General features: G+C 53.1%; 45 protein-coding genes and 1 other annotated feature. Of the genes, 12 read left to right on the top strand and 33 right to left on the bottom strand.

Annotated elements, in window-relative coordinates; all coding sequences use genetic code 11:
* The first annotated feature begins 94 nt into the window (after nt 1-94).
* From GJ1_RS10060 to GJ1_RS10050, 3 genes are all read left to right on the top strand, one after another.
* Complete coding sequence (locus GJ1_RS10060) at nt 95-508, top strand: globin domain-containing protein (protein ID WP_066231789.1); 414 nt, start codon at nt 95-97, stop codon at nt 506-508.
* Entirely contained in the window at nt 501-1,397 is an 897-nt protein-coding gene (spxH, locus tag GJ1_RS10055) for a ClpXP adapter protein SpxH (RefSeq protein ID WP_066231786.1), read from the top strand. The genes GJ1_RS10060 and spxH overlap by 8 nt, the downstream gene beginning before the upstream one ends.
* 276 nt (nt 1,398-1,673) lie before the next feature.
* Nucleotides 1,674-1,871, top strand: coding sequence for a hypothetical protein (locus GJ1_RS10050; RefSeq protein ID WP_066231783.1), 198 nt, complete (start codon nt 1,674-1,676; stop codon nt 1,869-1,871).
* Nucleotides 1,872-1,884: 13 nt separating this feature from the next.
* Here GJ1_RS10050 and pepF read toward each other — a convergent pair whose 3' ends face one another.
* From pepF to mecA, 4 genes are all read right to left on the bottom strand, one after another.
* Nucleotides 1,885-3,708 carry an oligoendopeptidase F gene (gene pepF, locus GJ1_RS10045; protein WP_066231779.1) on the bottom strand — a complete coding sequence of 608 codons (1,824 nt, stop codon included), beginning with the start codon at nt 3,706-3,708 and terminating at the stop codon, nt 1,885-1,887.
* On the bottom strand, nt 3,705-5,030 hold the full coding sequence (locus GJ1_RS10040) for a competence protein CoiA (protein WP_066231775.1): 1,326 nt from the start codon (nt 5,028-5,030) through the stop codon (nt 3,705-3,707). The genes pepF and GJ1_RS10040 overlap by 4 nt, the downstream gene beginning before the upstream one ends.
* Nucleotides 5,031-5,232: 202 nt before the next feature.
* A complete protein-coding gene (gene cls / locus GJ1_RS10035; RefSeq protein WP_066231772.1) occupies nt 5,233-6,741 on the bottom strand; it encodes a cardiolipin synthase in 1,509 nt (502 codons plus the stop codon).
* 96 nt (nt 6,742-6,837) lie between these two features.
* On the bottom strand, nt 6,838-7,518 hold the full coding sequence (mecA, locus tag GJ1_RS10030; protein ID WP_044732056.1) for an adaptor protein MecA: 681 nt from the start codon (nt 7,516-7,518) through the stop codon (nt 6,838-6,840).
* Between the two features lie 212 nt (nt 7,519-7,730).
* On the opposite strand from mecA, the gene GJ1_RS10025 reads away from it, so the two are divergent.
* Complete coding sequence (locus GJ1_RS10025) at nt 7,731-8,390, top strand: TerC family protein (protein ID WP_066231770.1); 660 nt, start codon at nt 7,731-7,733, stop codon at nt 8,388-8,390.
* Nucleotides 8,391-8,611: 221 nt separating this feature from the next.
* Here the strand turns inward: GJ1_RS10025 and spxA are convergent, their stop codons facing one another.
* Nucleotides 8,612-9,010 carry a transcriptional regulator SpxA gene (gene spxA / locus GJ1_RS10020; protein ID WP_044732058.1) on the bottom strand — a complete coding sequence of 133 codons (399 nt, stop codon included), beginning with the start codon at nt 9,008-9,010 and terminating at the stop codon, nt 8,612-8,614.
* A gap of 298 nt (nt 9,011-9,308) precedes the next feature.
* On the opposite strand from spxA, the gene GJ1_RS10015 reads away from it, so the two are divergent.
* The gene (locus GJ1_RS10015; protein ID WP_011230317.1) at nt 9,309-9,491 is read left to right on the top strand and encodes a hypothetical protein; all 183 of its coding nucleotides are present in this window, start codon (nt 9,309-9,311) and stop codon (nt 9,489-9,491) included.
* A gap of 88 nt (nt 9,492-9,579) precedes the next feature.
* Here the strand turns inward: GJ1_RS10015 and oppF are convergent, their stop codons facing one another.
* From oppF to GJ1_RS09990, 5 genes are all read right to left on the bottom strand, one after another.
* A complete protein-coding gene (oppF, locus tag GJ1_RS10010; RefSeq protein ID WP_013523169.1) occupies nt 9,580-10,515 on the bottom strand; it encodes an ABC transporter ATP-binding protein in 936 nt (311 codons plus the stop codon).
* Nucleotides 10,508-11,569, bottom strand: coding sequence for an ABC transporter ATP-binding protein (locus GJ1_RS10005; RefSeq protein ID WP_066231767.1), 1,062 nt, complete (start codon nt 11,567-11,569; stop codon nt 10,508-10,510). Before GJ1_RS10005 ends, oppF begins: the two co-directional genes overlap by 8 nt.
* Nucleotides 11,570-11,590: 21 nt before the next feature.
* Entirely contained in the window at nt 11,591-12,613 is a 1,023-nt protein-coding gene (gene opp3C / locus GJ1_RS10000) for an oligopeptide ABC transporter permease (protein WP_044732061.1), read from the bottom strand.
* Complete coding sequence (opp3b, locus tag GJ1_RS09995; RefSeq protein WP_066231764.1) at nt 12,610-13,539, bottom strand: oligopeptide ABC transporter permease; 930 nt, start codon at nt 13,537-13,539, stop codon at nt 12,610-12,612. Before opp3b ends, opp3C begins: the two co-directional genes overlap by 4 nt.
* A gap of 119 nt (nt 13,540-13,658) precedes the next feature.
* Complete coding sequence (locus GJ1_RS09990; protein ID WP_066231762.1) at nt 13,659-15,311, bottom strand: peptide ABC transporter substrate-binding protein; 1,653 nt, start codon at nt 15,309-15,311, stop codon at nt 13,659-13,661.
* Nucleotides 15,312-15,730: 419 nt separating this feature from the next.
* Here GJ1_RS09990 and GJ1_RS09985 point away from each other — a divergent pair, with 419 nt between their 5' ends.
* Nucleotides 15,731-16,105 carry a DUF3899 domain-containing protein gene (locus GJ1_RS09985; RefSeq protein WP_066231758.1) on the top strand — a complete coding sequence of 125 codons (375 nt, stop codon included), beginning with the start codon at nt 15,731-15,733 and terminating at the stop codon, nt 16,103-16,105.
* A gap of 50 nt (nt 16,106-16,155) precedes the next feature.
* Nucleotides 16,156-16,389: a binding site (T-box leader), on the top strand.
* A gap of 52 nt (nt 16,390-16,441) precedes the next feature.
* On the top strand, nt 16,442-17,428 hold the full coding sequence (trpS, locus tag GJ1_RS09980; protein WP_066231756.1) for a tryptophan--tRNA ligase: 987 nt from the start codon (nt 16,442-16,444) through the stop codon (nt 17,426-17,428).
* Nucleotides 17,429-17,489: 61 nt separating this feature from the next.
* Here trpS and GJ1_RS09975 read toward each other — a convergent pair whose 3' ends face one another.
* The 5 genes from GJ1_RS09975 to GJ1_RS09955 form a co-directional block, all read right to left on the bottom strand.
* Entirely contained in the window at nt 17,490-18,230 is a 741-nt protein-coding gene (locus GJ1_RS09975) for a YjbA family protein (protein WP_066231753.1), read from the bottom strand.
* Between the two features lie 85 nt (nt 18,231-18,315).
* A complete protein-coding gene (locus GJ1_RS09970) occupies nt 18,316-18,522 on the bottom strand; it encodes a YuzI family membrane protein (protein WP_066231749.1) in 207 nt (68 codons plus the stop codon).
* A 137-nt stretch (nt 18,523-18,659) separates the two neighbouring features.
* Nucleotides 18,660-19,463 carry a DUF2268 domain-containing putative Zn-dependent protease gene (locus tag GJ1_RS09965; protein ID WP_066231746.1) on the bottom strand — a complete coding sequence of 268 codons (804 nt, stop codon included), beginning with the start codon at nt 19,461-19,463 and terminating at the stop codon, nt 18,660-18,662.
* A gap of 151 nt (nt 19,464-19,614) precedes the next feature.
* Nucleotides 19,615-20,853, bottom strand: a complete 1,239-nt coding sequence (gene fabF / locus GJ1_RS09960; protein WP_066231740.1) for a beta-ketoacyl-ACP synthase II — start codon at nt 20,851-20,853, stop codon at nt 19,615-19,617.
* 40 nt (nt 20,854-20,893) lie between these two features.
* On the bottom strand, nt 20,894-21,826 hold the full coding sequence (locus GJ1_RS09955; protein ID WP_066231737.1) for a beta-ketoacyl-ACP synthase III: 933 nt from the start codon (nt 21,824-21,826) through the stop codon (nt 20,894-20,896).
* Nucleotides 21,827-22,084: 258 nt separating this feature from the next.
* Between GJ1_RS09955 and GJ1_RS09950 the strand changes: the two genes are divergently transcribed.
* Entirely contained in the window at nt 22,085-22,336 is a 252-nt protein-coding gene (locus GJ1_RS09950) for a hypothetical protein (RefSeq protein ID WP_066231734.1), read from the top strand.
* Between the two features lie 34 nt (nt 22,337-22,370).
* Here the strand turns inward: GJ1_RS09950 and GJ1_RS09945 are convergent, their stop codons facing one another.
* Complete coding sequence (locus tag GJ1_RS09945; RefSeq protein WP_066231730.1) at nt 22,371-23,111, bottom strand: alpha/beta hydrolase; 741 nt, start codon at nt 23,109-23,111, stop codon at nt 22,371-22,373.
* Between the two features lie 133 nt (nt 23,112-23,244).
* Between GJ1_RS09945 and GJ1_RS09940 the strand changes: the two genes are divergently transcribed.
* Nucleotides 23,245-23,433: a YjzD family protein gene (locus tag GJ1_RS09940; RefSeq protein WP_066231792.1), complete on the top strand. Its 189-nt coding sequence runs from the start codon at nt 23,245-23,247 to the stop codon at nt 23,431-23,433.
* 224 nt (nt 23,434-23,657) lie between these two features.
* Here the strand turns inward: GJ1_RS09940 and clpB are convergent, their stop codons facing one another.
* The 9 genes from clpB to argC form a co-directional block, all read right to left on the bottom strand.
* Complete coding sequence (gene clpB, locus GJ1_RS09935) at nt 23,658-26,243, bottom strand: ATP-dependent chaperone ClpB (RefSeq protein ID WP_066231727.1); 2,586 nt, start codon at nt 26,241-26,243, stop codon at nt 23,658-23,660.
* A 106-nt stretch (nt 26,244-26,349) separates the two neighbouring features.
* Nucleotides 26,350-26,529: a YjzC family protein gene (locus tag GJ1_RS09930; RefSeq protein WP_011230299.1), complete on the bottom strand. Its 180-nt coding sequence runs from the start codon at nt 26,527-26,529 to the stop codon at nt 26,350-26,352.
* 254 nt (nt 26,530-26,783) lie between these two features.
* Nucleotides 26,784-27,725: an ornithine carbamoyltransferase gene (argF, locus tag GJ1_RS09925; protein WP_066231725.1), complete on the bottom strand. Its 942-nt coding sequence runs from the start codon at nt 27,723-27,725 to the stop codon at nt 26,784-26,786.
* A complete protein-coding gene (carB, locus tag GJ1_RS09920; protein WP_066231722.1) occupies nt 27,722-30,850 on the bottom strand; it encodes a carbamoyl-phosphate synthase (glutamine-hydrolyzing) large subunit in 3,129 nt (1,042 codons plus the stop codon). The genes argF and carB overlap by 4 nt, the downstream gene beginning before the upstream one ends.
* Nucleotides 30,843-31,907, bottom strand: coding sequence for a carbamoyl phosphate synthase small subunit (locus GJ1_RS09915; protein WP_066231719.1), 1,065 nt, complete (start codon nt 31,905-31,907; stop codon nt 30,843-30,845). The genes carB and GJ1_RS09915 overlap by 8 nt, the downstream gene beginning before the upstream one ends.
* 89 nt (nt 31,908-31,996) lie before the next feature.
* Nucleotides 31,997-33,157, bottom strand: coding sequence for an acetylornithine transaminase (gene argD / locus GJ1_RS09910; RefSeq protein ID WP_066231712.1), 1,161 nt, complete (start codon nt 33,155-33,157; stop codon nt 31,997-31,999).
* Nucleotides 33,154-33,930: an acetylglutamate kinase gene (argB, locus tag GJ1_RS09905; protein WP_066231709.1), complete on the bottom strand. Its 777-nt coding sequence runs from the start codon at nt 33,928-33,930 to the stop codon at nt 33,154-33,156. The genes argD and argB overlap by 4 nt, the downstream gene beginning before the upstream one ends.
* A gap of 12 nt (nt 33,931-33,942) precedes the next feature.
* Nucleotides 33,943-35,175: a bifunctional ornithine acetyltransferase/N-acetylglutamate synthase gene (argJ, locus tag GJ1_RS09900; protein ID WP_066231706.1), complete on the bottom strand. Its 1,233-nt coding sequence runs from the start codon at nt 35,173-35,175 to the stop codon at nt 33,943-33,945.
* Between the two features lie 16 nt (nt 35,176-35,191).
* Nucleotides 35,192-36,226, bottom strand: a complete 1,035-nt coding sequence (gene argC, locus GJ1_RS09895) for an N-acetyl-gamma-glutamyl-phosphate reductase (protein ID WP_066231703.1) — start codon at nt 36,224-36,226, stop codon at nt 35,192-35,194.
* A gap of 337 nt (nt 36,227-36,563) precedes the next feature.
* Between argC and GJ1_RS09890 the strand changes: the two genes are divergently transcribed.
* A complete protein-coding gene (locus GJ1_RS09890) occupies nt 36,564-37,250 on the top strand; it encodes a Crp/Fnr family transcriptional regulator (RefSeq protein WP_066231698.1) in 687 nt (228 codons plus the stop codon).
* Between the two features lie 328 nt (nt 37,251-37,578).
* On the opposite strand, the gene GJ1_RS09885 is transcribed toward GJ1_RS09890, so the two are convergent.
* From GJ1_RS09885 to GJ1_RS09855, 8 genes are all read right to left on the bottom strand, one after another.
* The gene (locus GJ1_RS09885) at nt 37,579-37,875 is read right to left on the bottom strand and encodes an ABC transporter permease (RefSeq protein ID WP_066231695.1); all 297 of its coding nucleotides are present in this window, start codon (nt 37,873-37,875) and stop codon (nt 37,579-37,581) included.
* A gap of 127 nt (nt 37,876-38,002) precedes the next feature.
* Nucleotides 38,003-38,368: a type II toxin-antitoxin system PemK/MazF family toxin gene (locus GJ1_RS09880; RefSeq protein ID WP_083509984.1), complete on the bottom strand. Its 366-nt coding sequence runs from the start codon at nt 38,366-38,368 to the stop codon at nt 38,003-38,005.
* 3 nt (nt 38,369-38,371) lie between these two features.
* Nucleotides 38,372-38,530: a hypothetical protein gene (locus tag GJ1_RS18675; RefSeq protein WP_167346109.1), complete on the bottom strand. Its 159-nt coding sequence runs from the start codon at nt 38,528-38,530 to the stop codon at nt 38,372-38,374.
* Nucleotides 38,531-38,660: 130 nt separating this feature from the next.
* Nucleotides 38,661-39,389 (bottom strand): YwiC-like family protein, encoded by a 729-nt coding sequence (locus GJ1_RS09875; RefSeq protein WP_066231693.1) that lies wholly within the window; start codon nt 39,387-39,389, stop codon nt 38,661-38,663.
* A 5-nt stretch (nt 39,390-39,394) separates the two neighbouring features.
* Entirely contained in the window at nt 39,395-39,625 is a 231-nt protein-coding gene (gene moaD, locus GJ1_RS09870) for a molybdopterin converting factor subunit 1 (protein WP_066231690.1), read from the bottom strand.
* Nucleotides 39,622-40,089, bottom strand: a complete 468-nt coding sequence (locus GJ1_RS09865) for a molybdenum cofactor biosynthesis protein MoaE (RefSeq protein ID WP_066231688.1) — start codon at nt 40,087-40,089, stop codon at nt 39,622-39,624. The genes moaD and GJ1_RS09865 overlap by 4 nt, the downstream gene beginning before the upstream one ends.
* Nucleotides 40,086-40,586: a molybdopterin-guanine dinucleotide biosynthesis protein B gene (gene mobB / locus GJ1_RS09860; protein WP_066231685.1), complete on the bottom strand. Its 501-nt coding sequence runs from the start codon at nt 40,584-40,586 to the stop codon at nt 40,086-40,088. Before mobB ends, GJ1_RS09865 begins: the two co-directional genes overlap by 4 nt.
* Nucleotides 40,583-41,842 carry a molybdopterin molybdotransferase MoeA gene (locus tag GJ1_RS09855; RefSeq protein WP_066231682.1) on the bottom strand — a complete coding sequence of 420 codons (1,260 nt, stop codon included), beginning with the start codon at nt 41,840-41,842 and terminating at the stop codon, nt 40,583-40,585. Before GJ1_RS09855 ends, mobB begins: the two co-directional genes overlap by 4 nt.
* Between GJ1_RS09855 and GJ1_RS18360 the strand changes: the two genes are divergently transcribed.
* Together GJ1_RS18360 and ric are read left to right on the top strand one after the other, a co-directional pair.
* Entirely contained in the window at nt 41,841-42,158 is a 318-nt protein-coding gene (locus tag GJ1_RS18360) for a hypothetical protein (protein ID WP_217994767.1), read from the top strand. The two genes, GJ1_RS09855 and GJ1_RS18360, sit on opposite strands and share 2 nt — an antisense overlap.
* Nucleotides 42,159-42,276: 118 nt before the next feature.
* Nucleotides 42,277-42,984 carry an iron-sulfur cluster repair di-iron protein gene (gene ric / locus GJ1_RS09850; protein WP_066231680.1) on the top strand — a complete coding sequence of 236 codons (708 nt, stop codon included), beginning with the start codon at nt 42,277-42,279 and terminating at the stop codon, nt 42,982-42,984.
* The last annotated feature ends 753 nt before the right edge of the window (nt 42,985-43,737 follow it).

The raw sequence follows: 43,737 nt of genomic DNA, 5'->3' as shown, positions 1-43,737 counted from the left end.
CGCTCGAGTCACTTTGTTTGAGATCCATGCGTGCTGTTGATAAAATAGCAATCAAACGACAACGAATGAGTTTCAAACAAAAGGAGCATCCGCGATGGGAGAACAATGGCAAACCCTTTATGAGGCGATCGGCGGAGAGGAGACGATTGCGAAACTTGTCGAGGCATTTTACCGACGTGTGGCCGCGCATCCGGACTTGCGGCCCATTTTCCCTGACGATTTGACGGAAACCGCCCGCAAGCAAAAGCAGTTTTTAACGCAATATTTAGGCGGCCCTCCGCTTTACACAGCAGAGCATGGACACCCAATGCTGAGGGCGCGCCATCTCCGCTTTGAAATTACGCCGAAGCGGGCGGAGGCATGGCTTTCCTGCATGCGGGCGGCCATGGACGAAATCGGCTTGTCCGGGCCGGCGCGCGAACAGTTTTATCACCGGCTTGTGCTCACCGCCCACCATATGGTCAACACCCCGGATCATCTGGACAGAAAGGAGCATTCCCTTGAGTGAGAAGTTTGCTGGGAAGACGACGGCGCCCGCCTGCTTCCCTTCCCAGCCGCTAGGCAACACGAACAAACCGCTCGAGCTGTATTTGTTTATCGATCCTTTATGCCCGGAATGCTGGGGGCTGGAACCAGTCATCAAAAAGTTGACGATCGAGTACGGCCGTTTTTTTACCTTAAGGCACATATTGAGCGGAACATGGGCGACATGGAGCGCACGCAAAGGAACGAAGCCGGAGGCAATGGCCAAAGCATGGGAGTGGGCGGCGAGCCGAACCGGCATGTCATGCGACGGGAGCGTTTGGCTTGAAAACCCGATTTCGAGCCCGTTTGCCCCATCGCTCGCCATCAAGGCGGCGGAAATGCAAGGAAAGCGGGCTGGCCTTCGCTTTTTGCGCAAGCTGCAAGAACAGTTCTTTCTCGAAAAACAAAATGTCGCTGATTTGTCGGTGCTCGCCGAATGCGCCGTCGAAGCGGGCTTGGATGTCGATGAATTTCTGCGCGACATGCACTCGCCCGGAGCGGCGAAAGCGTTCCAATGCGATTTAAAAATCACCTCGGAAATGGACGTCGACGAAATTCCTACGCTTGTGTTGTTTAACGAAAACATTGAAGACGAAGGCATTAAAATTTCCGGATGCTATCCGTATGACATCTACGTCGAATTGATCGCCGAAATGCTCGGCTTCCATCCTGAGCCGTCCTCTCCCCCTCCGCTGGAATCATTTTTAAGCCATTTTAAATTCGTCGCCACAAAAGAAGTTGCCGTTGTGTACAACTGGACGATCCAAGAAGCGGAAACGGAAATGAAAAAGCTGCAGCTAAAGCAAAAAGTGGAGCGGGTGCCCGTCAAACACGGAACATTTTGGCGCTATATCGATAATGCCCGTCCCTAGCGATCTGCTAGGGACGGGCACAAGAAAAAGCCCGGCTGATGCCGGGCTTTTTCTTTTTGCCAAGACAACAAAGGGGATGGGAGAAATTGTTCACGGTCAAACAAAGGGGTATCAGGTTTTGTCTTCCGTTCACATTTTTATCTTAACAAACGGCCGCTTCCATTGGCAACCCGCTTGCTCGATTGTTCACATTATTGTCATAATTCACCCTGCGTCATGAACAGGCAGACAAACAGCATATAATCAACTAAGGCAAACGGAAAAAGGGGCATCGCCATGAAGCAACGCATCGTCTTATCCCTTTGGGCGGCGGCGTCCGTTTCTGCATTTATCCTGAACTTGTTCGGCCTCATGCAGCTCCTTCCGCTCTGGACGACCATGCCGCTTTTGTTTCTCTCCTTGCTTGGTTTGGTAGCGACATGGAACCGCCGCCATCAGTTTCGGGGATTTCCGTCGAAACGAATGCGGCTGTAGCGCCGCATTCGTTTCATTTCTCAAGCAATCTCTCCATCTCTTCGAGCTTTTCGGCGAACACTTGACACGCTTGGCGGATCGGCTCGGCGCTCGTCATGTCGACGCCAGCTTTTTTCAGCACTTCAATCGGGTAATCAGAGCTGCCGGCTTTCAAAAAGTCGATGTACCGCCCCACCGCCGGCTTCCCTTCTTCCAAAATCTGTTTGCTGAGTGCAGTCGCCGCGCTGAAGCCGGTCGCGTACTGATACACATAGTAGTTGTAATAAAAATGCGGAATGCGCGCCCACTCGAGGCCGATTTCTTTGTCTACGACAATATCTTCGCCAAAATACTTTTTATTTAAGTCGTAATAAAGGGAAGTCAGCGTCTCAGCCGTCAACGCCTCTCCTTGCTGCGCCTTCACATGGATCAAATGCTCAAACTCAGCGAACATCGTCTGTCGAAAGACGGTGCCGCGGAACCCTTCGAGGTAGTGATTGAGCAAATAGAGCCGCTTTTTCTCATCATCGATCGTTTTCAGCAAATAGTCGTTCAACAGCGCCTCATTGCACGTCGACGCCACTTCAGCGACAAAGATTGAATAATGGGCGTACGGATATGGCTGCGTTTTGCGTGTGTAGTAGCTGTGCACCGAATGGCCAAACTCATGCACAAGTGTAAACAAATTGTTCACATTGTCCTGCCAGTTGAGCAAAATGTACGGATGGGTGCCGTACGCTCCCGACGAATAGGCGCCGCTTCGCTTTCCTTTGTTTTCGCGCACATCGACCCAACGGTTGTCAAGACCTTCTTTCACGATCGCCACATATTCCTCGCCAAGCGGTGCAAGCCCTTCAAGCATGTACTGCTTCGCTTCCTCGTACGTTACTTCCATTTTCACATCTTTAACAAGCGGCGTGTACAAGTCGTACATATGCAGCTCATCAAGCCCAAGCACTCGTTTGCGCAGCCGTACGTACCGGTGCAACAGCGGCAAATGTTCGTGAATCGTGGCGATCAAGTTGTCATAGACGCTCTCCGGAATGTTGTTCGCATCCAGCGCCGCTTCCCGCGCCGAACGGTAACGGCGGACGCGGGCGAAAAAGTTGTCCTTTTTCACCGTGCCGGCGAGCGTATTGGCGAACGTGTTTTGAAACTTTTCATACGTATGGTACACGGCATAAAACGCATCGCGGCGGACGCGACGGTCAGCGCTTTCTAAAAAGCGGATGAACCGACCATGCGTCACTTCGACTTCCTCGCCGTTTTCATCGATGATCGTCGGAAACGTCAAATCAGCGTTGTTTAACGCGCTGAACGTGTCGGATGTCGCCTGCATCACCTCGGCCGCCTGCGCCAATATCGCTTCTTCTTCTGCCGACAATACATGCGGGCGCTGGCGCGTAATCTCGTCTAGCGCATGCGCATACAAGCGAAGCGGTTCGTATTGTTCCAAAAACGAGCGCAACACCGCTTCATCGATCGCCAAAATTTCCGGCACGATAAACGCCATCGCGCTCGATGCTTCGCTGTACAAGCCTTTCGCCCGAGCGTCAAGCCCTTGGTAAAACGAGTTCGTCGTATCTTGGTCATAGCGCATATGGGCGTATGTATACAGCTTGCCGAGGCGCATCGACACTTCATCTTGGTATTGCAATGCTTCATACAGCACTTCCGGCGATTCGCCAAGCCGCCCTTTGTATTCGCTAAGCTTCGGAATCACCGCCTTTACTTGCTTGAATTCTTCTTCCCAAGCATCATCAGTCGGAAAAATGTCCTCAAGCCGCCACGTTTCTTCCACCGGAATCTCGCTTCGCAGCGGCAGCGACTTTTTCGTTTTCTTTTCCTCCACTGTCATCGTTCCTCCTTGCAAATCATCATACACGAATTATTATTCACCATTTCGTTCATCTTTTCCTGTTTTCTGCTCATTTTTTCCACTCTCCCGAACTCAAGCGCCGAGCAATAGCAGCTAAGCGCTGGCGTTTGGCGGATTTGTTCAAGAAGCGCGGCGTCTTGGCGAATCACTTCGTCGACAGTTGCCGGAAACGACAGCGGCTTCACCAAATGAAGCCGTCCGCCCTCTTCGCGATGGAGATAGCCGAGCAGGCTCAACCAATGCAAATACTCGCCGACGGCCTCGCGATGCGTATCCCGGCCGACAAGCGGCAGCCGGCGCGGGGCGAGGCGGCCGGTGCGGATTTTCTCGTCAAGCCATTGAAATAAAGACGATGCTGTCATCGGCCGATCCGTCTTGCCAAGAAGAAACAAAAGCACGTACGTTTGCCAAATAAACGGCGCCGTCTCCCATAAATACCCTCGCGGAAGCGGCCAGCCTGCTTCGGTCGGAAACAGCGGCGGAACGATGCCCGTCTGGTAAAAGTCAGCACAAATGCGGCGCACGGTTTGGTTCGGATACAGCGGAAACGTCCGCCGCCATTGCTTTTTGCGTTCGAGCCAACGTTCCCAAAACGCGGGCGGAAGCGGCAACGGGCAGGAAGCCATCCAATCGGGGAAAGAAAGCGACGAAAGCGGAACCGAATCGACCACAGCCAATGTCCGCTGCACCGACAGCGGCAACGGGCGGACAAGATGGATGAAGCGCTTCGTCTCTGGGCTGTAGTACCATATATGCGGAACAACCGAATGCGGGACACGGTGGGCAAACAGCCATTGAAATCGGGAAAGCAGCACTTCACCCGAATATTTTGTCGAACGCCGCAAATGATGGGCTCCTAACACCCACAACGGGCGGATGCCGAGGCGGCGATAGCCGTCATTGCGTTCGCGAAACAGCGATTCATCGATCGTGGAACATTGGTATTCGAGGGCATAAAGGTGAGGGCCATGGCGGAACAATACATCAGGTCGCTGCTTGATGGCGGGCAAATACGGCTCGAGCTTCGCCTCGATGCCTTGGCGGATGAGCCACGCGAACAAGTCTCGCTTACCGGTTAAGTGGCGCTCCGACTCCGGCTCGTGCTCGACCGGGCAGGCCGTCCCTTTCCGATGGGCAAAATGCGGCAAACGATAGCGGCCAGATCGGAGCACCACTTCTTGGCGGCACGCGGGACAAAAAAACGGTTCCTGTCGTTTCAGGCGCATCAGCCGCTCTCGTTCCCATCGTTCCGCCCCGGCAAGTGAAACCGGCCTGCCATCGGTTGAGAGAGCGACAAACAATGCGATCACTTCCTTTCCAGTGAAAAATGGTTGCCTGCGGGCGGGAGCCGTTGAGAGTGTCCTCTGCTTCCCCCCCTTAACCATCCAGCTCTTCCCTTTTATTCGTCGACCATCGCCGTTTTTCCTGCCCTGAGCCAGACTGCGCCAAAAAAAGTCCGCCGATTCGGCGGACTTGGCGTCACAAGCGCTTTTGCGCAGTTTATCACAACAGCGGCGACAACAGGCGGGAGACCGATTCAGCGACACGCACCCGGAACGGGCGCTGTTGAAACTGTTCGTAATCGATCATGGAAGCGTGGCGAAAATCTTCCAAAAAATCGCGGACGAGTTTATGAATGCTGTCGGTATAATACAAAAAGGCGTTCACTTCAAAGTTTAAATGAAAACTGCGCATATCCATGTTCGCCGTGCCGATCGAGGCAAGCTCGCCGTCGACGACGATGACTTTGCTGTGCAAAAACCCTTTTTCATACTCGTAAATTTTCACCCCGGCCTCGAGCAGCTCGGGAAAATACGAGCGCGAAGCGTAAAAGACAATTTTTTTGTCCGGACGCTTTGGCGCCAGCAGGCGAACGTCGATGCCGCTTAACGCCGCCACTTTGAGCGCCGTCAAAATGTCCTCATCCGGCACAAAGTACGGCGAGGCAACCCAAATCGATTGTTTCGCCGACGTAATCATGGCAAAATACAGCTGTTTGATCACTTCCCACTTTTGGTCCGGACCGCCGGCGATGAGCTGCACCCCGCCTTGCCCTTCCTCGACGATGAGCGGCGGCGACAAATAGTCCGGCGTCAACAAGCGTTCCCCCGTCATGTAATACCAATCTTGCAAAAAAATGAGCTGCAGCGTCCGGACGGCTTCACCACGGATCAATAAGTGCGTATCACGCCAAAATCCGAAATATTTGTTTTTTCCTAAATACTCATCCCCGATGTTCAGCCCGCCGACAAAGCCGACGCCTCCATCGATGACAATGATTTTTCGGTGATTGCGGAAATTGATCTGGTTGCTTAAAAACGGCAGGCGCACTGGCGAAAACGGGATCATCTCGACTCCGGCCGCGCGCAGCTCCTCGATATAGGCGTTTGACAGCTTCCAACTCCCAACGGCATCGTACAAAAAACGGACGCGCACCCCTTGGCGCGCCTTTTCTATCAAGACGCGCTTCAACCGTTGACCGATTTCATCATGACGGACGATATAATATTCTAAATGAATATGGTGCTCCGCTTTTTCCAGTTCGGCAAAAATGGCCGAAAATGTCTCCTCACCGTTGGTCAACACCGCCGTCTGCGACGCGAGTGAAACCGGATGCCGGCCGATGCGATAAGCAAGGCGCAAAAGCGGACGCTGATGGGGCGCCATCGGCAGCCGCTCGATGGCAATCGGTGACGGCTCTTGGAACTTGAGCAGCACCGCCTCATCAAAATCGGCTTTCTTTTTATAGCGTCGTTGTTGCCAGTAATTGCGTCCGAACAATAAATAGAACAAAAAGCCCACGATTGGAAAGCTCCCCAGCACCGCCAGCCAAGCGATCGTCTGCGCCGGCTTCCGGTTCTCGAGGGAAATGACAAAGGCGATGAACACAACCGAGCAAGAGATGAGCACACTCAAAACGCCGAGCAGCTTCCCTTCCCACAACCCACGCGTCAATACTAACAACGCACCAACAATGACGACGAGAATCGCCACTCTAGATGTGTTTCGCAACAAAACCCCTCCACCCAGCTCTTCATCATAGCCGTTTTACTTCCGTTAACGCAGAAAACGCCGATTTCTGGCGGCGAAATCGGCGGAATGGAAACATTATGGGGCTGGAAAATACGTTTTGATCGTTTCGAGTGCATTGTCGCCCATAATTTCAGTCCCGTATTCTTCAAGGCGATAAATCGTCAGCTGCGAATCGCTTCCGTATTCCAACAGAAGGCTGAGCATATTGTCTACTTCCTGCTCGGTGTAGCGCTCGTCAAACTCGACGAACAAGTAATAGCGGCCTTCAAATTGGAACAGGCGGTTCGACAGCTCGGAGAAGTCGGCGCGGTGAGCCAAGGAAATGACGTCCTCGATGTCCTTGAACGAAAGGATGAACTGAAGAACGTCTTGCTCTTCTCTCTCCTCGGCATCTTCGGTTTGGCCAAAGTGGAAATGGTGGCCGAACAGCGATTCCACCTTTTCATCAGCCGACAGCGAAAACTCGCGCCATTTCTCTTCTGGAAGCGGCAGCTCGAGCTTGCTTCCGTCTTTAGACAACTGCGCTTTCGTCACGACGACTTCGAGCCCTTTTTCGAGCGCCTGCACTTGGATCCAAAGCGGGCCATCGAGCGAAAAATCGCTTTCGCCATGAACTTCATCCATCATCTCCCAAAATAATTCTTCACTCCGTTCCCGGTTGTACCAAATTTCCTCGCGGTCAAAGCCGCGCTCCTCTATATCAACATACGAAATGTAAAACTTCACGGTATGCTCGTTGATGCGTTCGATTTCCATTTCTCAACTCTCCCTTCTAAAAACAAAGAAATAAAAAAGGGAAGGGATCGTGCCCCTAAAACTATTTAAATAAAAAACTTATATCTTGTACTTTTATTTTATGATAAAAAGCGAGAGAAGGGAAATAAAAAAACGCGTTTTTAAAAATTGGTTATGAAACCGGCCATGCCCTACTATAATGATGATGAACACGGACGGAATGAGGGACGTCTATGGTGGATGAATACATCGTCTCGATCTTGCTCATTATCGGCATTGACATCGTTCTCGGCGGGGACAATGCAGTTGTCATTGCATTAGCGAGCCGCAACTTGCCGGAACAAAAGCGGAATATCGCCATCATTGCCGGCACCGCGTTGGCGATCGCCGTCCGCATTGTATTGACGGCAGCCGTTGTTTGGCTGTTAACCATCCCCTTTTTGCAGCTTGCCGGCGGCATCATCCTCTTTTGGATCGCCTTGAAGCTAATCGGACAAAAAGACGAAAAACCAGCGGTGATCAAAGCCGAACCGTCGCTTTGGAAAGCCATCCAGACGATCGTCGCCGCCGATGTCGCCATGGGCCTTGACAACGTTATCGCCATCGCTGGAGCGGCTCAGGGCCATATCGGACTTGTCATGTTCGGCTTTCTCTGTTCCGTTCCTATCATCATTTTAGGCAGTAAAATCATCCTTTATTCCTTGGAACGGTTTCCGGTTCTCATTTATGCCGGCGGCGCCCTCTTAGCGTACACCGCTGGAAAGATGATCGCCGCAGAAGAGCGGCTGCGACCGTTTTACCCCCCGAATGGGGAGACGCTTTTTCCGATGGCGGCAGCCGTTCTTGCCGTGTTGCTCGGCTTTATGGCCAATCGCCGGTCGCGCGCCGTGTAAATGGCGTTGAACGGCAGATGTTGAATGCTCTTCCATCTGCGCAAACAAGAGACGGGAGAGTCTTGGGAATCCTTGCCCAACGCCAGGCTGTTGGCCAAGCCAGCTCTGTGTGTCCCACGTTTTCGCTGCGCCCACTTCCGCTGATCGCGTGGAAGTGGGGATCTTCTCGGTTAGAGATGATAAAAAACTTCTACATGGCATGCCATGTAGAAGTCTGTTTATTAGCCGTTCACCAGCCGTTGCGCTTCGCGAAGCTGATACGCCCGCACTTTGCGCGGCAGGAAGCGGCGGATTTCATCCTCGTTGTAGCCGACCTGAAGACGCTTTTCATCAATGATGATCGGTCGACGTAAAATGCCGGGATTTTTTTGAATGAGTTCATACAAATCTTGCAGCGGCAGAGACTCCAAGTTAATGTTCAGCTTTTGGAATACTTTCGAACGGGTGGAAATGATCTCATCCGTCCCCGTTTCCGTCATCCGCAAAATTTCTTTAATCTCCTCGACCGTGAGCGGCTCGGAGAAAATATTGCGCTCGACATAAGGAATATTGTGCTTCTCGAGCCACGCCTTCGCCTTCCGGCATGACGTGCAGCTCGGTGATGTGTATAGCTTGACCACTTCGATCACTCCTTTTGACAAGGAATCCCTTGCTTCCCTCGTCCGTCAGACGACAGACGTGCACCGCTATGCCGGTTTGACGTCTGACAGCATAGCGACACGGCCTGAATGCCAGTCTGGCGATCAGCCGCTTTGCCAATCGTTTGCAAATTGAAATGACTTTAACATGATATATTATACAATACATCGGCCAAGAAAGATATAGTTTTTCGATGATAAATGCAATTTTCTTTCCTCTTCCAAAGTGAAGACAAATCCTCTACAATCAAAGTAGAAGAGGAAAAGGGAGGAAGAACCGATGGCCGGCTATTTCATCGACTTTGCCATTGCTTCGGCATTGATCGTCGTCCTCACCGCATTGATGGGGAACATCAGCAACACAATCGGAGAGCGGATGTTCGGTCGAAACAAAAGTGGAAAGCATGTCGAGGCCTCTCGCCGCATCCAACAAGGATGGAAAGTCGTCGGGGGAAAAAAATAACGCGCCAAGACAGGCGCATAGGTGGGCGCCGCCTCTTTCACCGTTCGCATCATGCGGCGATGAAGGAGCGGCGCTCTTTTCTATTCTGCTAGGCATACATCGCCCGATACCGCTTATACTCTTCCTCCGAACAAAGCACAAAATGGCCAGGCGTAATTTCACGGAATTCAAGTTCCTCTCCATCTTTGTAGCCATGTTGCGCCGGGTCGTAAACGATCCGCTTGCGCGTCCGCTCCGTTTCCGGATCAGGAAGCGGAATGGCCGACAACAAAGCTTTTGTGTACGGGTGGATCGGATTGCGGTACAGCTCTTCCGATTCGGCGAGCTCGACCATTTTCCCGAAATACATGACGCCGATCCGGTCGCTGATGTATTTCACCATCGACAAGTCGTGGGCAATAAACAAGTACGTCAACCCTTTTTCACGCTGCAGGCGCTTCAGCAAGTTGACGACTTGCGCCTGAATGGAAACGTCAAGCGCCGAAATCGGCTCATCGGCGATGATGAACTCCGGCTCGACGGCCAGCGCGCGGGCGATGCCGATCCGCTGGCGTTGACCGCCGGAAAACTCATGCGGGTAGCGGCTGGCATGCTCGCGGTTCAACCCGACCGTCTCAAGCAATTCATACACGCGCTGCATCCGTTCTTCTTTCGTTTTCGCCAGCCCGTGGATGTCGATGCCCTCAGCGATAATATCCGCGACCGTCATCCGCGGATTCAAGGACGCATACGGATCTTGGAAAATCATCTGCATTTTCCGGTTTAACTCTTTCAGCTCTTTTTTCGATTTTTTGCCGTGAACATTGACCCCGTTAAACAGCACTTCCCCGTCTGTCGCCTCATAGAGCCGGATGATCGTCCGCCCCGTTGTCGACTTGCCGCAGCCCGACTCGCCGACAAGGCCGAACGTTTCCCCTTTATAAATGTCAAAGGTGACGCCGTCGACCGCTTTCACCACCTCACCGCGGCCAGCAGGGAAATACTGTTTCAAGTTTTTGACTTCAAGCAGCTTTTGTCTAGCCACGCGGTTTCCCTCCTTTCCGGGCGACGATGTCAGCGAACCGTTCCATCCGCTCGCGCACGATAGCCGGCGGTTCCACTTTCGGCGCCATTTCATGCAACAGCCATGTCGCCGCATAGTGCGTATCAGACACTTGGAACATCGGCGGCTCGAGCTCGTAGTCGATTTTGAGCGCATACGGATTGCGCGGCGCAAACGCATCGCCTTTTGGCGGATTTAACAAATCCGGCGGCGAACCCGGGATCGAATACAGCTCCGTATCTTTATGATCAAGGCTCGGCATCGAGGCCAGCAACCCCCACGTGTACGGATGTTTTGGATTGTAAAAAATTTCATCCACCGTGCCGATCTCGACAATTTTGCCGGCATACATGACCGCCACGCGGTCGGCCATGTTGGCGACGACCCCTAAATCATGGGTGATGAAAATAATCGACATGCCGAGCTTTTTCTGAATGTCTTTCATCAGCTCCAAAATTTGCGCCTGAATCGTCACATCAAGCGCTGTCGTCGGTTCATCGGCGATCAAAATTTTCGGATTGCACGCCAAGGCGATGGCGATGACAACACGCTGGCGCATCCCGCCGGAAAATTGGTGCGGGTATTGCTTCATGCGCAACTCGGCGTTTTTAATGCCGACGAGCTGCAACAGTTCTATCGCCCGTTTGCGCGCTTCGTCTTTCGACAACTTTTGATGCTTTAAAATCGCTTCCATAATTTGTTTCCCAATCGTCATCGTCGGATTGAGCGATGTCATTGGATCTTGGAAAATCATTGAAATTTTCGCACCGCGGATCGACTGCATTTCTTTCTCCGACAGCTTGGTCAAGTCTTTTCCTTCAAATAAAATTTCCCCTTGCTTAATCCGGCTCGGCGGTGTCGGCAACAGGCGCATCAACGCCTTGGATGTCACGGATTTCCCTGATCCCGACTCGCCAACGATCGCGAGCGTCTCCCCTTTATACAAGTCGAACGTGACGCCGCGCACGGCTTGCACTTCACCGGCATGGATGTCAAAAGAAATGTGCAAATCGTTCACCTGCAAAATTTTCTCCATCCGTTTCACCCCTTCCGTCGGTTATTTGCGCATTTTCGGGTCAAGCGCATCGCGGATTCCGTCTGCCACCAAGTTGAAGCTTAAAATGAGCAAGCTGATGACAATCGCCGGAATAATCATCAAATGCGGATACGTCTGAATCGATTTGTATCCATCATTGACAAGCGAGCCAAGCGACGCTTCCGGCGGACGGATGCCAAGGCCGATAAAGCTCAAAAACGCCTCAGTGAAGATGGCCGATGGAATCGTGAACATCGTCGTAATAATGATCGGGCCGATGACGTTCGGGATCAAATGTTTGAAAATGAGCCGTGATGTCGGCGCCCCGAGCGTCCGCGCCGCCAATACATATTCCATGTTTTTCAGCTTTAGCACTTGCCCGCGCACGATGCGCGCCATCGTTGTCCAACCGGTAATGACCATCGCCAGCGTGATGGAAATGATTCCAGGCTCAAAAATCAAAATGAACAAAATGACCATAATTAAATACGGGATGCCGTTTAAAATTTCAATGATCCGTTGCATGACATTGTCAACGCGGCCGCCATAATAGCCGGAAATGCCGCCGTACGCAATTCCGATCAACAAGTCGATCAGCGCCGCCAGCAAACCAATGTAAAGCGAAATGCGCGTGCCATACCACGTTCTCACCCACAAGTCGCGGCCTAAGTCATCCGTGCCAAACCAATAGTACTCTTTCACGCCGCGCTGTTTATACACATCAACGCCGTTCGCATCCCGGCCGTCAAACGGAAGCCAATGAACATGCTCGAGCACCGGGATTTTCGGCGGAAGTTTCGCATGCCGCAAGTTTTGATCCTTATACGTCCGGTCGCTTGCCATCGGGGCGATGATCGCCATGAGCGTCAAAATGATAATCATCACGAGCCCCACGATCGCTGCCTTGTTTTCCCGAAGGCGAAGCCAAGCATCCTGCCAAAACGTCAAGCTCGGTCGATTGATTTTTTCCTGCTCACCGACATTCGGCGGGGCGGGCTGAAACCATTCCGGTGAAAGTTGTTCGTATTGTTGTTTCGCCATCATTTTTTCCCTCCCGCTAACCGGATGCGTGGGTCAACAACCCCGTACAACACATCAACGATGAAGACTGCCAAAATCAACAAGGCTGAATAAAACAACGTCGTTCCCATAATAACGGGATAATCGTTCAGTTCAATCGAACGGACAAACTGCTCCCCAAGACCAGGGACAGCAAACAGTTTCTCAATGACAAGCGTTCCTGTCATTAAATTGACGGTCATCGGGCCTAAAATGGTAATGACAGGGATAAGCGAGTTGCGGATGGCGTGCTTCATAATGACCCCCGCTTGGCTGATTCCTTTCGCCCGAGCCGTCAAAATGTAGTCAGAGCTCAACACTTCCAGCATCTCGGTGCGCATAAAACGGGCGATACTGGCGATGACCCCGACAGAGAGCGCCAAGGTCGGGAGAATCGTATATTTGAAGCCTTCCCAAAAGGCAACCGGAAGCCATTGCAGTTTCACAGCGATGAAATATTGCAAAAATCCTCCTAACACAAACGACGGGATCGAGGCGCCCAACACCGCAATGACGGTAGCTGTATAATCTTCCCAATGATTGTGTCGAATCGCCGCGACAATTCCGAGAATCAACCCGACGATCGTTCCAAAGACAATCGCTTGAAACCCGAGCTGAGCCGACGGACCGATTCGGTCGCTAATGAGCTCTGTCACAGGACGATTGTCATATTGGAACGATACCCCCAAATCCCCCTTCAATAAATTCCCTAAATATTGAATGTATTGAACAGGCACGGGCTTATCCAATCCGTATTCTTTTAAAATGAGCGCCTTCTGTTCCGGCGTTAATTTCTCTTGGTTTTGCAACGGCGAACCCGGCAATAGCTTCATTAAAAAGAACGTTAACGTCGCAATAATAAACAACGTGATGACCATATAAACGAACCGCTGAAACGTATACCGCGCCATGACCGCACCTCCTCTGCTTTTCTATAATCTTCGCTGTTTTTCGACATTTTTCGCCTTGGCAGGCAAAAGGAGAGTATATGCCTATGCATATACTCTCCTCCGCATCTCTGAGAGAACGGTTACTCAATATACGCCCATTTCAAGCTGTAGTCAGCGCCGAACGTATGCGTGACGAAGTCTTTGACGTATTCACGCTGCAAGTAGGCGGCGCCGCGTTGATACAGCGGAGCGATCGGCATTCCTTCAAAGACGATTTTTTCCGCTTTCAGCATTGCATCCCAACGAGCTTGTTGATCGTTGGCAAGCGTCGTTTGCGCGTCTTTGATCAGCTTGTCGTACTCAGGATTCGACCAGCCTGTTTCGTTGTGCGGGCTTGTCGATGTCCAAAGCTGCAAGAACGTCATTGGGTCTTGATAGTCCGGACCCCAGCCGGAGAACGACAAATCATATTGCATGCTGCTTTCGAGCTTCAATTTTTGTGCAAACGGTTGTTGTTTAATATTGATCGTCAAGCCCGGCAAGTTTTGTTCAAGCTGCGCTTTCACATACTCGCCGATTTTCTTCGCGCTGTCGCTGTCATAGTTCAACAGCTCAAGCGTGAATTTGTCTTTGCCCAGCTCTTTTTTCGCTTGCTCCCACAGTTTTTTCGCTTCATCCGGATTGTAAGTGACTAAATCGCCATTGACATCACGGAAGTCTTTTCCATCCGGACCGGTGACGAAGTCCTTCGGAACAGTGTAGTTGGCCGGCACCGAACCGTTGTTAAGCAGCGTATCCACCATCGCTTGCTTGTCGATCGCCATTGCAATGGCTTTGCGGGCGTTGACATTGTTCAACGGTTCTTTCTTCGTATTCATGCGCAGCCAATAGAGCGACGGATCCAATTTCGTATGGAAGTTTTTATCGTTTTTGTACTTGTCGACGAACTCCGCCGTCAAGCCGACGCGATCCGCTTGTTTTGTTTCATACAAGTTGACGGCCGTTGCCGTGTCTTTCACGACTTTCACATTGACTTTTTCCAGCTTGACGGTGTCTTTGTCCCAGTAGTTCGGGTTTTTCGTGTACGTCCAGCCTTGTTCGTGCTTCCACTCGCTTAACACGAACGGGCCGTTGTACAGCGTCGTGTTGGCTTCAAGACCGTATTTCTCGCCTTGCGCTTTCACAAATTTTTCGTTTTGTGGCATAAACGTGCCAAACCCTGTCAAGCCGACGAAATACGGAACCGGGTTTTTCAGCTCCACTTGGAGCGTGTAATCGTCAAGAGCTTTGACGCCGAGCTGGTCAAGCGGCAGTTTGCCCGTGTTGACTTCTTCCGCGTTTTTAATGTCGTACATGATGTACGCATACTCGGATTTCGTTTTCGGATCAAGCACACGCTTCCAAGCGAACACGAAATCGTGCGCCGTCACCGGATCGCCGTTTGACCATTTCGCGTCTTTGCGAAGCTTGAACGTGTACGTTTTGCCGTCTTGGCTCACTTCATAGCTTTCCGCTACTCCCGGCACTGGCTTGTTGTCTTTGCCTAAACGGTACAGGCCTTCCATGACGTTGTTCAAAACGATGAACGATACTTGGTCGGTGGCAAGCGCTGAATCAAGCGTCGGAATTTCCGAAGAATCGAGCAAGTTCAGCACCTGCTCCTTCTTCTCCGCCGGCTTTTCGCCGCCTTGGCCGCCTTGGGCGTTGTTGTTGTCCTTGCCTCCGCCGCACGCTGCGAGGAACGTTGACAGCGCGAGAAGCAGGACGAGGAATAAAGAGAATCGCTTCTTCACTAAAAACCCCCTTAATATGTAGTGTATTACAAATCTTCTGAACTATTTGGTTTCAGAAGATTGTACTTACATCGCCTATTATATCCTGTATTAATATATTTGAAAAGGATTTTTTTATTTTCTTAAATAAAAAAAATTCGGACTACTTGCAAACAGGGATGAAGATCGGCTTGTATTTCCATCTGCATTGTAACGACTTTTGATGCAATTGTAAATAAAAAATTTCTGTCTATAGATAAAGAAAACGCTTACAATATAATTTTTTTTGCCCTTTCTCTCGGCTTCAAAACAAATCATTCCTGAACTTCCAAGTTTCTTCTGTGTTTTTTAATATAACTTTGTTAATAATTTTGACAACCTTCCCGTCCACACGGTTTATGATAAAATAAAAATGACAGCAGAAAGGCGGGAACAATGACATGAAACAGATCGCTGTTCGAACCGGATGGCTTGTTGCCGCGATGCTGGCGGTGAGCGCACTCATCGTGATGGGGCAGGGAGCATGGACCGCGGTGGCCTTTATTAACGTTTCGTTTTTGCTTTCCCTTTTGCCTCTGTCGCTCGGCGGGCTTTTGTTTGTTTATGAACGCGGTTTTTTCAACGGATTCGCATACGGGTTTCGCCGATTGCGCAGGAATAGAACGAAGGTGGAGCGGTATCTTGAGGAAGCGGCAGCAGAACATGAAACGGAGGAGCCGCTCAGTCCGCGGCGTTTCGCCATCACGTATCCGCTGCTCTTTTCTGGTCTGCTTCTGTTTCTGGTTATGATCGCCGCCGGGTATGCAGTGCAATAAGGTTGCAACAGCTGAATGTTTTCCGTATAATGTAAGGCAAATGTAGGATAAACCGAGCGATGAGAAAGAAGAGTACATATGGCGATGCCTTCAGAGAGCTTGTGGACGGTGCGAACAAGCGGCTAGCCATATGGAATGGGCTTTCGAGCTTCCCGCTGAACCGGCGGCGCAGTAGGCGAGGACGTTTCCCCGCGTTACAGGGGGCCATGCGTGAAGCATGGGCTGAGCGATTGTGCTTGTTGGCGCAATAAGTAGGGTGGCACCGCGGTCCTACCGTCCCTATCAGAGGGATGGCAGGGCCTTTTCATTTTTCATTACCATCGAGGAGTGAGAACGATGAAAACGATTTTTTCCGGCATTCAGCCAAGCGGCGTCATCACCCTTGGCAACTACATCGGGGCGATGCGGCAGTTTGTCGAGCTGCAGCACGAATACAACTGCTATTTTTGCATCGTCGACCAGCACGCCATTACCGTTCCGCAAGACCCACACGAACTGCGGCAAAACATTCGCCGCCTCGCCGCCTTGTATTTGGCGGTCGGCATCGACCCGACGCAGGCGACGTTGTTCATTCAGTCGGAAGTGCCGGCGCACGCTCAAGCCGCTTGGATGCTGCAGTGCATCGTTTATATCGGTGAGCTTGAACGAATGACGCAGTTTAAGGACAAATCGGCCGGCAAAGAGGCGGTCAGCGCCGGACTGCTCACGTATCCGCCGCTGATGGCTGCTGACATTTTGCTTTACAACACAGACATCGTCCCCGTCGGTGAAGACCAAAAACAGCATATCGAACTGACGCGGGATCTAGCCGAGCGCTTCAACAAACGGTATGGCGAGCTGTTCACTATTCCCGAGGCGCGCATTCCGAAAGTCGGCGCCCGCATCATGTCGCTTGTCGACCCGACAAAAAAAATGAGCAAATCCGACCCGAACCCAAAAGCGTACATTACGCTGCTTGATGATGCGAAAATGATCGAGAAGAAGATCAAAAGCGCGGTCACCGACTCGGAAGGAACGATTCGCTACGACAAAGAAGCGAAACCGGGCATTTCGAACTTGCTCAATATTTATTCGACGCTATCCGGTCAATCGATCGAGGAGCTGGAGCGGCAATACGAAGGAAAAGGATACGGCGTCTTCAAAGCCGACCTCGCTCAAGTGGTCATCGAAACGCTTCGGCCGATCCAAGAGCGGTATCACCATTGGATGGAAAGCAAGGAGCTTGACCGCGTGTTGGATGAAGGGGCGGAAAAAGCAAATCGGGTGGCATCAGAAATGGTGCGCAAAATGGAGCAAGCCATGGGGCTCGGGCGGCGGCGATAAATAGCCGCATCCAGCGAAGCCATACAAAAACGGGCAGGCGCCCATCGCCTTGGCCCGTTTTTTAATTGACTTTCGGTTCTTGCTCCATTTCCCACAGTTTTTCGAAAAATGGCTGCCCTTTGATCAAGTTTTCGCACAGTTGCTCGTGCCGCTTCGACCAGCCGTGTTTCGTCTCTTCGTACAACCGTTCCCATGCTTCCTCAAATGACATTTTTTGAATGTCCGCATACTTTTCCGGCGCCCATTCCGTATACCAATAGCGCACCTCAGCACCGTTTTTCGTCGAATACAGCTGGTCAAGCGCCATAAACAACAGCTGTTTCAACTGCCGCTCTTTGCGCGTGAGCCCGCACATCAGTTCCGGCGCCGGCGATAAAATGTGGTATTCTTTTTCATACCTCGGCAGCGGATAGTCCCGTTCCTCCGCTTCGACCGCCATTTCGTAGACGAGTTGTTCCTGACGCGGAATGAGGCGGCTTTTGCGGATCGGAATGTGGTAGCCGATCGTGTCGACGGCCAAAATGCCGTCTCCATCGGTCACGACGAAGCAATAGTCAAGCTGGATGCGTTCATGGTTTTTGCGGACGTACGCTTTCTGATACACGTCGTCTAACAGCGGCTTCGGAAGATCGGACAAACTGTTTTCAATGTAATGAAACACAGCCGGGGACACTTTTAACAGCGGCACTTGGTCAAGCAGTTCGATTTGATCGTCTTTGCGCCATTCGTGGAAATGGCAGACGTTATACCCGTTCTCTTCGCCTTCAAACCAGTTGACCCAGATGTCATGCAAGTAAAGCATGCGATACCCCTCACTTCCAGACGTGTTTGTCCATCAGTATAGGCAGAGGGCAAGAATTTTATTCCATTGCCCCCTCTTTTCCCCTCTAGGAGCTGTGGCTTGGAAACGTCAAACTCCCCCACATCAATAGGAGGCCGATGGGCAATAAATAACATTCCGCCCTTGTGGCGATATAAGATAAGTATTCGCTAAAACTGCGCTCCGGGGTGATGATGTTTAAATAGACGATCACCATCATGCCGCCGACGACCGAAAAACCGAAACCGACCAAATAAAAAAACAGGCGGACCATCGGGCTTCCCTTCCTTCTTGTCCACGTCCTTGTTCTATATATATGTCGGCTTCGTGGACAACATGCCTGTTTGCCGCCCGATGCACCTTTGCTCCTTGACGATAAACGGCATTGACGTGTTGCAACGCGATTCCGAGTTAAGATGCCCCCTGCTGCTGGACGTCAAACCCTGCCAACGCCGCGATTTCTTTCGCTTCCATCGCCATCAGTTTGGCGAGCGGATACCCTCGCTCAAGACAGCGGCGAACGATGGCATATCCGACCGCATAGCCGCCCATTTTCGGATGCCATCCAAGCCCGTACAAAATTCGGGAAGTATGTGGATGCGAAACGGGCAAATGTTGGTTTGGGACAATATAGCGCCGCCAAAACCGTTCAATCTCCGCATCAGTGTAATACTTCGTCCAGACCGCGCACTGCTCGGCGCCGACCATCTCGGCGACCGCATGCTCCGCCAATCCTTCCATAACGACTGCATCCAGCAACGTCGCATCTTCGCCTTCGTTCGGCAGCTGCTTGAGGCGGCAGACGTGGTTATATTCATGCGCCACCAACGCAGCGATCTCCTCGTCGCGATGATCAGGCAGCAAGAAGAAAAACAACTTATCGGCAAACGCCACCCCGCCTTTTCCTTGGAACTCGCGCTTCAGCTTCCGGTTTTCGTCATCGGCCGGCAGCAAAAACACCGGAACGTCCGGTCCCTTCCATATCACCCGCTGCCGATCATACAGGCGGTCGAGCCGCTCCCAAAGGCGGCTCGCCTTCATCTCCGGCAAAAGCCGCTCAGCCTGCCGGGCGCTTCGGTACATGCCATACAGCCGCAAATAGCTGTAAATATGACGCACCGGCGCCTCACCAAAAAGCGGCGCCAATCGCACGCACAAACGAAGCGGATCACCTTCATCCTCTTCCAGCCATCGATCGGTCGGAAGCAATCCCATCGCGTCTCCCTCCTTTTTCTCTTACGTTATGTTAGAGGGAAAGAGACGGTGAACAAGACAAAAAAAAAGAGCCTGGCGCTGAACCGAACCCGCCCGCCAAGCATGCCCTGCGTTTTCGGCTCCGCTCAACCAAGGCTCTCATTTCCATCGATTACGCATATTTTTTAAAAATCAATGTCGCGTTATGGCCGCCAAATCCAAATGAGTTGCTTAAGACCGCGCGCACGTCTTGCTTGCGCGCTTCATTCGGCACATAGTCGAGGTCGCATTCCGGATCAGGCGTTTCGTAGTTGATCGTCGGCGGAATGACGCCGTCGCGGATCGCCAGCACGGAGAAAATCGCTTCCACCGCGCCGGTCGCCCCGAGCAAATGCCCGGTCATCGACTTCGTCGAGCTGACGGCGAGCTTATACGCATGATCACCGAACACTTCTTTGATCGCCGCCGTCTCATACTTGTCATTGTACTCGGTGCTCGTACCGTGGGCATTGATGTAATCGATCTCTTCCGGTTTCAGGCCGGCGTCATGAAGCGCCTGGCGCATCGCCCGCACGCCGCCCTCGCCGCCCGGCGCCGGCGCGGTGATGTGGTACGCATCGGCGGTCGCACCGTAGCCGACAATTTCTGCGTAAATCTTCGCGCCGCGGCGCAAAGCGTGCTCCAATTCCTCCAGAACGACGATGCCTGCTCCCTCGCCCATGACGAAACCGTCGCGGTTTTTGTCAAACGGACGGCTCGCCGTTTTCGGGTCCGGGTTGGTCGAAAGTGCCGTATTGGCGCAAAAGCCGGCGAACGACATTTTCGTAATCGGCGCTTCCGTTCCGCCGGTGATCATGACATCGGCGTCACCGCGCTGAATGACTTTAAACGCATCGCCGATCGAGTTCGCCCCGGTTGCGCAAGCGGTCACCGTGCACGAATTGATCCCTTTCGCACCGAGGATGATCGACACTTGCCCAGCAGCCATATCTGGGATCATCATTGGCACGAAAAACGGGCTCACTCGGCGATAACCACGCTGCTGGAAAATCTCAAACTGCTGTTCAAACGTCTCCATGCCGCCGATGCCAGAACCGATCCAAACGCCGACCCGTTCGGCATTATGTTCATTAATTTCAAGATTGGCATCTTTGACCGCCATGAGCGCCGCGGCCACGGCGTATTGCGTAAATCGGTCCATCTTGCGCGCCTCGCGGCGGTCGATAAACAGCGACGGATCGAAATCTTTCACTTCCGCTGCCACTTTCGCCGGAAAGTCGTCCGGATTGACGCGGGTGACAATGTCGATGCCGGACTGGCCGGCGATAATGTTTTTCCACGTTGTTTCTGCGTCATTTCCAAGCGGGGTGACGGCGCCTATGCCTGTCACGACGACTCGTCTTTTTTCCATCGCTTCCGTCTCTCCTTTTATTCGAATAATGAATGTGCCGTTAACGGCCCCAGCGCAAAGCGATTGCGCCCCACGTCAGCCCGCCGCCGAATCCGACCATGATGATGAGATCATCGTCATGGATTTTGCCCGCTTCAAGCTCTTCGACAAGTGAAATCGGAATGGATGCGGCCGACGTGTTGCCATATCGACGGATGGTTGTCGATATTTTCTCTTCCGGCAGCTCGAGCCGCTGTCTGGCCGCTTCGACGATGCGGATGTTCGCTTGATGCGGAATGAGAAAGTCAACATCATCTTTCGTAAGCCCCGCTTTCTCAAGCACGCGCACGCTTGACTCCCCCATCTGCCGGACGGCGAACTTGAACACTTCACGGCCGTTCATGACGATATATTCGTCTTTGTATAAATGTTTTCCTCCTGTTCCGTCGGCTCCCAATTCAAACGATAAAATGCCTCGCCCCGGCGACACCGGACCCATGACGACCGCTCCGGCGCCGTCGCCGAACAGCACCGCCGTGTTGCGGTCGGTCCAATCGGTGATTTTCGATAGCTTATCTGCCCCCACTACTAATATATACTTGTAGACACCGGTGTCAATAAATTGAGCAGCGGTGACCATCCCGTACATAAATCCAGCGCAAGCGGCGCTGAGATCCATCGCCGCAGCGTTGACAGCGCCAAGACGCTCTTGGAGCATACAAGCCACAGACGGAAAGGAGCGATCCGGCGTAACCGTGGCGACTAAAATCAAATCAATGTCTTTCGCCTCAATGCCGGCATCGTGAAGCGCCCTTTCTGCAGCAAAATACGCCATATCGGACGTATCGATATCATCCGGAGCGATGCGGCGCTCCTCGATCCCAGTGCGCGTCCGGATCCATTCATCCGATGTATCCATCATTTTTTCCAAATCAAAGTTGGGCAACACCTTTTCCGGCACATAGCGGCCGATCCCGATAATTCCTGCTCCCATATCATCCATCTCCTCTTTCTTTCCCAAAATGGCGAAAAACACTCGCGCTGACAACCAAACTGAATGTACAATCAGTCTACATCACCAATTATTATTACTTGGTACTAATTTTAGCCGAAAGAGCGTGGATGCGCAATAGAAAACGAAAGTTGAACCAGCGCTTTCCGTGCCCCCCAAAGGCATTTGTCCAAACCGCTTTTTCCTTTCTGCCATACAATACAAATACGAGCAACTATCGCACGAAAGGGAGGATCGCCCATGGCCAACGGCGAAGCACGAGAACAACACGGCGAACCGCGCGACCGTTTTTCCCGCCTGATGTTCGGTCCTTTTCCACTCCGACCAGCCGGCGATCGCGAAGACCAGGGGAACGGGGCGGAGCCGCCTTCACTGCCGAACATCGATTTCATGAAGCTGTTTGAAAACGTCAATACGCTAGCCGACTCACTGCAACAATTAAAACCGCTCGTGAAAAAGATCACCTCGCTCGTCGACTTATTGAAAAAATAGCAGACGCACCAATCGATGCGTCTGCCCTTGTCGTTTACGGGAGTTCATTGTATTGGCGGAAAAATTGCCCGATTTGCGCAGCCAGTTGGCGCCGTTTCTCCAGCAGCTCGTAAACGACGCGCACCCGGTTGTTTATCGTTTTCATCCATTGTTCATATTTACGGCTATGCAAGGCGGATGGATACGGGCTCACTCCGGCCAGCTGCCAAATCGTGACCGGAACGTCATGAGGACTGAGAAAGAGGGACGGAACGGCCTCCGGCACCTCTTCTTCTTTCAAGCCATAGGCAATCGCGATTTCCTTCACCATCCGCCGGTACACGAATGGATGCTCCCGTTCATAGTCAAGCTGGGCGCGTACGTCAAGGCAAGGGTTGAGCATGGCGACGGCGCGGATTTGACCTGGCATGGCGCCAAGCAGCTGCAAGGCGACGAGCGCGCCCATTCCTTCGGCGACGATGTAGATGCGCTGGTTCACAATTTCGCTTTTCAACACGGAGTAAATGAGCTGGCGCGCCAGGCGGACCGCTTTCGGACTTCCCCAATGCCGGCCGTACAAATGGGACGAAAAAACCGTATATCCGCGTTCCAACCAATCTTCCAGCCATTGGCGCCGCCCCGGATGCTCGAGCCAAAAACTCGTCTGTTCGTTCACAAAATGGTCGCCGTCGCCCATTAAAAAAAGGGCAAACCCATTTGGGCGCTCCGGCACGTGAACGATGCACCATTGCTCATCGAGTTGAAAAAACCGCCGTTGTTCTGCCATCGTTTCCATTCACCCTTGTTTGGCAATGCATAATGGTACAGTATACGATATGCGCGGCCAAAAAAAACGTCCGGGTATATGCCTAAGCGACAAATTGTGATAAGATAAGAAAAGGAATGACGCGAAGATGGGAGGAACAAAGATGCGCTTGTTTTGGACGTTTTTCTGGACGTTTTTGCTCGTGCAAATGGCAACGTACGTCATGGGCTCGATGCAAGGGATCGGCTATAACTTCGCAACCGGTGCTTTGCTTGGCGTCATCGTGACGATCTTAGTCTTCGTGGTTGCGGCCTTGATTCCGGACGAACCGGCCGGGGATCACCATCATTGATCATTCGCTTCATAAGACAACGCCTTGGGGTGAAAGTCCCAAGGCGTTGTTTTTGTCATCTCTCATCGAGAAGCCCCTACTTCAAAAGCCGCTAGGCTTTAAGTGGGGATAGTTGACTCTCTATTGATCTGGACTTGTGTTTTCCGCCTATGCTCAAACCATACGATCAGCCCCAGCAGACAAGAAGCACATCTCTCCGCGTCGGCGGCGCCCCTTCGGCTCGTTTACACCGACGGACGGATGACGAGCCGTCCGTTGTCAACATCGACCGTGACGGTGCTGTAATCTTTCACCCGCCCAGCGATCAACTCTTTGGCGAGAGGCGTTTCGATTTGCTTTTGCATAAACCGTTTGAGCGGCCGAGCGCCGTATACCGGGTCGAAGCCCGCTTCGGCGATGTATTGCTTCGCCGCTTCGGTCAACACGAGTTCGATATGCCGATCCGCCAAACGGCGCGACAGTTCACGGGCGAACTTTTCGACGATGCCTTTCACTTCATTCATCGACAGCGGCTTAAACAAGACGACATCGTCAATCCGGTTTAAAAACTCCGGCCGGAAATGGGCGCGCAATTGGTCAAGCACTTGCTGGCGCGTTGATTCATCGATTTCGCCGTTTTTGTTTTCCAACAAAAGCGGTGAGCCGATGTTCGACGTCATAATGACAACCGTATTTTTAAAATCGACCGTCCGCCCTTGCGAGTCGGTGAGCCGCCCGTCATCAAGCAGCTGCAGCAAAAGATTGAACACTTCCGGATGAGCTTTTTCGATTTCATCGAACAACAGAACGGAATACGGCTTGCGCCGCACCGCCTCGGTCAGCTGGCCGCCTTCCTCATAGCCGACATAGCCGGGCGGCGCTCCGATCAAGCGGGAGACGGCGTGTTTTTCCATATACTCGGACATGTCAAGACGGATGAGCTGCTCCTCACTGTCAAACAGCGCCTCGGCGAGCGCTTTGGCAAGTTCCGTTTTGCCGACGCCGGTCGGTCCAAGGAACAAAAACGATCCGATCGGGCGGTTCGGGTCTTTCATGCCGGCCCGCGCCCGCAAGACGGCGTCAGCGACAAGCTCGACCGCTTCGTCTTGACCGATGACCCGTCTATGCAGCAACTCATGAAGGCGAAGCAGCTTTTCCCTCTCTCCCTCGACGAGGCGGGTGAGCGGAATGCCAGTCCAGCGCGACACGATTTCGGCAATCTCTTCTTCCGTCACTTCCTCGCGCAGCAATTTCCCTTCACTTTGCTCACTGATTTCTTGCTCGAGCTGTTTGAGTTGCTTTTCCAACTGCGGAATGCGGCCATGGCGAAGCTCCGCCGCTTTGTTTAAATCATACTCGTTTTCCGCATCTTCCAGTTCGCGCTTTGCCCGCTCGAGCGCCTCGCGCACGCGGCGGACGCGGTCAAGCGCTTCTTTTTCCTTTTGCCATTTCGCCTTCATCGCATTCGCTTTTTCGCGCAAATCCGCGAGTTCTTTTTGCAGCGCCGCAAGCCGCTCGCGGCTCGCTTCATCCGTTTCTTTGCTTAAGGCCGCCTCTTCAATTTCCAACTGCATGACGCGGCGCATCACTTCGTCCAGCTCCGACGGCATCGATTCCATTTCCGTCCGGATCGTCGCGCACGCTTCATCGACCAAATCGATCGCTTTGTCAGGCAAAAAGCGGTCAGAGATGTAACGGTCGGACAAAACGGCAGCCGCGACGAGCGCGCGATCGTGGATTTTCACTCCATGGTGCACTTCATACCGCTCTTTCAATCCGCGCAAAATCGAAATCGTGTCCTCGACACTCGGCTCTTGGACAAGCACTTGTTGGAAGCGGCGCTCGAGCGCCGGGTCTTTTTCAATGTATTGCCGGTACTCATCAAGCGTCGTCGCCCCGATGCAGCGCAGCTCGCCGCGGGCAAGCATCGGCTTGAGCATATTGCCGGCGTCAATCGCCCCTTCCGCTCTGCCGGCGCCGACGATCGTATGCAGCTCGTCAATAAACAAAATGATGCGGCCGTCGCTTTTTTTGATTTCGTTCAATACCGCTTTCAGCCGTTCTTCAAATTCACCGCGAAACTTTGCTCCGGCGACGAGCGCGCTCATATCAAGAGCGAAAATCGTTTTGTCTTTCAGCCCTTCCGGGACGTCTTTGCGCACGATGCGTTGAGCGAGCCCTTCGACAATAGCGGTCTTCCCGACGCCCGGCTCGCCGATCAACACAGGGTTGTTTTTCGTCTTCCGCGACAAAATGCGGATGACGCGGCGAATTTCACTGTCGCGGCCGATGACCGGGTCGATTTTTCCAGCTTTCGCTTCCGCGACAAGATCGCGCCCGTATTTTGCCAACGCTTCATAGGTTGCTTCCGGATGTGGACTCGTCACGCGTTGATTCCCCCTTACTTTTCTCACTGCCGCTAATAGTGCTTCCTTCGTCAGTCCAAACGACGCCAGCTGCCGAGCGACCGGCTCGGCGCCATGAGGCAACGCGAGCAGCACATGTTCGACCGATATGTACTCGTCTTGCATTCGCTTCGCTTCGTTTTCCGCCTCCTCAAGCAGCCGCGCCAAGGCGGGCGCAACATACAGCTGCCCGTCCGCCCCATGCACTTCAGGCTTTTGGCGAAGCTGGCTGCGAAGCCAGTCAGCGGCCTTTTCCTTGTCGGCGCCGGAAAGCTCCAACAACCGCGGCGCCAGGCCGCCTTCTTGTTCGAGCAGCGCAATCAGGAGATGCTCGACATCAAGCTGTTGATGATGTCGTTCTTTGGCGAGCGATTGCGCCGCCATGAACGCCTCTTGCAGTTTTTCCGTCAAACGGCTTGCATCCATGCCGTTCCCTCCATTTGACCTTCTTTGACCATAAATAATTATAACGGATGGCGATGCGCACGGCAAATCAAAAGCCACTCCGAAACGGAATGGCTTTCATTCTGCTTTACGGTTTGCGCAAATACGTCCAATGCCGGTTATGATTCGACGTTTCCGGGAATGTATCGCCGGCTTTCAGTTTCAGTTTTTTCGGGTGTTTCACGTTGTCGCCCGTTTCGCCGATTTCAATGTACACGCCGTTGTTCGGCGCTTTATCCCCTGGTTTGAAATGGCGCGGTTGGCCCATTGATTTCATCCCCCTTGCTTCGATTGCATTTGTTATCATTCCCGGTTTGCCTATGTTCATGATAAGGAAAATGATGGCATCGCCTTTGTCCGTCGGGATGAAACGACTGTTGCCAACGTATGCAGCGCCGACTGCTTTCATCCAATGTCCATCAAAAATAAAGGTGCCCCAAACAACCGGGACACCTTTTCATGTCGACGGCGATTCCATTCTCTTGTTCGCGCCTTTTTCTTCGCGATAAGCTTCCGCCTTGTTCATGATAATACAGACACTAAAATCGCTTTTTGCGCATGAAGCCGGTTGCCGGCTTGTTCAAAGACGAAGGAGTTCGGGCCGTCCATGACGCCGGCGGTTACCTCTTCGCCGCGATGCGCGGGCAGACAATGCAGAAAGAGATAATCCGGCTTCGCCGCTTTGACGAGCTGTTCATTCACTTGGTACGGCTGGAACACTTTAAGCCGCTCGGCGCTTTCGCTTTCTTGGCCCATGCTCGTCCATACGTCCGTATAAACCGCATCCGCTCCGGCCACTGCCTCAAGCGGGTCGTGCGTCACGACAACTGTTGCTCCGGTTTTCTCGCCGATCCGGCGCGCTGCCTCGACGTATTCCGCCTTCGGCTCATAGCCCGGCGGACAGGCAATGGCGATATCCATCCCGACCTTGGCCGCCGCCGCAAGCAGGGCGTTGGCAACGTTGTTGCCGTCGCCGACATAGGCGAGCTTCACGCCTTGGAACGTTTTTTTCACTTCATAAATCGTCAGCAAATCCGCCAGCGCTTGGCACGGATGATCATCGTCCGTCAAGCCGTTAATCACGGGAACGGACGCATATTCGGCCAATTCCTCGACTTTTTGATGGGCAAACGTCCGGATCATAATGACATCAACGTATTGCGACAAGACGCGCGCCGTATCAGCGATCGTTTCGCCGCGGCCGAGCTGCAAATCGTTGCCGTTTAAATACATCGCCTGGCCGCCGAGCTGAATCATGCCGACTTCAAACGACACGCGCGTGCGTGTCGACTGCTTTTCAAAAATCATCGCCATCGTTTTGCCGGCAAGCGGCTTGTACGGCACACCAGCTTTTTGTTTCGCCTTTAAGTCGGAGGCCAATGCCAACAAGTCCATAATTTCGTCCGTTGAAAAATCGAGCAGCGTTAAAAAATCTCTCCCTTTCAATGACATGACTGCGTTCATATGATCACCGCCTGTTCTGCCTGTTTTTTCTTTTCAAGCCAACCGTTGATCGGCTGCACGTCGAGCGCATCGACATCGAGCGCCTGCAAAAAGAGCTTTAATGTCTCGCGTTCCGTGAAGACGAGCAATTGTCGGGACAACGCAGCCATTCGTTTATTCGCTTCGTCTTCTTCTTTGCCCAAGTCGACGACCGCCAACGCCGCGTCGCGCTTCACCCAATCGGCAAACGGCGCATCCGAAACGATCACAAGCTGTTTCGCCTCGATTTCTGCCGCAAGCGCCGCATCAATGCCGCCGATCACATACATTTCATTGGCGTTTGCTTTCTTTTGCAAATACGCGTAAAACGCTTTATACGCCGCTTCTTCCTTCGTCGCGGCGATGCTGATGCCTTCGCCGGTCGATTTCATCTCCGGCCCGACCATCGGGTCGACTCCCGGCAGCTTGTAGGTTGAAAAGACCGGATACTTCAACACCGCATACGGCATAACCGCCAACCCGCGCGCTTTTTCGTCAACGATGTCGACAAGCGATTTCCCAAGCAATAATTTTGTCGCAACTTGCGCCAATGGAACGCCAGTCGTTTTGCTGACGATCGGCACCGTCCGGCTCGCGCGCGGGTTCACTTCAAGCACGTATACGTCGCCGCCGGCAATGACGTATTGAATGTTCATGATTCCTTTAAAGCCAAGCTTTTTGGCGATCCGGCCCGCATAGTCGATGATTTTCGCTTTTTCTTCGTCTGTGAGCGTCTGCGCTGGCAGCCATGCGTAACTGTCGCCGGAGTGGACGCCGGCTTTTTCGACATGTTCGATAATCGTCGGCAGTAAAATGTCCGTCCCATCCGTGGCGATGTCGGCCTCCGCCTCTTTCCCGTCCAAATACGCATCGATCAAAATCGGATATGTCAACTCGCCTTGCTCAATCAAAGCGGCGAGCTGTGCCTCGCTATGGACGATAAACATGCCGCGGCCGCCAATGACATACGACGGGCGAAGCAGCACCGGGTAGCCGATCTCGGCCGCTTTGGCGGCGAGCTCCTCGGCGCTGTTCGCCATCAAGCCCGGCACGTGCGGAATGTCAAGCTCCTCAAGCAACTGATAAAAACGGTCGCGATCCTCAAGCTGGTCAATCATATCGTACGTGACACCCAACAGCGGCACACCCGCTTCTTCGAGTCCTTTGACCAAATTGATCGCCGTCTGGCCGCCAAACTGGACGATGACATGCTTGATTTGTTCCGCTTCAATGACATCCAAGACGCTCTCTAAGGTGAGCGGCTCAAAGTACAGGCGGTCGGCGACGGCAAAGTCCGTGCTGACGGTTTCCGGATTGTTGTTGATCATCACCGTTTCATAGCCTTCTTTTTGCAAAGCGAACACGCTATGAACGGAGCTGTAGTCAAACTCAATGCCTTGGCCGATGCGAATTGGTCCGGCTCCAATGATCAGCACTTTCTCCTTGCCGCTCGCTTTCTTCCGCTCGTCTTCGCCGAAATAGGTCGAGTAGTAATAATCCGTTTCCGAATGAAATTCGGCCGCGCACGTGTCGACCATTTTGTACGACGGCACGATGCCAAGCTCTTTCCGCTTCTTCCGCACGTCAAGCTCCGTCACGCCCCACGTTTCGGCCAAAAAGGCGTCGCTAAACCCTTTTTCTTTCAAAAAGCGGAACGTCGGCTCATCGATCGTGTCGATCGTGGTGGCTGCCGCCTGTTTTTCGAGCGCCACGAGCCGCTCGAACGAACAAAGGAAAAAGCGGTCAATTTTCGTCCATTCATGAATCGCCTCAACCGTCACCCCGCGGCGGAGCAGCTCCAAGATGGCGAAAAAGCGGCGGTCGTCTTTATCGACAAGCAGCTGCTTCAGCTCGTCATCCGTTTTTGCCTCAAGCTCCGGCAAAAACAGCCCGTTGTTTTTCCCTTCAAGCGACTGCACCGCTTTTTGGAACGCCCGCTCCATATTGCGGTCGATCGCCATCACTTCCCCGGTCGCTTTCATTTGCGTGCCGAGCTTCCGGTCCGCATTCGGAAACTTGTCAAACGGCAGGCGCGGAAACTTGACGACGACGTAGTCGAGCGCCGGCTCGAAGCTGGCGTACGTCGTTTTTGTCACCGGGTTGACGAGCTCAGCGAGCGTGTAGCCGACCGCGAGCTTCGCCGCAATGCGGGCGATCGGGTAGCCGGTTGCTTTCGACGCGAGCGCCGACGAGCGGCTGACGCGTGGATTGACTTCGATCAAGTAATATTGTTTGCTGTTCGGGTCAAGGGCGAACTGAATGTTGCAGCCGCCGATGATCCCTAATGCGGAAATGATTTTCACCGCCGATGAGCGGAGCATTTGGTATTCCTCATCCGTCAACGTCTGCGACGGCGCCACAACGATCGAATCGCCCGTATGGATGCCGACCGGGTCGACGTTTTCCATATTGCAAACCGTAATGCACGTATTCGACTGGTCGCGCATCACTTCGTATTCAATTTCTTTAAACCCGGCGACGCTTCGTTCGATTAAACATTGGCTGATCGGACTTTCGGCAAGCCCTTTTTCCACGAGAGCAAGAAACTGCTCCATGTTTTCTGCGATGCCGCCGCCCGTCCCGCCGAGCGTATACGCGGGACGAATAATGATCGGAAAACCGATTTGTTTGGCAAAAGCGACCGCTTCCTCGACGCTCGTGACAATTTCGCTTTCCGGCACCGGTTCGCCAAGCTCATGCATCAACGCGCGGAACGCTTCGCGGTCTTCCCCGCGCTTGATCGCTTCAATCGGTGTTCCGAGCAGTCTCACCCCATACTTTTCAAGCACCCCGGATTCATGCAGCTGAAACGCCAAGTTGAGCCCGGTCTGGCCGCCAAACGTCGCCAGCAGCCCGTCCGGACGTTCCTTGGCGATAATCGCTTCGACCGCATCGACGGTGAGCGGCTCAAAATACACAACATCAGCATGGACCTCATCGGTCATGATCGTCGCCGGATTGTTGTTCACTAAAATGACGCGATATCCTTCTTCTTTTAAGGCGATGCACGCCTGTGTGCCGGAATAGTCAAACTCGGCGGCCTGACCGATGACAATCGGCCCCGACCCGATCAGGAGAATCGATTGAAGCGATGTATCTTTAGGCATAGACGTTCTCTCCCTTGAACACGGTTTGCAAAAATTCGTCGAAAATATAGCCGGTATCTTGCGGCCCCGGATGCGCCTCCGGGTGGTATTGCACCGACAAAATCGGTTTATGGCGATGAACGATTCCTTCGACCGAACCGTCGTTGACGTTGATGAAGCGAATGTCAAACGGCGTGCCCGCCAAGCTGTCCTCGTTGACGACGTAACTATGGTTTTGCGACGTCATCATCACTTTTTGCTTCACGGAGTCCCACACCGGCTGATTGGCGCCGCGATGCCCGAAGCGGAGTTTTTCCGTATCCGCCCCGTACGCCAAGGCGACGAGCTGATGGCCAAGGCAAATCGCGAGCGTCGGATACCGGTCGATCATCTGGCGGATGGCGGGAAGTTGATGGCGCAACTGTTTCGGATCGCCCGGGCCGTTTGAGAGGACAAGCCCATCCGGCTTCAGCGCCTCGATCGCTTCCGGCGTCGTATCGTGCGGCACGACCGTCACCCGGCAGCCGCGCGCAACGAGCGACTGCAAAATCGATTTTTTATAGCCAAAATCAACCAACACCAAATGTGGTCTCCCCTGTCCGTATGTTTCCGTCGTTTTCGTCGATACGGCGCGCACAGGGAATTCCGCTTCCTCACCGACCGCCACCGACGCAGGAGAAGTGCTTAACGTTGCCATCATCGTTCCTTCCGTGCGGATTTCTTTCACAAGAGCACGCGTATCCACATGCGTCAGGAGCGGAATGTTCCAATGCCGCAAGTATTCCGCCAAACTGTATTTCGCCCCGTAATGAAACCCTTCTCGGCTTGCCTCATAGACGATGACCGCTTCGACGTGCGGACGTTTGCTTTCAAAGTCGTCTTCGTTAATGCCATAATTGCCGATGAGCGGATACGTAAAGACGATCATTTGATTTTTATAAGACGGATCGGTCAGCACCTCTTGATACCCGGTCATGCCGGTGAAAAAGACGATCTCTCCGCTCACCGTCTTTTCCAGCGGGGCGGCAAGTTCGCCGCTGAACGTTTTTCCGCTGGCCAAATGCAAGTACGCTTTCATTTAGCGCCACCTCATCATTTGAGTTTTTATAACCGTTAAGGAATTTTTATTCACTAACAAGAATAAAAATGAAGCCGTCGGCCGCCTGTTTACAAGGCAGCTGAGGCGTTGGCGTTGTTCAATACGTTTGTTAAAATGTCCACTGCTTCATCGATTTCCGCTTTCGTCACGACAAGCGGCGGCAACAGGCGAATCACCTTCGGCCCCGCCGAGAGGACGAGCAAGCCGTTTTCATGAATCAACGACAACAGCGGCGCGACGTCCGTTTGGCACTCTACCCCGACAAGGAGCCCGAGCCCGCGCACGTCCTTGACGATGTCAAGCGGGGCGAGCGCTTCATTTAACCGCGCAACCAAATAGTTTCCTTTTTCTTGGACGTCTTGCAAAAACGACAGATCAAACACCACTTCCAATGTCGCTTTGGCAGCGGCCATCGCGATCGGGTTGCCGCCAAACGTCGATCCGTGCACCCCGGGACCGAACGACTCCTTCAAAAACGCTTTGCCGATCATCGCTCCAACCGGAATGCCGCTGCCAAGCCCTTTCGCTACGGTGATGATGTCCGGCTCCACGCCGAAATGCTGGTAAGCAAACGGCTTCCCGGTCCGACCGATGCCGGTTTGCACTTCGTCGATGATCAGGAGCGCCCCGTGCTGTTGACACAGCTCAGACGCTATTCGCAAAAACGCTGGGTCAACCGGGCGGACGCCGCCTTCCCCTTGGACGACCTCAAGCATCACCGCCGCCACTTCATCATTCATCGCCTGTTTAAGAGCGTCGACATCATTCAACGGCAAATGAATGAATTCAGGAAGCAGCGGACCGAAGCCGCTATGCACTTTCTCCTGCCCAGTCGCAGCCATTGTCGCGAACGTCCGGCCGTGAAACGATTGATAAAACGTGATCACTTTATGTCTTCCCGTATGTTTGCGCGCCAGCTTCAACGCCGCTTCGTTCGCCTCCGCCCCACTGTTGCAGAAAAAGACATAATCGCCGGCGCTATGGGCGACAAGCAAGGAAGCGACCTCTTCTTGAATTGGAATCGTAAACAAGTTCGATACGTGCCAATATTGATTCAGCTGCGTTTCAATCGCCTTTTGCACGTGCGGATGGCGATGGCCGAGATTGCAGACGGCAATGCCCGAGACAAAATCGAGATATTGTTTTCCGTTTACATCGGTCACAACCGTCCCTTCCGCCGACTGGACGGCGATGTTCCAGCGGTTGTATGTCGGAAACAGCGCGCTCATAAATATACCCCCACTTCTTTGCGGATCGTTGTGCCGTGCCATGTTCCTTGCTCATAAAACGGCGTTTTGCCGCTGACGATCATCACCTCGGGCAGCGCATCGGACAGGGCGGAGAGCGCCGCTTTCACTTTTGGAATCATCCCGCCGGTGATGACGCCGTCTTCGATCAATCGTTCAATCGTTTCCGCCGTCGCCTCTGCCACGAGCGCACCGTTTTGCAAAATGCCGGGCACGTTCGTCACAAACGCGAGCTGGCTGGCGCCGATGGCCGCCGCAATCGCCCCGGCCGCTGTGTCAGCATTAATGTTGTACGTCTGCCCGTTTTGGTCGATGCCAAGCGGAGAAATGACCGGAATGTAGCCCGCCTCAAGCATCGTGCGCAAAAGGCTGGAGCGAACCGTTTTCACACGGCCGACATAGCCGAGTTTGGCCAAGTCAATCGGTTCAGCTTCAAGCAGCCCCCCGTCCACACCGGAAACGCCGACCGCCGGCAAGCCGTGCTGCCCGAGCATCGCCACAAGCTGTTTGTTCACTTTGCCGGAAAGCACCATTTCCACAACGGCAAGCACCTCTTTCGTCGTTTTCCGCAAGCCGTTGACAAACTCGCTCGGCACCCCCAGCTTTTTCAGCATCTGTCCGATTTCCGGCCCGCCGCCGTGGACGATGACAACATCCATCCCTTGTTCCCGCATCGTTCTGACGCTGGCAAAAAAGGCGGGAGACAGCTCATCGAGCACGCTGCCGCCGCATTTGATGACGACCGTTTTCCCCATCTTTCTCTCCCCTTACGTCCGGTAGCTGGCGTTAATTTTCACATAATCGTACGTCAAGTCGCAGCCCCACGCGACGCCAACACCATCGCCCAAGTGCAAATCCACCTCAATGACGACCGTCTCTTGTTGTAAATACGCCGTCGCTTCTTCTTCCGAGAACGGCTGCGGCTCGCTTCCTTTCAACATCACAATCGGCCCAATCGCAACATCCACATTGTCCGGATCGACGTCCGCATCGGCATAGCCGATCGCCCCAATAATCCGACCCCAGTTGGCGTCCGCGCCGTAGACAGCCGTTTTCACCAAGTTCGACCCGACGATTTGCTTGGCGACTTTTTTCGCTTCATCGTCCGTTTTCGCGCCGCGCACGCGCACTTCAATGAGCTTCGTCGCCCCCTCGCCGTCTCTGGCGATTTGTTTCGCCAAATCTTCGCACGTTTTCCGCAGCGCTTCGTAAAAGTGTTCCCAATCCGGATGGTCCGGCGTCAATTCGTCATTTCCAGCGAGGCCGCTTGCCATCACGACGACCATATCGTTCGTCGACGTATCGCCGTCGACCGTAATTTGGTTGAACGACATATCGGTAATCGACCGAAGCGCTTCAAGCAGCACCGGTGAAGAAATGTTGGCATCGGTCGTGATGAACGCGAGCATCGTCGCCATGTTCGGATGAATCATTCCCGATCCTTTCGCCGCCCCGCCGACGGTGACCGTTTTCCCATCGACGGTCGTTTGGTAACAGGCGCGCTTCATCACCGTATCCGTCGTTAAAATCGCCGTTTGAAACGCCTCAGCATCCGCCATCGTCGCACCGGGAACGAGCTGTTCGATGCCCGCGCGAATTTTTTCCATCGGCAAATATTCCCCGATCACGCCCGTTGAAGCGACGGCCACATGGTGCAGCGCCAAGCCAAACTGTTTCGCGCACAGCTCGCGCATTTCATAGGCGTCGCGAAGCCCCCGCTCGCCGGTGCAGGCGTTCGCGCATGCGCTGTTGACGATGACCGCCTGCAATTTTTGTTCTACAGCGAGGCTCGCCTGCGTCACTTTGAGCGGCGCCGCCTGGAAATGGCTTTGCGTATACACCGCCGCCGCCGATGCTGGCACGTCGCATACAATAACCCCTAAATCTTTTTTCGAATAGCGCAGCCCGGCGTGCACCCCAGCCGCTTGAAATCCTTTCGGCGTGACGACCGTTCCATCGGCGACCGCCGTTACTTGCGCCGTTTGTTTCGTTGCTGTCATGTTCGTTCCCCTTCCCTCACGGATAGATCGGCAGGAAGCGGAGGCCCTCGGCCTCATCCCACCCCATCATCAAATTGAAGTTTTGCACCGCCTGCCCGGCGGCTCCTTTCATCAAGTTATCAATCACCGACACGACCGTCACCCGTCCCGTTCGTTCATCGTAGGCGAGGCCGATGTCGCAATAATTTGAGCCGTACACTTCTTTCGTCGCTGGAAACTGTCCAAATTGACGGATGCGGACAAACGGCGAACCTTCATAACTTGTTTTATATAAATCTACCAAGTCGTTTGGCGAAAGCGGCTGTTTCGCCTTCGCATAAATCGTCGCCATAATGCCCCGTGTCATCGGAATCAAATGAGTGCTGAACGTAATCGGCTCCATCGCTTCATTCCACGTTTGCAGCGTTTGCTCAATTTCCGGAATGTGCTGATGGACGTTCACTTTATAAATTTTCACGTTTTCGTTTACTTCGGAAAAATGCGTCCCGAGCCCTGCTTTCCTCCCTGCTCCTGATACGCCGGACTTGGCATCGACGATGATCGAGCCCTCTTCAACAAGCCCTTCTTTTACAAGCGGCGCAAGGCCAAGCAGCGTCGCCGTCGGATAGCAGCCCGGGTTGGACAAGAGTGTGGCCCCGCGGATCGCCTCTCGGTTCCACTCCGTCAGCCCGTATACGGCGCGCGCCAAATATTCCGTCGGAGCCGCCGGCCGCCCGTACCATCGTTCGTACACCGCCCCGTCTTTCAAACGGAAATCGCCCGATAAATCGATCACTTTCACTCCCCGATCAACGAGCGCCGGCGCCCACTCCCCGGACACCCCGGGCGGCGTGGCGAAAAAGACCGCATCGTAACGGGAAAGCGCCTCGATGTCAAGTTTATGCAACACCGCACCATCGATATCACCAATGTGCGGGAAACTTTCCGATAAATGAATTCCGTCCTGCGACGACGAGAAAACATCGCAGCAGCTCACACGCGGATGCCCGTATAGCAAGCGGAACAGCTCCGCCCCGCTGTATCCCGTCGCCCCGATAATGGCTACGTTCATCAACCGTTCCCCCTCAACCGTATGCCTCATGTAGTTCTCATTATAATACTGTATAAAAATAAAATCAAATGTATATTTAATAATTTTTAAGGGATTTTCTTCTTTCTTGTCCCCCTATGTTCACCAGGCCCACGGGAAAACGAAAACCGCTTTGGCTCAGCTGCCGAAGCGCATTCTCTTGTCCATCCCCCTCATGCACTCAGGCGTAAAGCCTCTCACGAAAGATTCCACCAATGTTCAACAAGTTTTCAATTTTTCCACTATCCTTATATTGACTTCCCTCTTTTTTCCTATACACTTTTAAATAGCGACACATTTTATATAAGGTTGTGATCGGATGAACGAGGTTGAATCTCGTGAATGGCAGAAGTGGCTTACATCGCTCGGGCGCGATCTTCGCCTTGAGAAAGGAACGTACTTGTTTCAAGAAGGAGAAAAGGCGGACGAACTGTACTATATCCAATCCGGGAAAATCCAAATCAGCAAAATGGACATGAATGGACAGGAGCTTGCGTTGCGCATTTGCAGCGAAGGGGACTTGATCGGCGAGCTGACGCTCTTTTGCCCCGGCGCCCGCTACATGCTGACGGCGAAAGTGCTCGAAGACGGCGTTGTTTCCGCCATTCCGCGCGAGAGGCTCGAACAAGAACTCGCCAAACATCCGACCATGGCGATCGAATTCATGAAATGGATGAGCCTCCATTTCCGGAAAACGCAGACGAAATTCCGCGACCTCATTTTGCACGGCAAAAAAGGAGCGCTCTATTCGACGCTCATCCGCTTGTGCAACAGCTACGGCGTCATGAAGGAAGACGGCATTTTGATCGACATTCCGCTCACCAACCAAGAACTCGCCAACTTTTGCGGCACCGCCCGCGAAGTCGTCAACCGCATGCTTGGCGATCTGCGGAAAAAAGGCATCATCTCCGTGCAAAAAGGAAAAATCTGCGTCCACGACTTGCAATATTTGCGCGACGAAATCTCCTGCGAAGGCTGCCCGCCCGAGCTGTGCCGCATCGACTGACGGGCGGAAGAAGGGTGATCCTTTTGAACGCTGCAAAATTTTGCACAGCCACGTTTTTTCAAACTTGGGGGATGTCATATACAGTGTTGTTATAGCGTGGTATATCGCCGACGTTTTGCAATCAGGCTTTTTGATGGGAACCGTTTTATTTTCCCTCGGTTTGTCGAGATTTCTTGCCAGGCTTCTTTGTGGACCGGTTATTGATCGGATAGGAGCAAAAGACGCCGCATCGCCAAACTATTTTGGTTCGTATACAGTGAAAAATAAGGATGTCCTACTCAATCTGGGACATCCTCTTTTTTATCAATGATAGCCAGACCCCATGGCTCTATACATAACTCCCCAACTTCCCGGCCTTTCTCGCCCAGTTCCATTGCGAGCGGAGCACGATCACGCCGGCTCCCACCCAAAAGCACGAAACAAGCAAGGCGGGAACGAGCGCTGGCCAACCGGCGCGCATCCCATGCACGGCCCACGAGAGAGGTGAAAAGAAATTTAGCACGTGGAAGACAGACGGAAGCAGTTTCGGAGAAAGGAAAAACCCCGAAAACATCAACAAATAGTAAAGCAACACTTCCGTCACCGCCCCGACCTGTTTCAGACGAAACGACAGCCCGAGAATCAAAACTGGTGAAAAACTGTTATTTTTCCGAATCGGTAAAGCTCGTTGAGGGACAAGGGTTGATTTTACAAGGCTTCTCCATTTAAAGAAGATCCCGTTTTAACTTTTTTGGCATTAAATCACCGACCTTCTAGAGGATGCACATGCGAGGCATACAATAATTGAAATGTTTAATTTTCTGACCCCCCGCAGTAATATATTTGATCACCGCATCCATCACCCGCTGCAAATCCTCATGATGCAATGAACCCACTTTGAATAGCAGCTCTACACTGCTTACCGTTTTTAATTTTGAGCAGCGGACAACCGATGGCTTGTTAAGCCCCGCTTCCTTCCAATGTTCGATGGGGACATCAAACATATTTCGAATCCCCTGACTCGTCACTTTCGCAAGAGTGACATCAATATCAGCGATGGTCCCCCCATCTGCGATAATCACCCCCTGCCTTCTTTTCGAACTTTCCACATCCATGTATACCCATATTTCTCCTCTCATTCATCATCCTCCTCCCCATAAGCGTTCAAGCCTTTCTTTTTTGATCAAATGTTCTTTCGAATAATACAAATCATACATTTTATCAAGCAACTTCCATCGCGCCTCATTGCTCATTTTTTGAATGGCTTCTAAGATTTCTTCTGCTGTCATTTGTTTTTCCATATTATCAACCTCCTCCACCGTACTTCTTGATCAATGAATATGTCCTTGCCTATTATTACAGTGGTTCTTGCGAAAAAGAGTCAAAAGAAAAACCCCCAACGGCCCGTTTCAGACTCCTTTGGAGGTTCGCTCAAGAATAGATCACGATCATTGCGATGAAAAAGTACGCCGCATTGGCGATTTCCAGCATGCCAAGTTTCATGATCGGCAGCGCTTTGCCGTATAAAGAGACGGCGCGGATGGCGCTCGGTGTGTAGGCCAAAACGGCGAACGGCTCGCCGATGGCGATGAGGCCGACGATCAGCAAGGCGTGGTAGCCCCATGACAGCCATTTGTACCGCTCGTTTTTCTTTTCCCGAATCATCGTTTTTACGTAAAACGTGCTGCCGAGGAAAAAGAGGAAGGAAAATAGGGCAAGTTCAAACGCTTCAAGCGTTAGCGCCCCGCGTCCGGCGTAAAAGGCGGCGAGGCCGCCGACGCAAAACGCCGCGATGGCCGCCGCGTCGTTCCAAAAGGCGCGCTCGTTCTTTTTCTTGCTGTAGTACGTGTTCACCAAGAAAAACGGCACCATGGCGAGCCCGAAGTAGAAAAGCGCCGGCTGCTGCCAAAGAGAGACGGCAAGCCCCGCCGCGGCGATGGCGCCGTAGCGGGCGGCGGCGGGCACGTACGGGTCTTTCCGTTTCGTTTTCACCGCCATCAAAAGCGGATACGTCGCCAAATAGAGCGCGGTCCAGGCGATAAAGAGCGGCGCGTGAATCCACGAAAACCCGCCCGCGTACGCCCCGAGCCAAAACGGGATGATGAGCATCGCCCAGGCGCCGTGCTGTTTTGGCATCACCCATTTGCTTTTGTTCGCCATCCGTCTCACCCTCCGCTTACCGGTGGAATAAAAGCGACCGTGTCGCCTTCATGAAGCGGCGCCTCGTCGCGGGCATATTCTTCATTGACCGCTGTCATGACGCGCCCGAGCGAGATGCCGTAGCGTTCTTCTACTTCGTCTTTCAGCTGCTTCACCGTTTTCGGGACGTGCGGCCATGTCACTTGCCGCTCGCCGATTTGCTCGCCCAAATGGGCGAAAAACAATAGACGGATCATTCTTCCTTCACCTCCGGCTTTCCGGACGGGTACGCCGTTGTTTCGAGCTGGTCGCCGATCCATGCGCTTCCGTCTTCCCATTGCTCTTTTTTCCAAATCGGCACGATTTGTTTGATTCGTTCAATCGCATAGCGGCTCGCTTCATACGCTTCGGCGCGGTGCGGCGAGGAAACGGCGATGACGACCGCGATGTCGCCGATCTCAAGCTTGCCGATCCGGTGGGTGATGGCGGTTTTCGCCCCCGGCCATTTCTCCTTAATTTCCGCCCCAATTTGCGCGAGCATTTTCTCGGCCATCGACACGTACGCCTCATATTGCAAAAAGAGCGTCCGCTTGCCGTTCGTCCATTCGCGCACCGTGCCGACAAACAGAGCGACCGCCCCCGCTTCCGGACGCATCACTTTTTTCATGACATCCTCGACCGAAATCGGCCGGTCGGTAATGGCAAACAACGGTTCTGTCATGTTCGCGTTCTCACCTCATTCATGAGCCATGGAATATATTCGTCATCATCGGCCAGCGAAAACACGGGGTGCGGCAGCGTCCCTTGCAGCGGCTCCCAAGCGATGACGGCGCGGATGTCGGCGAGGTGCTGAAGCGACGCCCAATCTTCCTCGGAGCGGACAAGCACGACTTTCGGGTGCCGCTCTTGTTTATAGCCCTCCACCAACACGAGATCGAGCTGAAGCGGTGCATAGAGCGCCAATACATCATCCAGCCGCCACAACGGACGGCGGAGATGGAGCTGCAAAAGCCCGTCCCCTTCGACCGCCGCCGCCACCGCCCCGGCCCGCTCATGGCGGACGGAATCGACGCCTTCCGGCCGCATGGGCTCGCCGCCATGGCCGTGGTGCTTCACCGTCCCAACGCGCCATCCTTCCCGGACAGCGGCCGCCACCCATTTTTCCACAAGCGTCGTCTTGCCGCTATGTTTATAGCCGACGACTTGCCAGACGTTCATGTACTCGACCCCTCATCGTCATCAAGAAGCCACACTTCGACCTCATCGCCAACCGCAAACCCTCTCGTTCCGCCCGGCAGCACCATCAAGGCGTTCGCAAAGGCAAGCGAGGTGACGATGTTCGATTTGTCCATGCCGACCGGTTTCACGATCAGTCGACCGTCAACCGCCTCGATCCGGCTGCGCACGAAGCGGGTGAACGGATTCGGCTTCGGAAACTCGGCGCCAAGCGTGGCCTTCGCTTTTTTCAAATACGGCTTTGTGGAAAACAACCGCGTGCGCACGACCGGGCGGACGAACAGTTCATACCCGACATAGCACGCCGACGGGTTGCCGGATAAGCCGAACAGCAGCTTGCCATCCCGTTCGGCGACGGTCGTTACGCTCCCCGGGCGCATGGCGATTTTGTTAAACAAGACGTTCGCTCCGAGCCGTTCGTAAATGGCGGGCAAATAATCGAAGTCGCCCACCGAGACGCCGCCGGTCGTAATAAGCATGTCCACTTGATCGAGCGCCTGGCACACAGCGTGAAAGCACGCATCGAGGTCGTCGGCGAGCTGGCCGAAATAAATCGGCTCGGCGCCGCTTCTCAGCACCTGCGCCTCGATCATGTAGGCGTTGCTGTTGCGAATTTTTCCAGGCACGAGCGGTTCAGAGACGTCGAGCAGCTCGCTTCCGGTCGCAAAAATGCCGATGCGCGGCTTTTTCGCCACCTTCACTTCAGCGTAGCCGAACGTCGCCAAGAGCGCCGCCACCCCGGGGTTGATGCGCGTTCCTTTTTCGACAAGCGGCTGCCCTTTTTTCGCATCTTCCCCTTGAAACGAAATGTTATCGCCAGGGCGGAACGGGCGTTTAATGGCCATATACGTTTTTCCATCCCGCTCGTATTGTTTCGCAAGCTCGAGCATGACGACCGCATCGCATCCTTCCGGAATTTGCGCCCCGGTCATCAGGCGCACCGCTTGAAACGGGCCGACAGGCTGCTTCGCCACTTGCCCGGCGCCGATCGTTTCGATCACTTCAAACTCGACCGGATGATCCAGCCCCGCTCCTTCGGAATCGGCGGCGCGAATGGCAAATCCGTCATACGGCGAGCGGTCAAACGGCGGCACATCATGGTCGGCGCATAAATCTTCCGCCAAATAGCGTCCGTACGACTGCCTTAGCGGCACGATCTCCTCTTCCCCTCTTCCAGCGTAACGCATCACCCGGGCGATGGCTTCCGCTACGGGAATGGGGGTTCGTCTTTCGACCATGTCTCTCTCCCCTTTCGATCATACGGCTGGCGGCAACCATATCGTTCTTTCAACGTTGTTGCCATTGTTGCCGCCTTTTTATGCCGTCCGCCAACTTTTCATCCACAACACGAGCATCGGCAATATGCCGCAAAATCATCTCCCTCGTTTCGTTGAACAAAGCGGCGGACTGTTCGAGCTTCTTGCACCACTTCATCCGCATAGCGGCATTGTTCCTGAATATAGTTTAGCACGTCTTGAGCCCGATTTTCGACTCGATCGATCAGCTGATTTCGTTTGTTTTATTTTACCTGAAAGAAGAAGGGCACAGTTGTGATGTTTATCACGTTCCTTTGTCGTCCTCTTTTTTTCGCTTATGTGAGATGTATCACAACATTGACATGGAAAACAAGGTATGCTGAAGCTGCAACGATTTGACGATGGAGGGATCCCAAATGGAACAGCGGTTTACCGAGCAATCGTTAATTGGCGATATTGTCACAAAACTCCCGAAAGCAGCGGATTTGTTGAAAGCGCATCGCATTGACTTTTGCTGCGGCGGGCAGCGTCCGCTCAAAGAAGCCATTGAAGAACGCGGGTTGGATGGGGAAGAGCTCCTTCGCCAGCTGAACGCCTTGTATAATGAAGCGCAACATAAACCAACCAGAAACTGGAATGAAGCGCCGCTCGACGAACTCGTCGACCATATCATGAGAACGCATCACCGCTATTTGAACGAGGAACTGCCGCAGCTCAGCCCGTATGTCACGAAAGTATTGCGCGTTCACGGCATGCACCACCCGCATCTTTCCCGGGTGCATAAACTGTTTCATGAGTTAAAAACGGAACTCGAGCAACATCTCATTAAAGAGGAAACAGGCGCGTTCCCGCTCATTTTGCAATTTGCTGACAACCCGTCGCCGGAAAACCGGGAGGCGGTCGAGCGGGCCATTCGCGAACTGGTCGATGAACATGACGCGGCCGGTGATTTGATCAAAGAAATTCGCGACATCACGAACGACTTCACCCCGCCGGAAGACGCGTGCGGCACATATCGGCTCGTCTACAACCGACTTGCGGCGCTCGAAGAAGATTTGTTTACACACATCCACTTAGAAAACAACATCCTCTTCCCGCGCGTGTTGGCGGCGGTGAAGGCGTAAAGAAAAAAACGCCGATTCGCACTTCCGAAAATATACAGAGGGCGGTTCACATCCGTCCTCTCACTACTTAGCATGCGAATCCCGTCAGACGAATGGCTGACCTAAAAAGGGCCTAACGGATCACTTCTTTTAAAAAGCCTTGAGGACCGGTGAAAAACCGTTTTCTCCTCTAGTTGACGTGAGACCGCACGAAAGGAGACATCGATGTCGCAAGACTTATCAATTTGAGAAACGTTGCGGTAAAGCTGTATTACACCGCCGTTCTTCTTGGACAAGTCAACATGGCTTGCTGAAAACTTGATGCATGTTAAGGCCTTTTCATTGTCCGCAAAGCCTCCTTTCGAGAATAATCCATTTCCATGACCGCTTTTCCCTTTCCTTCCACCATCCTCAACTCACGTACTCTCGCCCCTCTCTTCCCAAAAGATACGAGAAGAAACCGAAGCCTTCTGCGGCCCCCTTAAAGCCCAAAGAAACTTGATGAGTAGAAGCATTGGGTCTCCCCTGCCTGTATTGATTCGAACACTGAATGTTTCATGAAAACAATGAATGGTTTAAAAGTATAAAACCGCTTTTTCATGAACCGACTAAAGTCTTCAATCACTTCAGCAGACTGAAGGTTATTGACAAAATATTTTTTATCATCAAAATTTATTTTAATGAACAAAAAGGTGGTGGATCCATGTTCTCTCTATTATCTGATCATCGTCTATATTTACGCATGTGGCTGTCTCAAGTCATATCCTATTTGGG

This window comes from Geobacillus jurassicus NBRC 107829 (genome assembly GCF_001544315.1).
Lineage (GTDB): Bacteria > Bacillota > Bacilli > Bacillales > Anoxybacillaceae > Geobacillus > Geobacillus jurassicus.
Note: the sequence above shows the minus strand (reverse complement) of the source record. Positions and strands in the feature narration are given on the sequence as shown.

Bases quoted from the DNA above. Each gene is read 5' to 3' on its own strand.
- GJ1_RS10005 (WP_066231767.1), bottom strand. From the start codon at position 11,569: ATGGAGAAAATTTTGCAGGTGAACGATTTGCACATTTCTTTTGACATC.
- moaD (WP_066231690.1), bottom strand. From the start codon at position 39,625: ATGATCCGTCTATTGTTTTTCGCCCATTTGGGCGAGCAAATCGGCGAG.
- pepF (WP_066231779.1), bottom strand. From the start codon at position 3,708: ATGACAGTGGAGGAAAAGAAAACGAAAAAGTCGCTGCCGCTGCGAAGC.
- argF (WP_066231725.1), bottom strand. From the start codon at position 27,725: ATGAACGCAGTCATGTCATTGAAAGGGAGAGATTTTTTAACGCTGCTC.
- fabF (WP_066231740.1), bottom strand. From the start codon at position 20,853: ATGGAAAAAAGACGAGTCGTCGTGACAGGCATAGGCGCCGTCACCCCG.
- mobB (WP_066231685.1), bottom strand. From the start codon at position 40,586: ATGAACGTCTGGCAAGTCGTCGGCTATAAACATAGCGGCAAGACGACG.
- GJ1_RS09985 (WP_066231758.1), top strand. From the start codon at position 15,731: ATGAAACAGATCGCTGTTCGAACCGGATGGCTTGTTGCCGCGATGCTG.
- GJ1_RS09890 (WP_066231698.1), top strand. From the start codon at position 36,564: ATGAACGAGGTTGAATCTCGTGAATGGCAGAAGTGGCTTACATCGCTC.
- GJ1_RS09855 (WP_066231682.1), bottom strand. From the start codon at position 41,842: ATGGTCGAAAGACGAACCCCCATTCCCGTAGCGGAAGCCATCGCCCGG.
- opp3b (WP_066231764.1), bottom strand. From the start codon at position 13,539: ATGGCGCGGTATACGTTTCAGCGGTTCGTTTATATGGTCATCACGTTG.
- GJ1_RS09970 (WP_066231749.1), bottom strand. From the start codon at position 18,522: ATGGTCCGCCTGTTTTTTTATTTGGTCGGTTTCGGTTTTTCGGTCGTC.
- GJ1_RS09950 (WP_066231734.1), top strand. From the start codon at position 22,085: ATGGCCAACGGCGAAGCACGAGAACAACACGGCGAACCGCGCGACCGT.
- GJ1_RS09945 (WP_066231730.1), bottom strand. From the start codon at position 23,111: ATGGAAACGATGGCAGAACAACGGCGGTTTTTTCAACTCGATGAGCAA.
- argD (WP_066231712.1), bottom strand. From the start codon at position 33,157: ATGAGCGCGCTGTTTCCGACATACAACCGCTGGAACATCGCCGTCCAG.
- ric (WP_066231680.1), top strand. From the start codon at position 42,277: ATGGAACAGCGGTTTACCGAGCAATCGTTAATTGGCGATATTGTCACA.
- GJ1_RS09875 (WP_066231693.1), bottom strand. From the start codon at position 39,389: ATGGCGAACAAAAGCAAATGGGTGATGCCAAAACAGCACGGCGCCTGG.
- argJ (WP_066231706.1), bottom strand. From the start codon at position 35,175: ATGACAGCAACGAAACAAACGGCGCAAGTAACGGCGGTCGCCGATGGA.
- clpB (WP_066231727.1), bottom strand. From the start codon at position 26,243: ATGGATGCAAGCCGTTTGACGGAAAAACTGCAAGAGGCGTTCATGGCG.
- GJ1_RS09955 (WP_066231737.1), bottom strand. From the start codon at position 21,826: ATGGGAGCAGGAATTATCGGGATCGGCCGCTATGTGCCGGAAAAGGTG.
- GJ1_RS09915 (WP_066231719.1), bottom strand. From the start codon at position 31,907: ATGAAAGCGTACTTGCATTTGGCCAGCGGAAAAACGTTCAGCGGCGAA.
- opp3C (WP_044732061.1), bottom strand. From the start codon at position 12,613: ATGATGGCGAAACAACAATACGAACAACTTTCACCGGAATGGTTTCAG.
- GJ1_RS09880 (WP_083509984.1), bottom strand. From the start codon at position 38,368: ATGAGAGGAGAAATATGGGTATACATGGATGTGGAAAGTTCGAAAAGA.
- GJ1_RS18360 (WP_217994767.1), top strand. From the start codon at position 41,841: ATGTCTCTCTCCCCTTTCGATCATACGGCTGGCGGCAACCATATCGTT.
- argB (WP_066231709.1), bottom strand. From the start codon at position 33,930: ATGGGGAAAACGGTCGTCATCAAATGCGGCGGCAGCGTGCTCGATGAG.
- GJ1_RS09975 (WP_066231753.1), bottom strand. From the start codon at position 18,230: ATGCTTTACTTGCATGACATCTGGGTCAACTGGTTTGAAGGCGAAGAG.
- GJ1_RS10015 (WP_011230317.1), top strand. From the start codon at position 9,309: ATGGCCGGCTATTTCATCGACTTTGCCATTGCTTCGGCATTGATCGTC.
- argC (WP_066231703.1), bottom strand. From the start codon at position 36,226: ATGAACGTAGCCATTATCGGGGCGACGGGATACAGCGGGGCGGAGCTG.
- carB (WP_066231722.1), bottom strand. From the start codon at position 30,850: ATGCCTAAAGATACATCGCTTCAATCGATTCTCCTGATCGGGTCGGGG.
- GJ1_RS18675 (WP_167346109.1), bottom strand. From the start codon at position 38,530: ATGGAAAAACAAATGACAGCAGAAGAAATCTTAGAAGCCATTCAAAAA.
- GJ1_RS09940 (WP_066231792.1), top strand. From the start codon at position 23,245: ATGCGCTTGTTTTGGACGTTTTTCTGGACGTTTTTGCTCGTGCAAATG.
- GJ1_RS10025 (WP_066231770.1), top strand. From the start codon at position 7,731: ATGGTGGATGAATACATCGTCTCGATCTTGCTCATTATCGGCATTGAC.
- GJ1_RS10050 (WP_066231783.1), top strand. From the start codon at position 1,674: ATGAAGCAACGCATCGTCTTATCCCTTTGGGCGGCGGCGTCCGTTTCT.
- mecA (WP_044732056.1), bottom strand. From the start codon at position 7,518: ATGGAAATCGAACGCATCAACGAGCATACCGTGAAGTTTTACATTTCG.
- trpS (WP_066231756.1), top strand. From the start codon at position 16,442: ATGAAAACGATTTTTTCCGGCATTCAGCCAAGCGGCGTCATCACCCTT.
- GJ1_RS09930 (WP_011230299.1), bottom strand. From the start codon at position 26,529: ATGGGCCAACCGCGCCATTTCAAACCAGGGGATAAAGCGCCGAACAAC.
- GJ1_RS09965 (WP_066231746.1), bottom strand. From the start codon at position 19,463: ATGGGATTGCTTCCGACCGATCGATGGCTGGAAGAGGATGAAGGTGAT.
- GJ1_RS09865 (WP_066231688.1), bottom strand. From the start codon at position 40,089: ATGACAGAACCGTTGTTTGCCATTACCGACCGGCCGATTTCGGTCGAG.
- GJ1_RS10060 (WP_066231789.1), top strand. From the start codon at position 95: ATGGGAGAACAATGGCAAACCCTTTATGAGGCGATCGGCGGAGAGGAG.